Raw genomic sequence first — 56,106 nt, 5'->3', positions numbered from 1 at the left:
TCGATGACGACGCGGCGCCACCCGGTGGTGTCCTCGCCCTTCTCGCCGACCAGTCCCGAGGCCTTCAGCTGGGTGGTGACCAGCGGGAACGCCTTCGGCGGGATCGACAGGTAGTAGGCGTGGTTGCCCATCGTGCCGCGCTCGGTGTCGAGCTTGTCGACGGTGTCGCGCAGGCGCGCGAACGCCTCGGGGTCGTCGAACTCGCCCTGCACGAAGCGGATGCCCTCGAGGAGCTCCTTCCACGTCTCCTCGCGGAATTCCGTGCGCGCGTACTTCTTGACCGACTCGTAGACCACCTTCGCGAAGTCCTGGTCCTCCCAGTCGCGGCGGGCGAAGCCGACCAGCGCGAATCCAGGGGGAAGCAGGCCGCGATTGGCGAGGTCGTAGACCGCCGGCATGAGCTTCTTGCGCGACAGGTCGCCCGTCACGCCGAAGATCACGAGCGCGCTCGGACCCGCGATGCGATTGAGTCGGCGATCCTCGGGATCGCGCAGAGGATTGTGACCCGGTGTGATCTCTACGACCATGCTTACTGTGCCGCCTCGAAGAGTGAGAGCACCTCGACCTGCGGGTCGGTCAGCGTCAGCGTGACGACGGGACGACCATGGGCCTCCGCCAACACGCTCGCGTCTCCCGCGGCCTGTGCCTGGATGAGTTGTCCGAACGTGAACGGGCGCCCCGGGATCTCGAGGTCGACGTCGGTGCGTTCGATGATCTGGAGGAACACGCCGGTGGCGGGTCCGCCCTTGTGGTACTGCCCGGTGGAGTGCAGGAACCGCGGACCCCACCCGAAGGTGGTGGGACGGCCGGTGTCGGCCGCCACGAGTTCGCGCAGCCCCGACAGCTGGGCCAGGTCGAGCCGGTTCACGTACGCCTGCACGCTCACGTAGCCGTCGGCCGGCACGCGGGCCCACAGGGCCGCGAGGACGCCCTCGACGGTGCCGCTTTCGGCGAGAGCCGGGTCGGAGACGCGCACCTCGACGCCGTCGGCGACGAACGCCGGCGCCGTCGGGACGGGCTGCGCCTCGAGCAGTCCCCGGGTCGCCTCCTTCGCCGACTCCACGTCGGGCTGGTCGAACGGGTCGATGCCCAGCATCCGTCCGGCGATCGCGGTCGCGTACTCCCACACGACGAACTGCGCGCCGAGCGAGCCGCTCACCAGGACCTCGCCCGTGTGGCGCTCGAACAGGTGGAACGCGTCGGCGTCGTCGACGAAGCGCACGACCTGCAGATCGTCGGGCTTCGCGTCGAGCTCGGGCGAGACGGGCAGGAGCACGACGGGCAGGATGCCGGTGCCGTCCTTGCCCGTGGACTCGGCGACGAGCTGCTCGATCCAGTCGGGCAGGCCGATCAGGTGGCTTCCGTCGGTGACGAGCCCGAGCTTGTCGCGACGGTGCGCTCCGCCGCCGGCGATGGCGGCGGCGAGCACGAGGGCGGGGTTCTCGGGGGAGTCGATCGCCACCTCGAGCAGCGTGGCGTCGGCCTCGTCGAGCAGGTCGTCGATGTCGACGCCCGCGAGCCCCGCCGGCACGAGGCCGAAGGCGGTGAGCGCCGAGTAGCGCCCCCCGACGGTCGGATCGGCGGTGAACACGCGGTAGCCGTCGGCGCGGGCCGACTGCTCGAGCGGGGAGCCCGGGTCGGTCACGACGACGATGCGCGTCGCGGGGTCGATGCCGACGTCGCGGAAGGCGGTCTCGAAGGCCCGCTTGGCGGAATCGGTCTCGATCGTCGACCCCGACTTGCTGGACACGACGAGCACGGTCTGTTCGAGCCCACCCGACTCGGCGTCTCCGTCGATGGCCGCGAGCACCTGCCCGGGGGCCGTGGAGTCGAGGATGACGAGGGGCACCCCCGCCGACTGGGCGATGACCTCGGGCGCGAGCGACGAGCCGCCCATTCCGGCCAGGACCACCCGGGTCACGCCCTGCGCGACGAGGTCGTCGCGCAGGGCGGTGATCTCGGGCACGAGGGGGCGGGAGACGGAGACCGCCCCCACCCACCCCAGCCGACGCGAGGCCTCGTCTTCGGCGGCGGCGCCCCACAGGGAGGCGTCGCCGGCCGTGATGCCGGATGCGACGAGCGAGCCGGTCAGAGCCGGCAGCTCGGCGTCGACGACCGACTTGACGTGGCCGGTGACCTTGACGGCGAAGCTCACTTGGCGGCCTGGGCGCTTCCGGCCTGCAGAGCGGTCTTCACGGTGTCCTGCAGCTCGTGCCACGAGGCGATGAACTTCTCGACGCCCTCGTCCTCGAGCACCTGCGTCGCGTCGGCGACGTCGACGCCGGCCGCCGCGAGGCGGTCGAAGACGTCGTGCGCCTCGGCGTACGCGCCCGTCACGGTGTCACCCGTGATGACGCCGTGGTCGAAGGTGGCCTCGAGGGTCTTCTCCGGCATCGTGTTGACGGTGCCGGGGGCGACGAGCTCGGTCACGTAGAGCGTGTCGGGCAGCGCGGGGTCCTTGACACCCGTCGAGGCCCAGAGGGGACGCTGCACCGTGGCACCGGCATCCAGGAGCTTCTTCGCGCGGTCCTCGGAGAACTTCTTCTCGTACAGCTCGTAGGCGAGACGGGCGTTGGCGATGCCCGCCTTGCCCTTCAGGTCTGCGGCCTCGTCGGTGCCGATCGCGGCGAGACGCTTGTCGATCTCGGTGTCGACGCGCGAGACGAAGAACGACGCCACCGACTGCAGGGTCGTGATGTCGTGACCGGCGGCCTGCGCCTTCTCGACACCGGCGAGGTACGCGTCGATGACCTCTTCGTAGCGCTCGAGGCTGAAGATGAGCGTGACGTTGACCGAGATGCCCGCACCGATGACCTCGGTGATGGCGGGCAGGCCCGCCTTGGTCGCGGGGATCTTGATGAGGACGTTCTTGCGGTCCACGCGCGCCGAGAGGTCCTTCGCCTGAGCGACGGTGCCCTCGGTTTCGTGGGCGAGGTCGGGGGAGACCTCGATCGACACGCGGCCGTCGACGCCGTTCGTGGCCTCGAAGACCGGCAGGAAGATGTCGCACGCGTCGCGCACGTCGTCGGTTGTGATCGAGAAGATCGCCTCGTCGACGCTGGCGTCGGCGGCCGCGAGCTCCTTGACCTGACCCTCGTACGCCTCGCCCTTCGACAGGGCGCCGGCGAAGATCGTCGGGTTGGTGGTGACGCCCGACACGTTGCGCTTCTCGATGAGCTCGGCGAGGTTGCCGGACTGGATGCGCTGACGCGACAGGTCGTCCAGCCAGATGCTGACGCCGGCGGCCGAGAGGTCTGCGGTGGGAGTGCTCATTGTTCTGGTTCTCCTCTGATTACTTCTTCGCGGCGGCCAGCGACTCGCGCGCGGCCTCGACGACGTGCTCGGTGGTGATGCCGAACTTCTGGAACAGGGTCTTGTAGTCCGCCGAGGCGCCGAAGTGATCGATCGCGACGGAACGGCCGGCGTCGCCGACGATGCCCGCCCAGCTGAGCGCGGAGCCCGCCTCGACCGACACGCGCGCCTTCACCGACGACGGCAGCACCGACTCGCGGTAGGCCTCGTCCTGCTCGGCGAACCACTCCAGCGACGGAGCCGACACCACGCGGGCGTGGACGCCCTCGGCGGCCAGGGTCTCGCGCGCCTCGACGGCGAGCTGCACCTCGGAACCGGTCGCGATCAGGATCACGTCGGGCTCGCCGTTCTTCGCCTCCGCGAGCACGTACGCGCCCTTGACGGCGCCGGCGGCCGAGGCGAACTCATCACCGGATGCCGCGCCCTCGCCGCGGGCGAAGACGGGGATGTTCTGACGCGTCAGGGCGATTCCGGCGGGACCGGCGGTGCGGCGCAGCATCTCGAGCCACACGACACTGGTCTCGTTGGCATCCGCGGGACGCACGAGGGCGAAGTTCGGGATGGCTCGGAGCGTGGCGAGCTGCTCGATCGGCTGGTGCGTGGGGCCGTCTTCGCCGAGGGCGACGGAGTCGTGCGTCCAGACGAAGATCGTCGGGATGTTCATCAGCGCGGCCAGACGCACCGGCGGGCGCATGTAGTCGCTGAAGATGAGGAAGGTGCCGCCGAACGGACGCGTCGGTCCGTGCAGCACGATGCCGTTGAGGATCGCGCCCATGGCGTGCTCGCGGATGCCGAAGTGCAGCACGCGGCCGTAGGGGTCGCCGGACCACTCGTGCGTGGACCACGACGAGGGGATGAAGGACTTGGCGTCCTTGATCGTCGTCAGGTTGGACTCGGCGAGGTCGGCCGAACCGCCCCAGAGCTCGGGGAGCTCGGCGGCGAGGGCGTTGATGACCGTTCCGCTGGCGGCGCGGGTGGAGACGTCCTTGCCGGCCTCGAACGCGGGCAGCGCGTCGGCGATGTCGGCGGGAAGCTCGCGGGCCTGCAGGCGGTCCCACAGCTGCTTGCGCTCGGGGTGCTTCGCGGCCCAGGCGTCGAACTTCTCCTGCCAGGCGGCCTTCTCGGCCTCCCCGCGCTCGACGAGCTCGCGCGTGCGCTCGAGCACGTCGTCGGCGACGGCGAAGTGCTGCTCGGGGTCGAAGCCGAGCACCTCCTTCGTGGCCTTCAGCTCGTCGGCGCCGAGGGCGGAACCGTGGATCTTGCCCGAGTTCTGCTTGCCGGGCGAGGGCCAGCCGATGATGGTCTTGAGGATGATGAGCGACGGCTTGCTGGTCTCGCCCTTGGCGGCCTCGATCGCCGCGTGCAGCTCGGCGACGTCTTCGACGTACTGCCCCGTCTTCTTCCAGTCGACGGTCTGGACGTGCCAGCCGTACGACTCGTAGCGCTTCTGGACGTCCTCGGTGAAGGCGACGTTGGTGTCGTCTTCGATCGAGATCTGGTTGGAGTCGTAGATCGCGATGAGGTTGCCGAGCTCCTGGTGGCCGGCGAGCGAGGAGGCCTCGCTGGTCACGCCCTCCTGGAGGTCGCCGTCGCCGGCGATGACGTAGACGAAGTGGTCGAAGGGGCTCTCGCCCGCCGGGGTCTCGGCGTCGAAGAGGCCGCGCTCGTAGCGGGCGGCATAGGCGAAGCCCACCGAGGATGCCAGGCCCTGGCCGAGCGGTCCGGTGGTGATCTCGACGCCGTCGGTGTGGCCGAACTCGGGGTGGCCGGGGGTGAGCGAGCCCCACGTGCGCAGCGCCTGGAGGTCCTTCAGCTCGAGGCCGAAGCCACCGAGGTACAGCTGCACGTACTGCGTGAGCGAGGAGTGTCCGGCGGAGAGGATGAAGCGGTCGCGGCCGGGCCAGTGCGTGTCGGCCGGGTCGTGGCGCAGCACCCGCTGGTACAGCAGGTAGGCGGCGGGGGCCAGCGACATGGCCGTGCCCGGGTGGCCGTTGCCCACCTTCTCGACGGCGTCAGCCGCCAGGATGCGTGCGGTGTCCACCGCGCGCCGATCGATCTCGTCCCATTCGAAGTCCGACAACACGGTGCCTTTCTCGATCCTGCGCCCGGTTCACAACCGACGTCCGCGCTCGTCACCGTAGGAGTGGGAGGGGGGTGGGGTGTCGGCGCGGGGCGCGCGTTCTTCGCCAGCATAGCGAGAACGACCGACGCCGTTGCCGTTCGTGACGGGGGTCGACAGGCGGCCGGGGGTGTGGTGGGGATGGCATAGAATCGGAGGGATTCATACGCGCTACCCCGGGGGACGATGGACATCTCGACGACGTCGCACGTCATTGCGACGACCGATCGCCGCTCCGTCGGACGCACCCTCCGGGCCTACGTCGCTCTGACGAAGCCCCGCGTCCTCGAGCTTCTGCTGGTGACCACCGTGCCGGTGATGATCCTGGCGCAGGGTGGACTGCCCAACCTCTGGCTCATCCTCGCCACCGTGATCGGCGGCTCGCTGAGCGCCGGGTCGGCGGCCGCGTTCAACATGTACCTCGACCGCGACATCGACGCCCACATGCAGCGCACCGTGAACCGTCCGCTGGTGACCGGCGAGGTCTCGCCGCGGGGCGCGCTGATCTTCGCGTGGACGCTCGCGGTCGTCTCGACCGTGTGGCTCCTGGCGTTCACCAACCCGCTCGCGGCCGGGTTGTCGGCGGCGGCGATCTTCTTCTACGTGGTCATCTACACGATGATCCTCAAGCGCCGCACCGAGCAGAACATCGTGTGGGGCGGCATCGCGGGCTGCTTCCCGGTGCTCATCGGGTGGTCGGCCGTGACGGGTTCGCTCTCGTGGGCGCCCTTCATCCTGTTCGCGCTGGTGTTCCTGTGGACGCCGCCGCACTACTGGCCGCTGTCGATGAAGTACGCGGCGCAGTACGACGAGGTCGACGTCCCCATGCTCGGCGCCACCCGCAGCGGGTCGCAGGTGGGTCTGCAGGTCATCCTCTACGCGTGGGCCACCGTCGCCTGCTCGCTCCTGCTGATCCCCGTCGCCTCGATGGGCCTGGTCTACAGTGTGTCCGCCCTGGTGTTCGGCGGCTGGTTCATCTACGAGTCCCACCGCCTCTACTCCCGCGCCGTGCGCGGCGGAGAGCCCCGGCCGATGCGCGTCTTCCACGCGTCGATCACGTACCTGACGCTGCTGTTCGTCGCCATCGCGGTCGACCCGCTGCTGCCCTTCTGATCCGTCTCGTCGACGCCCGTCCCGCTCTCGGGGCGGGCGTTCGCGATTCCGGATGCCGTGTCCTCGAACGGCCGCGGTGCGAGTGCGCGACGCGAGCGCACCGTGCGCACGCATGAACGCGATCCGCGCGCGGATGAGACCGCTGCTCTCGCGGTCCATGCGCGGAGGAGACGTCCATGCGTGAGACACCCGCCGGAAGTACGTCGCCGGTCTGAGCGCGGCGCACGAACGAGCGCGCCCCCACCGTCGTCGAACGCTCCGGTCTCGACCGCACGCGAGAACGCCCGCCCCCTGGACGGGAGCGGGCGTTCGTGCGAGACCGGCGTCAGCGACGCGTGGTGCCGTCTCCGGTGTCGAGCGTGGGCTCGTCGTGGCGAGCGGCTGCGGCGGCCTGCGGGGGAGCGGTCGCGGTCGAGGGGGTCTCGACGTCGGCGTCCTCCACCGCGAGGGGTGCGGCGGTCGTGCTCGGCGCGAAGGGGGCGGCGGGAGCCGAGGTCTCGGCAGCGGTCTCGTCGTCGCTGTTCCAGTCGATCGTCTCGATGGCGACCTCGGGGCGACGGGTCAGGGCCGCGGCGGCGCCGAGGGCCAGGGCGAGGGCGATGCCGATCGCACCGGCGCCGAGGACGGCGGCGCCCACGACGACCCAGGACTGACCGACGTAGACCTGCACGACGGTGGCGTTGGGGTCGTTGAGCACCTGTTCCATCGCATCGATCCCGTTCAGGACGATCGCGAGTCCACCGGCGATGGCGGCCAGGGAGGCGACGACGAGCACCCAGAACGGGATGCTGGTCACCAGGCGGGGGCGGGTCTTCATGGGGAGTACTCCTTGTCGTTCCGGTGCGGGGGCACCGGACTGGCGTCTCCCGACGCGGTGGCATCGGGAGTGCCCGGGCTGGACCCGGAGCATCAAGGTTCTCTCAGTCGTCCTGACGGGGCCTAGGGGTCGCCGATGAATGCCCTATGAGCGTATAAGGGGGAGAACGCGGGTCGTCAGGCGCGGGCGTCGGCGGTGGCGCGATCCCGCTCGATCCGGGACGCGGCGATCGGGGCCTTCAGGCGCAGCACCACGACGGTCATCGTCGCTGCGGCCAGAGCCGCGAGCACCATGTGCGTGCCGACGGCCAACTCGGGCAGGCCGTTGCGCGCCTGATAGAGGCCGACGGCGATCTGCACGAGCTCGACGGCGAGGAGGGCGAGGGCCCACCGGCGCAGCGGCAGGCGCAGGCGCCATGCCGCGACGACCACGGCGAGCGTCAGGGCGAACAGCGCGTACCCGGGCCAGGAGTGCACGTGCTCGAGAACCTCGGCATCGAAGCCGTTGCGCCCCGCGGACGCGTCGCCGGAGTGCGGGCCCGCCCCCGTGGTGAGGACACCGAACACGATGGTCAGGGCGAGCAGCCCGGTCGTCGCGTGAACGAGTCCGGCGAACCAGCGCGGCACGGCGAGGGCCCGCGGTCCCGCCGGCTGGTTCATGCGCACCAGGAAGGCCGCGCACACGGAGACCAGCACGACCGAGGCGACGTAGTGGAACCCGACGATGAACGGGTTCAAGCCGGTGAGCACCGTGATGCCGCCCACGACCGCCTGCGCCACGATGCCGCCGAGGACGACCAGCGAGAGCACGAAGAGCACGCGACGCTCGTGCCGCATGCGCCACACCAGCACGACCACCGCGAGGGCGAGGATGCCGACCAGGCCCGTGAGGGTGCGGTTGCCGAACTCGATGATGCCGTGGATGCCCATCTCGGGGGTGTTCACGAGGGAGTCCGCCGTGCAGCGCGGCCAGGTGGGGCAGCCCAGGCCCGAGCCCGTCAGTCGCACGGCGCCGCCGGTGCCGATGATCAGCACCTCGGCGATGAACGACAGCCAGGCGAACACCTTCACCCGCCGGTCGACCTCCGTGGGCAGCCACCCGCCCACGCGCTGCAGCACTCCCGGGACGCGGGACGAGGGGGAGGGGGACGAGGCGGAGGGCATGCGTGCGGCTTCCTGGCGTCGGGGCCGTCCCGGCGTTCGGGAGAGCGGGCCTGCCATGCCGGGAGCGGGTGTTGCCTGTAGAATCGAAGGGTCCGTGTGCAGCGCTCACGCGATCCGCACGACAGACAGTCTAGGCGCGCAGCCAGCGCCTTCGAGCGGGCCCACCAGCGACCAAGCTGTGACTTCGATCGGAGTCCGGAATGTCGGGGCGGATGACACCGTTGTGGCCCGAGAAGGAGAGTGATCACCATGTCCGATGTCCTCATCGACCGACCCGAGCTCGAAAGCCTGGGGCAATACGAGTTCGGCTGGCACGACACCGACGCGGCGGGCGCCCTCGCGCAGCGCGGCATCAACGAGGACGTCGTTCGCGGCATCTCCGCGTTGAAGTCGGAGCCCGAGTGGATGCTGAAGACCCGCCTCAAGGGCTACCAGCTGTTCGGCAAGAAGCCGATGCCCACCTGGGGTGCCGACCTGTCGGAGATCGACTTCGACAACATCAAGTACTTCGTGCGCTCGACCGAGAAGCAGGCGCAGACCTGGGAAGACCTCCCGGAAGAGATCCGCAACACCTACGAGAAGCTCGGCATCCCCGAGGCGGAGCGTCAGCGCCTCGTCGCCGGCGTCGCCGCGCAATACGAGTCCGAGGTCGTCTACCACCAGATCCGTGAGGACCTCGAGCAGCAGGGTGTCATCTTCATGGACACCGACACCGCCCTGCGCGAGCACCCCGAGTTCTTCGAGGAGTACTTCGGCACCGTCATCCCGGCCGGCGACAACAAGTTCGCCGCGCTGAACACGGCCGTCTGGTCGGGCGGTTCGTTCGTGTACGTCCCCAAGGGCGTCCACGTCGAGATCCCGCTGCAGGCCTACTTCCGCATCAACACCGAGAACATGGGCCAGTTCGAGCGGACCCTGATCATCGCGGACGAAGACAGCTACGTGCACTACATCGAGGGCTGCACCGCTCCCATCTACAAGAGCGACTCCCTGCACTCGGCCGTGGTCGAGATCATCGTGAAGAAGAACGCCCGCGTTCGCTACACGACGATCCAGAACTGGTCGAACAACGTCTACAACCTCGTCACCAAGCGTGCCGTCGCCCACGAGGGCGCGACCATGGAGTGGGTCGACGGCAACATCGGCTCCAAGGTGACGATGAAGTACCCCTCCATCTACCTGATGGGCGAGCACGCCAAGGGCGAGACCCTCTCCGTCGCCTTCGCCGGTCCCGGTCAGCACCAGGACGCCGGCGCGAAGATGATCCACATGGCGCCGTACACGCAGTCGTCGATCGTCTCGAAGTCGATCGCCCGCGGCGGCGGTCGTGCCGGGTACCGCGGCGAGGTCCGCGTGGATGCCAATGCGCACCACTCCGCGAACACCGTGCGCTGCGACGCGCTGCTCGTCGACACGATCTCGCGCAGCGACACCTACCCCGCGATCGACATCCGCGTCGACGACGTGCAGCTCGGTCACGAGGCGACCGTCTCGAAGGTCAGCGAGGAGCAGTTGTTCTACCTGCAGTCGCGCGGCCTGCCCGAAGACGAGGCCATGGCCATGATCGTGCGCGGCTTCATCGAGCCGATCGCCCGCGAGCTCCCGATGGAGTACGCGCTCGAACTCAACAAGCTCATCGAGATGGGCATGGAAGGCAGTGTTGGTTAAGTGACGACTGCGACCGAAACCCCCGCAGCCGCCGAGGGTCACATCGACCCGGCAGCCCTCGTGGCATCCGTCGTCCCGGTGCAGACGCGCTCGGAGCGGAAGACCTCGTTCGACCCGGCCGACTTCGGCACGCCCACCGGGCGCGAGGTCAACTGGAAGCTCAGCCCGATCGACCGGCTGGCGCCCCTCTTCGTCGACGAGGCCGGTCCGACCGGCGTCGTGACCGTCGACGTCGAGGCGCCCGCCGAGGTCGAGCAGCTCCGGCTCGCTCCGGGCGACGCCCCCCGCGGGGAGCACTTCCGGCCCGAGGACCTGACCGCCGCCCTCGCATGGACGCACGAGGCCGAGGCGCCTCTGCTGCGCATCCCCGCGAACGTCGAGCTCGACTCGCCCATCGTGGTTCGCCTGACCGGCACCGGCGGGCTCGCGCACGCGCACGTCGTGATCGAGGCGCAGCCGAATTCCCGCGGCACCGTGGTGCTGCGTCACGAGGGCACCGCGAACCACGCGCAGAACGTCGAGATCATCGTGCGCGACGGCGCCGACCTCACGGTCGTCTCGGTGCAGCGGTGGAACGACGACGCCGTGCACGCGGCATCCCACCAGGCCCGCGTCGACCGCGACGCCAAGCTCACGCACGTCGTGGTGAGCTTCGGCGGCGGCGTCGTGCGCGTGAACCCCTCCGTGGAGCTTTCGGGCCCGGGTGCCGAGGGCCGTCTGTATGGTCTGTCGTTCTCCGACGCCGGTCAGCACCTCGAGTCGCAGGTCTACCTGCACCACAAGGGTCCGCACACGGTCGGCGACGTGCTCTACAAGGGTGCGCTGCAGGGCGAGAGCGCGCGCAGCGTCTGGATCGGCGACGTCCTCATCGGACCGGATGCCACGGGCACCGACTCCTACGAGGCCAACCGCAACCTCGTGCTCACCGACGGCGCTCGCGCCGACTCGATCCCGAACCTCGAGATCGAGACGGGCGACATCCAGGGCGCCGGTCACGCCAGCGCGACCGGACGTTTCGACGACGAGCAGCTGTTCTACCTGCAGGCCCGCGGTATCGCCGAAGACGAGGCGCGTCGCCTCGTGGTGCTCGGCTTCCTCAGCGAGATCGTGCAGCGCATCGGCATCCCGGAGCTCGAGACCGAGCTCATCGAGGCCATCGAGCACGAGCTGGCCGAGGGGGCTCCCGCGTGAGCGCCTCCCGTGCCTGTGCGCTGAGCGAGCTCGTTCAGGACGAGGCCCGTCGCGTCGAGATCGACGGGGTGGCCATCGCGGTCGTGCTCGACGGCAACGGCGACGTGCACGCCATCGGCGACGTCTGCACGCACGGCGACATCTCGCTGTCCGACGGCTTCGTCGAGGGCGAGACGCTGGAGTGCTGGGCGCACGGCTCGGCGTTCTCGCTGAAGACCGGCCGCCCGCTGAACCTGCCGGCCTACGAGCCGGTCCCCGTGTACGAGGTCGTGATCGACGGAGACGACGTGCTCATCGATCCGTCCGTCACCAAGGCGACGGCCTGAGCCGCGCCCGAGACCCGAGACTTTACGAGTAAGGAACCCCATGTCTGTCCTCGAGATCCGCGACCTCCACGTGACGGTCGAGACGGAGAACGGTACGACCCCGATCCTCAACGGCGTGACGCTGACGATGCGCACCGGTGAGACCCACGCCATCATGGGCCCCAACGGCTCCGGCAAGTCGACCCTGGCGTACACGATCGCCGGCCACCCCAAGTACACCGTGACGAGCGGCTCCATCACCCTCGACGGTGAGGACGTGCTCGAGATGAGCGTCGACGAGCGCGCCCGCGCGGGACTCTTCCTCGCGATGCAGTACCCGGTCGAGATCCCGGGCGTCACGGTCACGAACTTCCTGCGCACGGCCAAGACGGCCATCGACGGCGAGGCGCCGGCGATCCGCAGCTGGACCAAGGACGTCAAGGGCGCCATGGAGAACCTGCGCATGGACGCGAAGTTCGCCGCGCGCAACGTCAACGAGGGCTTCTCGGGCGGCGAGAAGAAGCGCCACGAGATCCTCCAGCTCGAGCTGCTCAAGCCGAAGATCGCCGTGCTCGACGAGACCGACTCCGGCCTCGACGTCGACGCGTTGAAGATCGTCTCGGAGGGTGTGAACCGCGCGAAGGAGCAGACCGATCTCGGTGTGCTGCTCATCACGCACTACACCCGCATCCTGCGCTACATCCGCCCCGACTACGTGCACGTCGTCGTCAAGGGACGCATCGTCGAAGAGGGCGGGCCCGAGCTCGCCGACCGACTCGAGGAAGAGGGCTACGACCGCTTCCTCGAAGCCGGTACCCCGATCGACGCGTAGGATCGTTACATGACCGCAACGCTCGCTCCCGAGAAGTACGACGAGGTCACCGAGGCCCTGAAAGACGTCATGGACCCCGAACTGGGGATCAACGTCGTCGACCTCGGCCTCATCTACGACCTCGCGTGGGACGACGAGAACGACGCGCTCGTCATCCACATGACCCTCACCTCGGCCGGCTGCCCGCTGACCGACGTTCTCGAAGAGCAGACCGCACAGGCTCTCGACAACGTCGTGGACCGCTTCCGCATCAACTGGGTGTGGATGCCGCCGTGGGGTCCCGAGCGGATCACCGACGACGGCCGCGACATGATGCGCGCCCTCGGGTTCGCGATCTGAGAACGGCTTTCCCTCGAACGCCCATCCCCTCCCGGGGGTGGGCGTTCGTGCGTCCGCGGAGGGCGCGTCCGTGCCCGAGAGCGCGGGAACGTCGCACGATCGTGCGTTGCGAAACGACAACACTCCCGCGGCCGCCGTTGCCGCGAGCGAGCGCGCGCTGGCACACTTCGCGCATGAGAACGCGTGATGCCCGGATCACCGCGGGGCTGGTTCCTCTTCTGCTGCTCGTGCCGCTGGCATCCGGATGCACCGCCGACGCCGTTCCGGCGGTCGGGTCGAGCGCGGCCCCAGCCTCCTCCGACCCTCGCGTCGACGCCCTCGCGACGGTGACGGATGCCACGGTGCAGGCCGCCGTCGCCGACATCGACGCCTCGGTGAAGGCCGCGATGGACGCGACCGGTACGCCGGGCGTGGCCGTCGCCGTCGTCCACGGGGGAGAGACCGTGTTCGCGCGCGGCTACGGGGTGCGCAACCTCGACACGGCCGAGCCGGTGGACGAGAACACCGTCTTCGCGATGGCGTCGGTGTCGAAGTCGATCGGTGCGACGGTGGTCGCGCGGGCGATCGACGAGGGGCTCGTGACCTGGGACACCCCGGTGCAGGAGAACCTGCCCTCCTTCGCCCTGTCCGACCCGTGGGTGTCGCAGAACCTCACGATCGCCGACCTCTACGCGCACCGCTCCGGGCTGTACGAGCACGCAGGCGACGAGCTCGAGGAGATCGGCTACGACCGCGCAACCGTGCTCGATCGCCTCCGGCTCGTGCCGCTCGAGGGTTTCCGCAGCTCCTACGCGTACGGGAACTTCGACATCACGGCGGCGGCGGAATCCGTCGCCGCCGCCGCGGGGGAGGACTGGGCCGACCTGTCGGAGCGATTGCTCTACGCCCCCCTGGGCATGTCGAGCACCTCCTCGCGGTTCGCCGACCTCGCGGCGCGCGAGAACCGGGCGATGGGGCATCAGAAGGTCGACGGCACGTGGGTGGTCAGCCCCGAGCAGCGACAGCCCGATGCGCAGTCGCCGGCGGGCGGGGTGAGTTCGAGCGTCACCGACATGGCGCGGTGGATGACGATGGTGCTCGCCGCGGGGGCGGGGGACGAGGCCTTCGTCAGTCGCCCCGCGCTCCTGCCGGCCGTGACGCCGCAGATCATGACCGGGCGCGACCCGGCCGAGTCGACGATGAACCAGCGCGCGGGTTTCTACGGCTACGGGTTCAACGTCACGACGACGGCGGGCGGCCTCGTCGAGGTCAATCACTCGGGCGCCTTCCGTCTCGGCACCGGGACGACGGTGAAGATGCTGCCCGCGGCCGATCTCGGCATCGTCGTGCTCGCGGATGGCGAGGCGAACGGCGTCGCGGAGGGCATCGCCGGGCGCTTCGCGGACATCGCGCAGTACGGCGCGCAGCGCCAGGACTGGCTGGCGCTCTACATGGGCGTCTTCGCGCAGATGGCCGAACCGATGGGCGAGCTCGCCGGACAGGTCCGTCCCGCGGATGCCGCACCTCCGGCCGCGCTGGACGGCTACACCGGGGTGTACCGCAACGCCTACCTCGGCGACGCGACCGTGAGCGTCGTCGACGGCGCGCTGCAGCTCGCCCTCGGTCCGACCGGTCGGTGGACCCTCAGCCCCTGGGACGGTGACGTCTTCACCTTCGCCCCGACGGGGGAGAACGCCACGGAGGACACGGTCTCGAAGGCGACGTTCGAGACGGACGGCACGCTCGTGCTGGAGTACTTCGATCAGCACGGGATGGGAACCTTCCGTCGATGAGATGCGCATGACGCGCCGTGTCACCGGCCGACGGGCCGCCGCAACGGCCCCGGTAGCCTCGAGGGCATGAGCGTCACCCCCCTGCAGGCCCTGCCCCTGGACCTCCTTCGCCAGCGCTCCAGCACGAAATGGCGCTCGTACGGCGACGACGTCATCCCCATGTTCGTCGCGGAGACCGACTTCCCCCTCGCCCCCGCGATCACCACGGCCCTTCATCGCGCGGTCGAGATCGGCGACACGGGGTACACCCCGCCCCGGCCGGGGATCGACCTCGATTTCGCCGCCTACGCCGATCGCCGGTGGGGGTGGGAGATCGATCCGGCGCGCGTGCGGTGGACGGGCGACGTGATGATGGGGGTCGTCGAGGTGCTCCGCGCGGTGACCTCACCCGGTGATCGCGTCGTGGTGACGCCCCCGGTGTACCCGCCGTTCTACGACACCGTCGAGGAGGCGGGGGCCGTCGTCGAACGCGTGCCTCTCCTCGACGACGGTGAGCGCTGGAGCCTCGACCTCGACGGGATCGAGAGGGCCCTGGCATCCGGTGCGCGTGCGGTGCTGCTGTGCAACCCGCACAATCCCACCGGCACCGTGCACGCGCGGGACAGTCTGGCGGCGCTCGCGCGCCTGGCGGCTCGCTACGGCGCGAGCGTCGTGAGCGACGAGATCCACGCGCCGCTCACGCACGCGCCGGCCGTGTTCACCCCGTTCCTGGATGCCGCGCCGGAGGCGGCGGCGGTCGGCTACGCGGTGACGAGTGCGAGCAAGACGTACAACCTCGCCGGGCTCAAGTGCGCGGTCATCGTCACCGGGTCGGAGGAGACCGCCCAGGTCGTGCGCGCGCTGCCGTGGGAGGTCGAATGGCGCGCGGGCCTGTTCGGCGTCATCGCCAACCGGGCCGCGTTCGCGGCGGAGAGCGATGCGTGGCTCGACGGGCTGCTGGCGGCTCTCGACGAGAACCGGCGACTGCTGGCCGACCTGCTCGCCGAGCACCTGCCGCTCGCGCGGTATCGGATCCCGGATGCCGGTTTCCTCGCCTGGGTCGATGTGTCGGCGTACGGCTGGGGCGACAATCCCGCGCCCTTCATCCGGCGAGAGGCGAAGGTCGCGCTCCACCACGGTCCGCTGTTCGGTACGGAGGGCATCGGGCACGTGCGCATCAACGTGGGGTGCGCACCGGAGGTGCTGCGCGAGGCGATCGAACGCCTCGGCGCGTTGGCGCCGCGGAGCTGACGCCGGTCGTCCACCGGCGAGGTTTCCGTGGCCGCTCGCCTGGCATCCGAAGATAGGTAAGGATATCCTTATCGAGTGAAGACAGCCACGCGCCCTGCCTACCGCCCGTACGTCGCCGTGGTGACGGCCGCTCGCCGCCTGTCGCCCCACTTCGCCCGCATCACCTTCACCTGCCCGGACTTCGAGGTGTTCGGCACCGACCGGCGCGACCAGCGGGTGAAGATCGTCCTCCCCGGGGCGGACGGCCGCCTGTGCGACATCGGACAGTACGACCCCGAGGCGATCGACAACGGCGAGTGGTACACGCGGTGGCGCGACCTCCCCGACGAGGAGCGGATGCCGTTCCGCACCTACACCGTGCGGCGCATCGATCCCGAGGCGCTCGAGCTCGACATCGACTTCGTTCTGCACCACGACGCCGGCCCGGCCGGTTCGTGGGCGGAGTCGGCGACCGCGGGCGACAGCATCCTGGTGGTGGGTCCCGACGCGCGCAGCGAGGATTCGGCCCAGGGGATCGACTTCCACCCCGGTACGGCCCAGCGGCTTCTGCTCGCGGGCGACGAGACGGCCGCCCCGGCGATCTGCGCAATTCTCGAGGGCCTCGGCCCCGGCTTCGTCGTCGACGCCTTCGTGGAGGTGCCGACCATCGACGATGCGCTGCCCCTCGGCCCCGGCGCCCTGCCGGTCACGTGGCTCGCCCGCGACGAGCGCCCGCACGGAGAAGCCTTGATCGAGGCGGTCGAGGCGTGGGCCGCGAGATCCGGGGCGGTGCTGGAGCGGGCCGCGGCTCCGCGCCCGCAGGAGCTCGAAGACATCGACCTCGACGTCGATCTGCTGTGGGACAGTCCCGCCGACGGCGAGGGGGAGTTCTACGCGTGGATCGCGGGCGAGTCGCAGACGGTCAAGACGCTGCGGCGACTGCTCGTGCAGGGCCACGGTGTCGACCGCAAGCGCGTGGCGTTCATGGGGTACTGGCGCGACGGGCAGGTCGAGCGCACAGTCTGAGAGGTCTCCGACGAGGGGCTGCCAGCGGAAGAGGGCCCGGACGGCGATGCCGTCCGGGCCCTTCTGCGCTGTCGTGACCGGTGGCGCCGGAGCGAGGGCGTCAGAGACTCTCCTGCGAGCGGGGGAGTCGTGCTCCGGCCTCAGTGCGACGGTGCCGCGGTCTCGGTCAGGGTGTGATGGCGCCCGATCGGCACGATCATCGGTCGGCCCGTGAGGGGGTCGGGCACGACGCGGCTGCGCAGCCCGAAGACCTCCTGCACGGTGTCTTCGGTGAGGACCTCGGCCGGGTCGCCCGCCGCGACGATGCGCCCCTGCGCCATCGCGACGAGATGGTCGGCGTACCGCGCGGCGAGGTTGAGGTCGTGCAGCACCATCGCGACGGTGGTGCCGCGCTCGCGATTGAGGTCGGTGAGCAGGTCGAGCACGTCGATCTGGTGGCTGATGTCGAGGAACGTCGTCGGTTCGTCGAGCAGCAGCACGTCGGTCTCCTGGGCGAGGGCCATCGCGATCCAGACGCGCTGACGCTGGCCGCCGCTGAGCTGATCGACGTGCCGGTCAGCGAGGTGGGCGGTGTCGGTGGCGTCGAGGGCGCGGGCCACGGCGTCGTCGTCGGCGCGCGTCCACCGCGAGAGCGCGCCCTGGTGCGGGTGGCGACCGCGGCTGACGAGGTCGGACACCGCGATGCCGTCGGGAGCGACCGGCGACTGGGGGAGCAGCCCCAGCACGCGCGCGACCTGCTTCGTCGGCATCCGGTGGATCGCCTTCCCATCCAGCAGCACCTGTCCGGTGGTGGGGGAGAGCAGGCGCGCCATGGCCTTGAGGAGCGTCGACTTCCCGCACGCGTTCGCGCCGACGATGGCGGTGACCTTCCCGGGCGGGAGGGAGAGGTCGAGCGAGTCGACGATCGTGCGGTCTCCGTAGCCGAGGGTGACGCCTTCGGCGGTCAGGCTGCGTTCGACGGTCATCGTGTCATCCCTCCGAAACGGGAGCGGGGAGGAGTCGGCTGTCCAGGGAGAGTCATAGCGACGTTCCTTCGGATCGGCTGCTGCGGATGAGCAGGAAGACGAGGTAGGGCGCCCCCAGCACGCCGGTGATCACACCGACGGGCAGGCGTGTGCCGAAGGCGTACTGGGCGGCGAAGTCCGCGACGAGCACGAGCAGCGCGCCCACGAGACCGGCCGGCAGCACGGGCGAGCCGACCGGCCCCAGCAGACGCACGGCGATGGGGCCGGCCAGGAACGACACGAACGCGATGGGTCCCGCCGCGGCGGTGCCGAAGGCGAGGAGTCCGACCGCCGCCACGATCAGCAGCAGACGGCTGCGCTCGACGGGCAGGCCGATGGCCGAGGCGGTGTCGTCGCCCATGCGGAGGACCTCGAGGCGCCCCGAGAGGACCAGCAGCACCGGGCCGAGCACGACGACCGCGAAGAGCACGGGGAGGGCGCGATCCCACGTGGCGTCGTTCAGGTTGCCGGTGATCCAGCGCATGGCGGCGGGGAGGTCGTACTGTGCGGCGCGCGCGATCACGTACGACACGACGGCCTGGCACATGGCGGCCACGCCGATGCCGACGAGGATGAGCCGCGCCCCGGAGCTGCCGTCGCGGTAGGCCAAGAGGTAGATGACGAGTGCGACGGTGAGGGCTGCGGCCATCGCGAGGAACGACACGCCCGTCTCGCTCAGGCCGAGGACGACGATGCCGATGACGGCGGCGGCGCTGGCCCCGGTGTTGATGCCGATGACGTCGGGACTGGCGAGGGCGTTGCGGAGCATGGTCTGGAAGACCACCCCGCCCATGCCGAAGCAGAGGCCCGTGAGAAGTCCCGTCATCGCCCGCGGCAGGCGCAGCTCTCCGACGGTGAACGACGCTCCCGCCACGCGTCGACCGGTCACGACACCCCAGACATCCGCCGGGGAGTAGAAGGTCTGACCGAGCATGAGGCTGAGGGCGAACGACACCAGCACGAGGGCGGCGAGCACGCCCGTGACGACGAGCCAGCGTCGCCGCCGACGGCGTCGACCCGCGACGACGGATGCCAGGGTGTCGGGCGCAGCGCTCGGAAGGGCGCCGAGAGGCGCGATGGACGTGCTCACAGGGCCCTCATCCTCTGTCGGCGCACGAGCGCGATGAAGAACGGAGCACCGACGATGGCGGTGACGATGCCGACCTCGATCTCTTCGGGACGGGCGACGACGCGTCCGACGACGTCGGCGAGGGTGAGCAGCGTCGCCCCGCCCAGTGCCGACACGGGAAGGAGCCACCGGTGGTCGACGCCGACGAGGAGGCGGAGCATGTGCGGCACGACGAGCCCCACGAAACCGATGGGACCGGCGACGGCGGTGGCCGCACCGCAGAGCACGACGGCGCCGCCGGTCGCGATCAGGCGCGCGGTGCGCACGCGCGCGCCGAGGCCGGCGGCGAGTTCGTCGCCGAGGGCGAGGGTGTTCAACGCCGACGCGCTGGCGAGGCTGACGAGCAGACCCACGCCGAGGAAGGGGAGCACCTGCAGGATCGTCGGGAACGTGGCCCCGCCGACGCCCCCGATCTGCCAGAACCGGAAGACGTTCAGCACCTCGGTGCGGGGGAGCAGGATCGCGCTCGTCAGCGAGCTGAAGGCCACCGCCGTGACGGCGCCGGCGAGGGCGAGGCGCAGGGGGGTCGCCCCTCCCCGCCCGAGGGAACCGATGGCGTAGACGAGCACGGCAGCACCGGCGGCCCCCAGCATCCCAGTCCAGATGTACATCGAGGGCGAGCTGAGGCCGAAGAAGGCGATGCCCGTGACGATCGCGAGTCCCGCACCCCCGTTGATCCCGAGGATCTGCGGGTCGGCCAGCGGGTTGCGCGTGGCCCCTTGCAGCACGGTGCCCGCGACGGCGAGCGCGGCTCCGACGAGGATCGCGAGGACGGTCCGGGGGATGCGCTTCGCGACCGCGGCGCTGGAGGCCGAGTCGGTGGAGCCGTTCAGGCCGGCCCAGACGTCGGCGGCCGTGACGTCGCGCGCGCCGAAGGTGACCGACAGGATCACGGCGATGAGCAGCAGGATGACGAGAGCGACGACGCCGACGACGCGTCGCCGCCCCCAGCGACGCGGGCGTGCGTCGCCGGGGGCGGTGACGGTCGGAGCGAGAGCGGTCATCGCGCCGACGGACGGGAGGCGTGCATCAGGACGCCGCCTTCTCGGCGGCCGCGCCCACCAGCGCGATGTAGTCGTCGCCGTAGCTGGTGCCGATGTTGAGGGGGGTCGGCGTGATCGCAGACGAGAGGGTCGAGTTGTCCTCGACCACGGCGATGGCGCCGTTCTTCACGGCGGGCACCTTCGACAGCAGGGGGTCGGCCTGCATCGCGGCGATCATGTCGTCGCTGCCGTAGGCGACCATCACGTCGACGTCGGCGAACTTCTCGATCTGCTCGGTGCTGGGGGTGAACCAGAAGGTCTCCGACGCGGCCGACTCCTCGGACACGTAGGAGGAGGGGGCCAGTCCGAGCTCCTGCAGGTATCCCATGCGCGGGTCGAGCGTGCTGTAGAAGCCGAGGGTCGACAGGTTCGTCGGGTCGAAGTAGGTCAGCAGCGACTTCTTGTCCGCGAGGGCGGGGTACTTCGCCGCTTCGGCGGCGATGTGCTCCTCCTTTTCGGCGACGAGCGCGTCCGCTTCGTCCTTGAGGCCGAGGGCGGTGCCGTCGAGGACCGTCATCTGCTGCCAGGTGGTGCCCCAGGCGACGTCCTGGTAGGTGACCACCGGCGCGATCTTGCTCAGCGTGTCGTACTGCTCCTGCGTCATGCCCGAGTAGGCGGCCAGGATGACGTCGGGCTGGGCGTCCGCGATGGCCTCGTAGTCGTAGCCGTTCGACTCGTCCATCAGCACGGGCGTCTCGGCGCCGAGCTCGGCCAGCTTGTCCTTGGTCCAGGGAAGGAGTCCGTCGCCGTCCTCGTCTCCGTAGGTGACCTTCGGCATGGCGACCGGCACGACGCCGAGAGCCAGGGCGACGTCCTGGTTGCCCCAGTCGACGGTGACGACGCGCTCGGGTTTGGCGTCGATGGTGGTCTCGCCGAAGACGTTCTCGATCGTGACGGGGAAGCCGGCGTCGTCGGACGCGGCTCCCTGCTCGCCGGGGGCGGCGGAGGTGCCGGCGCAGCCGGTCAGGACGAGGGCGGAACCGACGGCGAGGGCCGCCAGAGCGCGGAATCGGGACACGAAGAGCCTCCTGCGTGTTAGGTAAGGATAGGCTTAGTTTAGGTCAGTCGCCGGGTGAGAACGCAAACCCGGATGCCACCCGGGCGGGGGATCGTCTCGACGCCGAGACACCCGGGAGCCGGGGTGTTCGTCGTGCCCAGGAGTCGGCATCCCGGGTCGTCCGGTGCGTCACCGCAGTGGTGGATGCGCGCTGCGGACGAGGCTGTCGACGGGTTCGCAGGGGCGCGCCGTATACTGGGTGGCTGGCCTTTCTCGGCCTGTTCCCCATCCCCGACTGAACGGACGTTCGCTGTGCTCGCCGTGCACGACCTCGAGATCCGCGTGGGTGCCCGCGTGCTCATGTCCGACGTGGCGTTCCGCGTCTCCGACGGCGACAAGATCGGCCTCGTCGGGCGCAACGGCGCCGGGAAGACCACCCTGACGAAGGTGCTCGCCGGCGACCTGCTGCCCTCGAACGGCGGCGTCGACCGCTCGGGCGAGCTGGGCTACCTGCCGCAGGACCCGCGCTCGGGCGACCCCGAGATGCTCGCGCGCACCCGCATCCTCGACGCGCGCGGCCTGGGCTCGCTCGCCCTCGGCATGCACGAGGCGTCGATGGCGATGGGCGACGACGATGCCGCGGTCGCGGCCAAGGCGATGAAGAAGTACGCCCGTCTCACCGAGCAGTTCGAAGCCGCGGGCGGATACGCGGCGGAGGCCGAGGCGGCATCCATCGCCCACAACCTGTCGTTGCCCGACCGGATCCTCGATCAGCCGCTGAAGACCCTGTCGGGTGGTCAGCGACGCCGTATCGAGCTCGCGCGCATCCTGTTCTCGGACGCGCAGACGATGATCCTCGACGAGCCGACCAACCACCTCGACGCCGACAGCGTGGTGTGGCTGCGCGAGTTCCTCAAGGGCTACAAGGGCGGGCTCATCGTGATCTCGCACGACGTGGAACTGGTGGGCGAGACGGTGAACCGCGTGTTCTACCTCGACGCCAACCGCCAGGTCATCGACGTCTACAACATGAACTGGAAGAACTACCTGCGTCAGCGGGTCGCGGACGAGGAGCGCCGCAAGAAGGAGCGCGCCAACGTCGAGAAGAAGGCGACCGCTCTGCAGCTGCAGGCGGCGCGCTTCGGCGCCAAGGCGTCGAAGGCCGCGGCGGCGCACCAGATGGTCGCCCGCGCCGAGAAGATGCTCTCGGGCCTCGACGACGTGCGTCAGGACGAGCGGGTCGCCAAGCTCCGCTTCCCCAAGCCGGCACCGTGCGGCAAGACCCCGCTCATGGCATCCGGTCTGTCGAAGTCGTACGGATCGCTGGAGATCTTCACCGACGTCGATCTCGCGATCGACCGCGGTTCGCGCGTGGTCATCCTGGGCCTGAACGGTGCGGGCAAGACGACGCTGCTGCGCATCCTCGCCGGCGTCGACCAGCCCGACACCGGTCAGCTCGAGCCCGGGCACGGCCTGAAGATCGGCTACTACGCGCAGGAGCACGAGAACCTCGACGTGAACCGCTCGGTGCTCGAGAACATGATGTCGTCGGCCCCGCACATCACGGCGACCGAGGCGCGCAAGGTGCTCGGGTCGTTCCTCTTCGTCGGGGATGACGTGCTCAAGCCCGCGGGCGTGCTGTCGGGCGGCGAGAAGACGCGTCTGTCGCTCGCGACGCTCGTGGTGTCGTCGGCGAACATGCTGCTGCTCGACGAGCCGACGAACAACCTCGACCCCGCCTCGCGCGAGGAGATCCTGGGGGCGCTCGCGCACTACGAGGGCGCGGTCGTCCTCGTCTCGCACGACGAAGGCGCCGTCGAGGCGCTCAACCCCGAGCGCGTGCTGATCCTCCCCGACGGCGTCGAGGACATCTGGGGTCGCGACTACGCGGACCTCATCACGCTCGCGTAATCGCCCCGGACCGGATGCCGTGACCGGCGGCATCCGTCCGCCTCACGGCGCCTCAGCGCGTCCGGGCTCGGCATCCGCTCCGGTTCAGCGTGCGTCGAGCAGGGCGTCCTCGTCGTCGGCGTCGCGGTCTTTCGGGCGCTTGCGCGAGCGGTGGAGGGCCACCGGGTCGATCCGGCGGCGCTCGCCCGAGGACGGCGTGGATGCGGCCGCGGTGAGGGGGGACTCGTCGTCGTCGGCCTCTTCTCGGCGGAGCTTGCGCTCGTTGACGATCACGTAGGTGATGAAGGCGAAGCCCATGATGGCGAAGAGGATCCACTGGATCGCGTACGACAGGTAGGGCCCCGGGTCGTTGCTGGGCGGATCGATGGGGAAGGGAGCGGATGCCGGGGCGGGGGTCTCCGACATCAGCAGTCCGTACGCACCCTGTTCGAGCGGTCCCGTCTGTGCGGCGACGAGGCCGAGGTTGATCGTCGGCACCTGCCCGGCCTCGGCCGTGCGGCCCGAGGTGGGCGCCGCCTCGCCGGGACGCAATCGCACCTCGACGACCACGTCTCCCGAGGGCGGGGCGGGGATCTCGTCGGGGTCGGCCTGACGGTTGCCGGGCGGGAGCCAGCCGCGGTCGACGAGGAAGACGCGTCCGTCGGTCAGTCGGAAGGGGACGAGCTGCTCGTAGGCGGCCGAGCCACCGTGCGCGCGGTTGCGCACGAGGAGCTGCTCGTCGGCGAGGTACTGCCCTTCCAGCCGTACGGGCCGCCACTCGTCGGACGGGGTGAGATCGGCGCCGGGGGCGAGGAGGTCGCCCAGGGCGACGGCCGGGGCGTCGTAGTTGTCGGCGACGAGCTGCAGCTGCTCGCTGCGCTCGGCGTTGCGGGAGAACTGCCAGTTCGACAGGAACGCGCACGCGACGGCGAAGAGGATCGCGACGCCGACGTACATCGCCCAGCGGCCCAGGGCGGGCATCTCGCGGGCGCTCATGCGGACGCTCCGCGCTCGGGGGCCGCGCTCACTCCGGGTCGTGCATCCACGTCAACCAGGGTACGTCGCACGGACGCTCAGACCGATTCGCCCGTGAGAGCACCGACCTCGACGGGGAAGTCGCGCGCCGTCAGGAATTCGCGCAGATAGGCGACGTGCTCGTCGCACGCGACCCAGGTCTTGCGGCGATCGGCGGTGTGGATCCGCGGATTGCGCCAGCGGATCGCCCAGACGGCGGTGTCGCGGCATCCGGCCCGGGAACACTCGGCTGGTGCGTCGTCCCGTGGTGCGCCGCCCGTGGGCGCGTCGCCCCGGGGTGCGCCGCTCGGGGTGGCGTCGCTCGGGGTGGCGTCGCTCGCGAAGGTTTCGCTCGGGTGCGTACGACTCACGGGCACGTCGCCCCGGGGCGCGTGACGGGGGGTGGTGTCGCTCACGGGCGGTCGTCGCGGGGCGCGTCGAGGCGCGGGGTCTCGGCGATGCGGATGACGACGGGGCCGTCGGACGCGGCCGCGGCGGCCGCGGGTGCGGGACGCGGCGCTTCGATCGCACGCTCGGGACTGATCGCGGTGGTGTCGGCCGCGTCTTGACCGACGTTGGCGACGATGACCGCGAGATAGGGGAGGAAGATGGCCCCCGCCGCGAAGACGAACGTATACCAGCCGTAGGGCGTGACGACCGCCATCGCGATGAAGCACGCGATGCGGATCCCCATCATCACCATGTACTTGGCGAAACGGCTGTCGGCGTCCTCCCGGGGAGCCTTGGGGAGCGACGTCGCGGATTGGGCGGCGCGGTTGGTCTTCACAGTGGTCTCAGGGTACGCCCGTGCGGACCGGGGTCGGCGCGTTCGGGGAACGGTCTTCTCGATGTCATGACAAGAGGGACGGGACCGGGGAATCGTCGGGGCCGTGCGCTTCGCGCGATTGGGACGGGCTGACGGTTCCGACAGCCCCGCCCCGTCGCTCGCGGTCGGCGTGTTCGGGGCGTCGACGACCCCCGGGTCCGTCGCCTGCGCGCGGCGCGTTCGCTGCCGCCGACGCAGAGGCGTCGCGGCGACCCTGGCGTGGCGATCCGCCCGCGGAGGGCTCAGACGCCGTATCGCGAGCCCGACGCCCCGGCGCTGACCGCGACCAGGATGATGAAGCCGACGATGAGCAGTGCCGCGAGTCCGAGGCTGATGTAGCCGATCAGCAGGCCGGCGAGTCCCATTCCGCGCCCGCGCTCGCCCGACGTCTTGATCTGCTTGAGCGAGATGTGTCCGGTGACGATGCCCACGATCTGCCCGATCACGGGGATGACGAAGATCCCCACGAGGGATGCCACGAGCGAGACGATCGCGAGGGGGTTCGTGCGGGCCGGGGCGGTGCCGTAGCCGTACGAGGCGGCGCCGTACGCCGATCCGCCGTAGGCCGGGGCGCCGTACGCGGGGGCGCCGGGGGTCGGAGCTCCGTAGGCGGGGGCGCCGTAGGTGGAGCTCGAGGCGCCGGTGGTGTCATAGGGCGGGGTGGCGGGCTCGCCGGAGGCGGGAGCGGGGTACGCGGGAGGGCCGGACGGCGCCGCGCCGAAGGCGGGTGCGGCGTCGGAGGCCGAGGGCGCCGAAGCGCCGTCGGAGGGCGCCGGATCCACCGGCGCGGGCTCGCCGTACGCGGGCGGCGCGTCGGAGACGGGAGCGTCGGGGGTGCTGGTCGCATCCGACGAACCACTCGTGGTGGCGTCGCGACCCGCCGCCTCGTCGCGCGGCGCGTAGGGCGATCCCGACGTGTCGGGGGCGGAAGCGTCGGCCCCCGTCGCGTGCTCGGGCTGGTTCGGGGCGGGGGTGCGGTCGTCGCTCACGGTGTTCCCTTTCGTCGCGCTCACTCCAGCGTTTCAGCGGCGCTCGGCCCGTGTCAAACCCCGCGGGCGGTGCGCAATGGTGACTCATCGCGACGCGGAGACCCCGGCGAGCACGGACGATCACCGCCGGGCGAGGGGCACGCAGTGCGCTGTCGGTAGGCTGAGGCGGTTCCGTCTCTCGCAAGCCCAGGAGTTCCGTCATGTCTCAGGACCGCGTCGTCGTCGTCACCGGAGGGAACCGGGGGATCGGTCGCGCCATCGCCGAACGTTTCGTCGCCGAAGGATGGAAGGTCGCCGTCACCGCGCGCTCGGGCGAGGGCCCCGAGGGAACGCTGACGGTGCGCGCCGACGTGACCGACGCGGCGGCCGTCGACGCCGCCTTCTCGCAGGTCGAGGCCGAGCTCGGTCCGATCGTGGTCGTCGTCGCGAACGCCGGCGTCACGAAGGACACGCTTCTGCTGCGCATGAGCGAAGACGACTTCGACAGCGTCGTCAGCACCAACCTCGGTGGGGCGTTCCGCGTCGTCAAGCGCGCATCGAAGGGCATGCTGAAGGCGCGCTGGGGTCGCGTCATCCTGATCTCCAGCGTCGTGGGTCTGTACGGCTCGGCCGGACAGATCAACTACGCCGCGTCGAAGAGCGCGCTCGTCGGCTTCGCCCGCTCGCTGACCCGCGAGCTGGGTGGACGCGGGATCACGGCGAACGTCGTCGCCCCCGGCTTCATCGAGACCGACATGACGGCGGAGCTGCCCGCCGACACGCAGGCGGAGTACAAGAAGAACATCCCCGCGGGTCGGTTCGCCTCGCCCGACGAGGTCGCCGGCGTCGTGACCTGGCTCGCCGGAAACGACGCGGCCTACATCTCGGGTGCCGTCATCCCGGTCGACGGTGGCCTCGGCATGGGGCACTGACTCCGTCCCGGGCCGCTCGCCGCATCGCCGCTCGTAATGGTGCGGCCCCTGACGGTGCCCACACGTCACGCCGCCGCGCGTCACGTCGCCGCGCGTCACGGCCCCGCGCGTCACTTCGCCGCTCGTCACGGCTCCGCTCATGACGCGAAGCCCGTCACCGCACCGCGGCGACCAGGTGCTCCGCGAAGCGCTCGGGCTGCGAGAACTGCGGCCAGTGGCCGGTGTCGAGGTGGATCACCTCGGCGTCTCGCACGCGGGAGAACTCGCGAGCGAAGGCCTCCCACTCGGCGAGCATCCGCGGCAGCGTCTCGGCGTCGAGGCGTCCGGACAGCACGGTGAGGGGGATGTCGTAGCGCCGCTCGTCGGTGAGGGTCAGGGGCGAACTCGGAACGCGACCGGGCACGTCGACCACCTGCGCGGCGGTACGTCGGCGGGTGTCGTCGTCGAGGTCGGAGACGTCGTCGTCGTCGAAGAAGTCCCACCCCGGGAAGGGGACGACGCCGTCGTCGATCGGGAACTCCGAGATCATGGCGCCCGGGGGCGGGACGACCGTGTCGACCAGCACGACCCGCTGCACGCGGTCGGGGCGACGATCGGCGGCTCCCCACACGACGTTGCCGCCGCCGGAATGTCCGACGAGAACCACCGGGGCGTCGACGCGGTGAATCTCGGAGACCACGGCGTCGACCCAGTCGTCGATGACGAGGTCGCCGACGGCGGGACCCGGGAGGGTGAGAGCGTGCGGATGATGCCCCGCGGCGCGCAGCGAGGGCAGCACCGCGTCCCACGACGATGCGTCGAGCCAGAGACCGGGTACGAGGATGACGTCCATGTCGGCAGCGTAGGACGCCCCTCCGACATCGGCCAGAGCCCCCGATGTCGGGCGCGCGGGCGGGTCGACCTCCGCCGGTCGCGCCACGCGGGATCCCGTCGGACGCACCCGACGAGCTCGCGCGCTCAGCGGGGCAGCAGCGCGATGACCTGAGCCAGGTCGACGTCGCCGACGACGAGGTCGGCGCGTTCGCGCACAGCGGGCTTGGCGTTGAAGGCGAGGCCCAGGCCCGCGGCCTTCATCATCTCGAGGTCGTTCGCCCCGTCGCCGATCGCGAAGGTGAGGCGCGGGGGGACCCCGTGCTCGTCGGCCCAACGCCGCAGCGTCTCGGCCTTGGCCGTGGCATCCACGATGTCGCCGTCGACCTCGCCGGTGAGCGCGCCGTCGGTCGCGACCAGGCGGTTCGCGCGCCAGACGTCGACCCCGAGGTCGGGGGCGACGGTGTCGAGCACCTCGTGGAAGCCGCCCGAGACCACGCCCACGACCCCGCCGCGCTCGTGGACGGCGGCGACGAGCTCGCGCACGCCCGGGGTCGGTTGGATGCGAGCGACCGCGCGGGCGAACGCGTCGGTCGACACGCCCGCGAGCGCCTGCACGCGCGAGCGGAGGCTCGTGGCGAAGTCGACCTCTCCGCGCATGGCCGCCTCGGTGGCGGCGGCGACCTCGGCCCCGCGGCCCGCCTCGTCGGCGAGGAGTTCGATGACCTCGTTGCGGATGAGGGTCGAATCGGCGTCGAGGACGACGAGGAAGCGAGCGGTCGAAGTCACGCGCTCGACCCTAGCGTGTGGCATCCCGGCCGACGGGCGCCGGACGGCGCCGACACGCGCGTCGCCGTCGCACGGCGTCACGATCGCGACCGGTCCCGGACCGCGCCCGTAGGCTGGAACCTTCCCCCGCCTCCTGAGAAGGGACCCTCCATGGCCGATGTCGAAAGCTTCACCCTGGACCACACCGCCGTGCTGGCGCCCTACGTCCGCCTGATCGGCACGGAGTCGGGCCCCCGGGGCGACGTCATCAGCAACTTCGACCTGCGTCTCGTGCAGCCCAACGAGCAGGAGATCCCCACCGGGGGCCTCCACACCATCGAGCACCTGCTCGCGAGCCTGGTCCGCGACCGCATCGACGGTCTCATCGACATCTCGCCCTTCGGATGCCGCACGGGCTTCCACGTCATCATGTGGGGCGAGCCCGACATCGAGGCCCTCGTCACCGCCATCACCGACTCGCTGCGCGCGATCGCGGAGGACGTGCAGTGGGAGGACGTCCCCGGCACCGACGCGTTCAGCTGCGGCAACTACCGCGACCACAGCCTGCACAGCGCGCGCGAGTGGTCGAAGGCCGTTCTCGACAAGGGCATCTCGCGCGACGCGTTCGCGCGCGTCGGCGTCTGATCCGCGTCGGTCTCCGAGCCACGTCGAACGCGTGAGCGCGGATCCGATCTCGAACGGATGCCGGAAGGGGCGGTGACCAACGCGGTCACCGCCCCTTCCGGCATCCGGATTCCCGGATTGGGCGCTCAGGCGTGGACGTGCACGTCTTTCCCGACGACCGTGATGCCCGTCTCGGTGACGGTGAAGCCGCGTGCGAGGTCGCGCTCGCGGTCGACGCCGATCGTGGCCCCGGGCTCGAGCACGACGTTCTTGTCGAGGATCGCGCGATGGATGCGCGCTCCCGCTCCCACCTGCACGCTGTCGAAGAGCACCGAGTCGGTGATGGTGGAGCCTCCGCCCGCGAGGGCCCACGGGCCCACGACGCTGCGTTCGAGGTGCGTTCCCGACAGCACCGAGCCCAGCGACACGATCGAGTCGATCGCGTTGCCGATGCGGCCCACCGAGTCGCGCACGAACTTCGCCGGCGGGGCATTGAAGGTCTGCGAGTAGATCGGCCAGTCGGTGTTGTAGAGGTTGAAGATGGGCAGGGTCGAGATCAGGTCCATGTGCGCGTCGTAGAACGACTCGATCGTGCCCACGTCGCGCCAGTAGGACTGGTCGCGCGGAGTGGAGCCGGGCACGTCGTTGCGCTGGAAGTCGTAGACGGCCGCCTCGCCGCGGTTGACGAAGTACGGCACGATGTCGCCGCCCATGTCGTGCGCCGAGGTCGGCAGCTCTCCGTCGTGCGTGACCGCCTCGACGAGCGCGTCGGCGTCGAAGATGTAGTTGCCCATCGAGGCGAGCACCTCGTGCGGCGAATCGGCCAGACCGGTGGGGTCCTGCGGCTTCTCGAGGAAGGCGCGGATCTTCGTGGCGTCGGTGGGATCGGTGTCGATGACGCCGAACTGGTTCGCGAGCGAGATGGGCTGGCGGATGCCGGCGACGGTGGCGCGCGCGTCGGAGGCGATGTGGGCGTCGAGCATCTGCTTGAAGTCCATGCGGTACACGTGGTCGGCGCCGATCACGACGACGATGTCGGGCTTCTCGTCGCGGATGAGGTTCATGGACTGCAGGATCGCGTCGGCCGACCCCGAGAACCACCGCTTGCCGAGACGCTGCTGCGCCGGCACGGAGGCCACGTAGGCGCCGAGCATGGGCGACATGCGCCACGTCTGCGAGATGTGGCGATCGAGGCTGTGCGACTTGTACTGCGTGAGCACGACGAGCTGACGCAGGCCCGAATTGATGAGATTCGAGATCGCAAAGTCGATCAGGCGGTACTGGCCGCCGAAGGGGACGGCGGGTTTGGCGCGGTCCGCCGTCAGGGGCATGAGTCGCTTTCCCTCGCCGCCGGCGAGGATGATTCCGAAGACCTTCGGCGCTGCAGGCATGGCACCACCCTAGGGGGCGGAGGGGGATGCGGAAACACGTCGTCGGCGCGCCCCGCGCTGTACTACGGTTCGTCTCATGCGCGTCGACATCGTGACCAAGGAGTATCCGCCGGAGATCTACGGGGGAGCCGGAGTCCACGCCACCGAACTCGTCAAGGCGCTGCGCGCCGAGGGCACCGAAGTACAGGTGCGCGCGTTCGGCGCGGCACGCGACGACGCCGACACGACGTCGTACGAGGTGCCGGCCGAACTCGCGTCCGCCAACGGCGCGATCCAGACCCTCGGCACCGACCTCGCGATCGTGAGCGACGTCGCCGGCGCCGACGTGGTGCACTCGCACACCTGGTACGCGAACTTCGCGGGGCACCTGGCATCCCTTCTCCACGGCATCCCGCACGTCGTGACCGCGCACAGCCTCGAGCCGTTGCGGCCCTGGAAGGCCGAACAGCTCGGCGGCGGCTACGCCGTGTCGAGCTACATCGAGAAGACCGCCTACGAGGGCGCTGCGGCCGTCGTCGCGGTGAGTTCGGGGATGCGCGACGACATCCTGCGCAGCTACCCGTCGCTGGACCCCGCCAAGGTGCGCGTCATCTACAACGGCATCGACACCGAGGCGTGGCATCCGGTGGCCGATGACGACTTCCTCGCGTCGGTCGGGATCGACCCGTCGCGCCCCTCGGTCGTGTTCGTCGGGCGCATCACCCGGCAGAAGGGCCTGCCGTATCTTCTGCGCGCGGCGGAGCAGCTGCCGCCCGAGGTCCAGCTCGTGCTGTGCGCGGGGGCTCCCGACACCCCGCAGATCATGGCCGAGGTGCAGGAGCTCGTGCGCGGGCTCCAGGCGACCCGCGACGGCGTGGTGTGGATCGAACGTCTGCTCCCGCGCGATCAGCTGTGCGCGATCCTCACGTCGGCGACGACGTTCGTGTGCCCCTCGGTGTACGAACCCCTCGGCATCGTGAACCTCGAGGCGATGGCGTGCGGTGCGGCCGTGGTCGGCACCGCGACCGGGGGGATCCCCGAGGTCGTCGTCGACGGGGTGACCGGTCGACTCGTGCCGATCGAGCAGGTGCAGGACGGCACGGGGACCCCCGTCGACCCCGAGCGTTTCGTCGACGACCTCGCCCGGGTGCTGACGGAGGTCGTGACGGATGCCGAGACCGCCCGCGCCTACGGCGAGGCGGGGCGTCAGCGTGCCGTCGACGCCTTCAGCTGGGGAGCGATCGCGCAGGAGACGGCGGCGCTGTACGCGGAGGTCGCGGGGAAGTAAGGCTCCGGTCGTTTTCGCTCCGGGCCCGTTCCGATGTCCTACGCCGGGTCGCGGCGCACGGGCGCGGGCTCCTTCACGGGGACCTGGGGCACGCCGAAGTCGCCGGGGAGCGGCAGGGAGAAGCTCCCGCTCCACAGGGCCGCGTGGCATCCGGGACCCGCTGACTCGGACAGTAGGCTGGGTTCATGCCTCAGGTGCTCGAGTTCTCCGACGTCGTCGTCCGCCGGAACGCGCGGGACATCGTGTCCCACCTCGACTGGACGGTGTCGGATGACGAGCGCTGGGTGGTGCTCGGCCCGAACGGCGCCGGCAAGACCACGGTGCTGCAGCTCGCCGACACGCTCCTGCACCCGACCTCGGGATCGGTGACGATCCTCGGCGAGCGTCTCGGGCGCACCGACGTGTTCGAGCTGCGTCCGCGCATCGGTTTCGCCTCGTCGGCGATGGCTCGTCGTGTGCCGCCCGAGGAGACCGTGCTCGACGTGGTGCTGACGGCGGCCTTCTCGGTCGTCGGTCGCTGGCGCGAGGATTACGACGACATCGACGAACGACGCGCCCTGCGCGTGCTCGCCGAGTGGAAGCTCGACCACCTCGCCGACCGCACCTTCGGCACGCTGAGCGATGGTGAGCAGAAGCGCGTTCAGATCGCGCGAGCGGTCATGACCGACCCGGAGCTGCTGCTGCTCGACGAGCCGACCGCGAGCCTCGACCTCGGGGCGCGCGAAGAGCTGCTGACCCTGCTGTCGGGGTACGCGCAGGCGCCGACGACGCCCGCTATGGTGATGGTGACGCACCACGTCGAGGAGATCCCCGTCGGGTTCACGCACGTTCTGCTGCTGCGCGACGGCGAGGTCGTGGCATCCGGGCCCCTCGATGAGGCCCTCACGGCCGAGAACCTCTCGGCGACCTTCGGTCTCGAGATCACGCTCACGCACGAGGCGGGGCGGTACGCGGCTCGCGCGGTGTGACCGCACGCGGGTAGCCCTTGGGCTTGGGCTTGGGCTTCGGCTTCGGCCTCGGCCTCGGCCTCGGCTCGAGCTTGGGCTTCGGCCTCGGCCTCGGCTCGAGCTTGGGCTTCGGCATCGGCTCGGGCGCGAGCCTGGTAGACTCTTCCGTTGGTGCCTCCGGCGCCGCAGACTTTGACGTCCTGGCAGAATCCAGGGCACCACTTCTCAAAGGACCTCCCATGCAGACTGACATCCACCCCACGTACAAGGCCGTCGTGTTCCGCGACCTCGGTTCGGGCGACACCTTCCTCACCCGTTCGACCGTCTCGAGCGACAAGACGATCGAGCTCGACGGTGTGGAGTACCCCGTCATCGACGTGGAGATCTCGTCGGCCTCGCACCCGTTCTACACGGGCAAGCAGCGCATCATGGACTCGGCCGGCCGCGTCGAGAAGTTTAACCAGCGCTTCAAGAACTTCGGCGGTCGTTGATCCGCAGCGACTTTCGCGACGGAAGCCCCTCGTCCTTCGGGACGGGGGGCTTCCGTCTTGTCGGAGCGGGCCACTGCCGGTGCGGACGCCGCTCGGCTCCGCGTCAGCGATCGAGCGCGAGGTCGTCGAGGTGGCGGTGCGGGCCGAGGTCGGGTCGGCGGTCTCGCCACATCCGTTGGTCGTCGCGCACCGTGGCGATGAGCTCCGGGTCGATGTCGACCACGGCGATGCCCTCGCGGTGTTCGACGCTCGCGACACGGCGTCCGAGGGGATCGAAGACCGCCGAGCCCCCGATGAAGTCGTACGGGGCGCCGACGAGACCGCTGAAGACGACGTACATGCCGTTGTCGAGCGCTCGGGAGGCGTAGTGCAGGTCGCGGCGCCGTTCGCCCCCCCGGGAAGTAGGCTCCGCTGTTGACGTACACGGTGGCACCGGATGCCGCGGCTGCGGCCGCGTGCTCGGGGAAGTTGGCGTCGTAGCAGACCGAGAGGGCGACACACGTGCCGTCGACCTCGAACGAGAACCCGCCTCCACCGGCCGTGAACGTCTCCCGCTCCGGGGCGTGGAGGTGTTGCTTGTCGTAGGCGGCCAACGGCGCGCGGCGCGGCGCGAGGACGACGTCGGTCAGGGTGCGGCGGTCGCCGCGATCGAGGGCGGTGTTGACGATCGCGATGATGCCCGTGTCATCCACGACGTGCTGGATCGGTGCGAGCCAGGCGGTGTCGTCGAGGTCGGGCAGTGGGCGCGCGAAGACCGCGGTGTCATACCCGGTGGGGAACGCCTCGGGGAACACCACCACCGACGCTCGTGCAGCGGCCGCCTGCGCGGTCAGCTGTGCCGCGCGGTGCACGTTGTGCGCGACGTCGCCGGGGCGCGCCTCGGCCTGGACGGTGGCGATGCGGGAGGTCACCGGATCATCCTGTCAGCCGTCGGGCGCGCGCGTTCGCGAGCGAGGGCTGGTTAGCTCGAGCACGTGGAGTTGCAGCGATGTCGAACGCCCGATGAGCTCGCGGACCTCGAGGAGTTCCTCCGTTCGGTCGACCTGACGGTGACCGGGTTGAGCGACGCGTCGGTGCACGTGTGGGTGGAGCGGGATGCCGATGGAGTCATCGTGGGCAGTACCGGGTGGGAAGTGAGCGGCGACGGCTGTCACGCGTTGATCCGCAGTGTCGCCGTCTCACCTCAGCGACGACAGGGCGGACGAGGGAGTGCGCTGGCCGAGTTCGCCCTGAACCGCGCGGCCGAGGCCGGCGCGCGCACGGCGTGGCTCTTCAGCCGACGCTCGGGCGGGTTCTGGCAGGGTCTCGGTTTCAGCCCGGCCGACCGTGAGCAGCTGGCCGGGGTGCTCGCCGAGACGCATCAGGTGCGGATGTTCCGGCGCACGGGCCGGTTGCAGGACGAGGTCGCGTGGGTGCGGGTGCTGCGGGCGGAGTGAGGGCGCTGTCGGGGCCGCGATGCGAGCGGTGGGTGATTTTGCGCGGGGCGGGTGACGGATGAGTCCGCGCGGGGTGGTGTCGCGCGTGGTGGCGCGGGCGTGGTGGGGCGGGCGGGGTGGCGTCGCGTGGGGTGGCGCCGCGCGGGGGTGGCGCGAGCGGGTGTCAGAACGGGGGCGGGTCGGCGTCGTACCTCGCCCCGAGGGGTGAGGTCCACGACGTGTCGCCCGACGCCGTCGCCGACGGTGACCACCGCGTGTCGTGGCGGATCCGGTGATGGTGACGGCAATCGGGGTCGAGGTTGTCGGCGTCGGTCGTGCCGCCGTCGACCCATGCCCGACGGTGGTCGATGTCGCAGTCGGTCGCGGAGCGGGCGCACCCGGGAAAGGCGCACGTGGGTGAGGTGATACCGAGCCACCGTCGGAGCGCGACCGGAACGCGATAGGTCTTCCGATCGAGCGCGAGCGGCACCGCGGTGACCGGGTCGGTGAGCAGACGGACCCACGATGTCGCTCCGCCGGCCAGACGACGTGCGGTGTCGAGGTCGATAGGACCGTATCCCTCCAGCGTGGCCGGCTCTCGGCCCGCGCCGAGCAGGGTGAGCGCGGGCACCGTCAGGATGACGGTGGCCTGCACGGGTGAGGGTGCCGGATGCCGAGCTGCGAGGGCGTTCTCGTGGGGTCGCGGCGACTCTCCGGCTGATCCTTCCGTGCCGGTGGCGGATGCGTCGTCGGGCCGCGGCAATGACGGGGTGGTGCCGAGAACGGGAGAGCTCCCATCGGGTGGCCGGGACGCCGGTGGAGTACCGGGGGAGTATCCCTCGAGAGAGGGGCATTCCGGTCGTCCGTGTCGGCGGTCGGAGGAATTGGCATCGAGTGGTGGGGCCGCCGGTCGCGTGCCGCGGGAGTCGCCCACGGGAGAAGGTTTTCCCCGTCGTGCGTGTCGCGGGGTGGGGTAGTGCTCGTGCCGCGTCGTCCACACCCGTCGAGCATCGGTGGGCCCGTCGTCGGAGGGAGGAGGGGCGGCGGCACCGGCGGGCCGCACGACGAGATCGGCGAGGACGTCGGCACGCAACTGTGCGAGCGTGCGTTCCTCGTCCGCCGCGGCCCGGAGGTGACGGGCGGCCCGATCGAGTTGCGCCATCACCCCGCGCGCGTCGGCCGCCGGGGGCAGGGCGCTCAGCGAAGCCATTCCGTCGAGTTCCGGCGTCATCCAGACCCCGCGATCGACCGCCGCCCGACGGTGTCGCTCGTCGACGGATTCGGCGTGCACCTTCTCGCGGATCGCCCGGGCGGCGACGGCGAACTTGGCGGGGACGAGACGGACCGCGCGGTCCGTGACGGCGGTGTCGAACGCGTGCCAGACGGCGGCGCTCTCGTCGGCGGAAGGGGCGGTCGCCGCAGCATCCGAGCGTGCGTCGGAAGCGCCCGCGTCGACAGGGCTCGCGTCGGCGGAAGCGGCGGCCGCGTCGCCCTCGGCGCTCGGGTCGAGAGCACTCGGGTCTTCGGAAGCAGGGGTCGCGTCGACACCGTTCTCCGGGCCGTCGCCGCCAGCCGGGGATGCCGTCACGAACGGGGCAGCGGGGAGCGAGTCGGCGAGCCGGGCGGTCTCGATCGCGTGGCGCTCCGAGGTGCGGCCGTCGGTGAACGTCCGCCACAGGCGGGGGCATCGCTCCTTCAGGGTCTGGGCACGAGTCGCACGGGCTCGGACGGTCTGCTCCGATACGCGCAGGCGCAGGGCGATCTCGGCGACGGCGGCCCGCTGAGCCATGTCGAGGCGGTCGCGCCGCACGGCCGCTGCCGTGCGGCCGCGCCGGTCGTGCCAGGCGCGGTCCAGCGTGGGATCGGGACCGACCCAGGGCGTGGGGTCGGCGATCGCGTCGGCGAGGATCTCGGCGATCAGCCGGTATTCCTCGGCGGTCGCGCGATGCCGCTCGGCCACGACGAGCTCGAGGTGGCCGAGCCTCGCGTCGAGATCGGAAGCCGCCGCCTCGGTGCCCGGGGCGCCGGACCCGCCGTCGCGCCAGTCGACCGACTCGCTGCCCGTCCAGCCGTCGGGCCGAGGGCCCGGCCATCCATCCCAGCGTCCATCCGCCCGCACATCCGGCCGGCCGTCCGAGAGCCCGTCGGCGTCGTCGAGGACGGATGCCGGCGCGATGAGATCGCGCGGTCCACCTCGCCGATGGTCGGGGGAGTCCCGCGTCTGCGAACCCTCGTCGTCGACCCACCAGTCGATGTCGGCACTCTCGCGCAGCGCCGCCCACTCGGCATCCAGATCGAGTTCGTCGTCGGTGGGCCACGGGGCACCGTCGCTCGCGCGGAACACCGGCGCGGGCCGGGTGGCGGAACGGGGACGGCGGGTCATGGCACGAAGGTAGCGCGGACCTCCGACATCGCCCCGCGGTGCGCGGAGACTGATCGACGGCTGGGAGCGGCCCTCCGGAGGCCGCGGCACGTCTCTCTCAGCCGGGAGTATGCCTCACGGAGCTCGGAGAACGCGTGCGGCCTCGCTCAGCGGATCGGCCACGCCCCGTCGAGCGGGGGAGCCGTGGCATCCAACCGCCCGATCTTCACGAAGTACTCCGTCAGGCTCGCGGCTTGCGCGCGAGCCCACGCGATCTGACGGGTGTGCAGTTCGTCGAGGGTCTGCGGCATCCAGGGTCCGAACTTCTCGGCGAGAGCGAGGGCCAGGCGACCGGCTGCGACCGCGTCGGCGCAGGCTTCGTGGGCGGAATCGAGAGGGACGGCGTAGTGCTCGGCGACGACCGACAGGGTGCGCTTGCCGCGACGATAACGGTCGTAGGTCTTGTCGACCACGAGCGGGTCGATCACGGGGGACGGCGCGTGGATCGGCGCGACGCCGTGGCGCACGGCCTCGTTCTTCAGCAGGGAGAAGTCGAAGGGCGCGTTGTAGGCGACGACCGGGATGCCGGCGGCGAACAGCGCCCCGAGAGCCTCGACGACCTCGGTGACCACGCGCGGGGCGGGAGCTCCGTCGGCGCGAGCGCGCTCGGTGGTGATGCCGTGGATGGCCGCGGCTCCGGCGGGGATGTCGATACCGGGGTCGGCCAGCCAATCGCGGGCGTCGATCACGTTGCCGTCGACGTCGAGCACGCCGACGTGCGCGGTGACGATGCGATCGCGTTCCACATCGACACCGGTGGTCTCGAGATCGAACACGCCGATCACGCGCGCCCACTCGGGCGTCTGGAAGAGGGGGAGCGGCTCGGCCTGCCACGTGGTCATGGGGCCACGGTAGAACGGGCGTCCGACATGGCCGTCGAGGCGCGCAGGGTCGGGGCGTGGTGGAGGGGGCCGGATGCCGCGGCCGGGCCGGTTCATGGGGCGCGCGTTCCGGATGCCGGGGAACGAGCGCGCTCCGGCGACCGCAGCTTGGCGCGGAGGGGCGGACTCCCCAGGTCGATGTCGGACCCCCCTCGTAGACTCGACCCATGCCGAACCCCTACGCCGACCGTCTCGCCGAGATCACCGTGGAGCGGCACGAGATCGACGTCCTGGGCGGCACCACGGCCTACTGGGTCTACGGAGACGACGACGCGGCGTCCACGATCGTCGCGGTGCACGGGTTCCGCGGTGAGCACCACGGACTCGATCCCGTCGTGGCGCACCTCCCCGGCATCCGGGTGATCTCTCCCGATCTGCCGGGGTTCGGCGAGACGGCGCCCCTGGCGGAGCGCTCGCACGACCTCGAGACGTACGCGCAGTGGCTGCGCGCCTTCGTCGAAGCGGTCGCGCCGGGCGCGGTGGTGCTCGGGCATTCGTTCGGGTCGATCGTGTCGGCCGCCGCGGTGGCGGGCGGGCTCGAGACTCCGAGGCTCATCCTCGTCAACCCGATCGGCGCGCCCGCGCTGGAGGGGCCGCGCGGCATCCTCACGCGGCTCGCGGTGTTCTACTACCTCGCCGGGGCGAAGCTCCCGCGCGCGATCGGCGAGGGGCTGTTGCGCAACGGGCTCATCGTGCGGGTCATGAGCAACGCGATGGCCAAGACCCGCGATCCCGAGCTGCGCCGGTTCGTGCACGAGCAGCACGACGAGTACTTCTCGCGCTTCGCCGACCGCGACGTTCTGCACGAGGCGTTCGTGACGAGCGTGTCTCACGACGTCCGCGAGTTCGCGCCGCGCATCACGCAGCCCACGCTCCTGATCGCCGCCGAGAAAGACGACATCACCCCGATCGAGGCGGAGCGGCACCTCGCGACGCTCTTCCCGGATGCCGAGCTGGTGGAGATCCCCGACGTCGGGCACCTCATCCACTACGAGACGCCGCAGGCCGCGGCATCCGCCATTCGGGGCTTTCTCGGCGAAGGGTGACGCGGGCGACGCGCGGCGGGGGCGCGCTCTACGCCGTCTCCGCTTTCCGCTTCCGGTACGCGTTGACGTTCATGCGGTTGCCGCAGTTGCCGGAATCGCAGTACCGCTTCGACCCGTTCTTCGAGAAGTCGACGTAGACGCCGTCGCAGTCGTCGGCCTTGCAGACGCGGATGCGGGCGTACTCGTCGGCGCGGATCACGTCGACGAACGCCATCGCGGTCTCCACGAGCATGCGCTGAGCGAGATGATCCGACGCCTCCGAGGCGTGGATGTGCCAGTCGAACTCGTCGTGCCGCACGAGCTGAGGGAGGGCGCGACCGTCGCGCAGCATCGCGTTGACGAGGGGCACGGCCTCGTCGCGGTCGACGCTCCACAACGCCTGGATCCGCGGACGGATGCCGCGCACGGCGGCGAGTTCGCGCTCGTCTCGCGCGCGCGAACCGGTGTAGGTGTGACGCGTGGCGAAGTCGTCGAGCTCCGCCATCGTCGTGAGGGTGTCGACCCCGCTCACCTCGGTGTGGGGCAGGGTGTTCACCAGTTCGACGGTCGCGCGCAGCACCAGTTCGGTGTCACGGATGAAGACCATGTTGACTCCTGACATTCCCAGGTCGTACTGTCACGAGTGTAAACGCTCTTGACCCCTGACAGCAGGCCCGCATGACCACGTCGTCCGTCACCCTTCCCCGCCCCACCCGCCACGGCTCCGGTGCCGTCACGGGGCTCCTCATCGCCGTCGCCTCGGCTCTGGCGTTCTCCTCCAGCGGTCCGTTCGTGAAGCCGCTCCTCGACGGGGGCTGGTCGCTCGGCGCCGTGCTCCTCGTGCGCATGGGCGTCGCCGCCCTGCTGCTCTCACCCGCGCTCATCGGGGCGATCCGCCGACAGCGGGGCTTCCTCCGCCGTCACGGTCTGCTCATCGTCTCGTTCGGTCTGACCGCCGTCGCCGGATGCCAGCTGTTCTACTTCGCCGCGATGCAGCGGATGCCGGTCGCCGTGGCGTTGCTGATCCAGTACATCGCTCCGGTGCTCATCGTGATCGCCGTGTGGGTGCGCACCCGGCGCGCCCCCTCGAAGGCGGTGCTGATCGGCTCGGTCGTCGCGATGGCGGGGCTCGTCCTCGTCGTCGACATCAGCGGGGCCCGCTTCGACCTGCTCGGCACGATCTTCGCGCTGTGCGCCGCGGTGTGCGCCGCCGCGTACTTCGTCATCGCGGGACGCGCGGGCGACGATCTGCCGCCCCTCGCGCTCGCCGCAGGCGGCCTGCTCACCGGCACCCTGCTCATGGGGGTACTGGTGCTCACCGGAGTGCTGCCGTTCGCCGCCCCATCGATCACGGTGGCGCTCGCGGGACTCGAGGTCCCCGGCATCCTGCCCCTGCTGTGGGTGGGGGCCGTGGCCACGACCCTCGGATACGCGCTCGGGGTGATCGCGGTGCCGCTCATCGGGTCGCGCCTGGCGTCGTTCGTCGGGCTCAGCGAGGTGCTGTTCGCGCTCGGGTTCGCCTGGCTGCTGCTGGGGGAGACACCCGCGCCGGTGCAGTTCGTCGGGGGAGCGCTCATCCTCGTCGGGGTGGTGCTCGTGCGCCTGGATGCCGGGAGCCCGGCCGAACCGAAGGCGGAGACGGCGAGCATCCCGGTGGTGCCGGCGCCCTGAGGCGGCGCGGGTTCCGGTCCCTTCGACAGGCTCAGGGACCTCGGGTGGGCGTGGCGCGGAAGCGGGCGCGGGTTCCGGTCCCTTCGACAGGCTCAGGGACCTGGGCTCAGGGACCCGGGCTCGACGACCTCGGGTGCGCGTGGGGAAGCGGGTTCGGGTCAGATCTCCTCGCGTGCCAGCTGCATCAGCGGGCCCACGCGGTAGCCGATCACCTCGCCCATCACGAGCGAGGTCTCGGTGCGCTCGACGCCCTCGATCGCGAGGATGCGCGCGTCGGTGTCGAACAGGTGCTGCGTGTCGCGGCACGCGACCCGCACGAGCAGGTCGACCTGACCGCTCAAGCCGTGGGCCTGCAGCACCTCGGGGACCTTCGCGAGCTCCTCGCGGATCGCCGGGAGCTCGGCCTGGCGCACCGTCACCTGCAGGAACGCCTCGATCGGGAACCCCAGTGCCTCAGCCGACAGCGTGCGCTCGAACGACAGGAACACGCCCCCGCGTTCCAGGCGACTCATGCGCGCCTGCACGGTGTTGCGCGAGAGTCCGAGCTTCTCGGCGAGCGCGACGACGGTGGCCCGCGGATCGGCGGACAGGGCGCGGAGGAGGTCGAGGTCGACCGCGTCGAGCTTGCTCATGCTGCGAAACATTAGCAGTGTCTCCGCCTCGGGCAATGGGCACCTTGCTCAATATGACGACGAGGTCTTGAGCGGGGTGCATTCCGCGCGTACGGTCGGCCTCGTCGGCGGTGTTGCCGACGCCCGGACCGCCCCGGCTCTCACGAGGAGCCCGGGCCGCACCTGGAGGGATGACGATGACGTACACCCAGACCACGCCGGAACACGGAGCCGCCGACCGCGGATCCGCCGACACCCGCGGCGACGTCGACGACGTCTCCCGCGTGCTCGAGCCCGACGGCTCGCGCGTCCCGGATGCCGAACTCGACCCGTGGATCGCCGACCTCTCTCCGCACGAGCTGCGCGCCCTCCATCGCGACATGGTCCTCACCCGTCGACTGGATGCCGAGGGCGTGGCCCTCCAGCGCCAGGGTCAGCTCGCGCTGTGGGCCCCGTGCCGCGGCCAGGAAGCCGTGCAGGTGGGCACCGCGCACGCCCTCGCCCCGGGCGACTTCGTGTTCCCGAGCTACCGCGAGCACGGTGTGCTGCTCGGCCGCGGCGCGAAGCCCGCCGACTACGTGCTCGCCTGGCGCGGCGAGGAGCACTCGGCCTACGACCACACCTCGATCAACGCCGCTCCTCCGCAGATCATCATCGGCGCGCAGTCACTGCACGCCACCGGCTGGGCCATGGGCGCTCAGCGCGACGGCTCCACCGACGTGGCGGTGGCGTACTACGGCGACGGAGCCACGAGTCAGGGCGACGTCAACGAGGCGATGGTCTTCGCCTCGTCGTTCCGCGCTCCGGTGGTCTTCGTCTGCTCGAACAACCAGTGGGCGATCAGCGAACCCGTCACCGTGCAGGCGAAGTACCCGATCGCGGGCCGCGCGCCGGGTTTCGGCATCCCGAGTCTGCGCATCGACGGCAACGATGCCCTCGCGTGCGTCGCCGCGATGCGCTGGGCGCTCGATCGCGCCCGTCGGGGCGAGGGGCCGTCGTTCATCGAGGCCGTGACCTACCGCATGGGACCGCACACCACGAGCGACGACCCCACGCGCTATCGCGACGCCGACGAGGTCGACGCGTGGGCGCAGCGCGACCCGATCGCGCGCCTCGAGGCGTACCTGCGCGCCGAGGGGGTGCTCGACGACTCGGGCCTGGACGAGGTTGCCCGTGCCGCCGACGCCCTCGCCGCCGATGTGCGCGCCGCCTGCATCGGCGCCACCACCCGGGCTCCCGAGACGATGTTCGACCACGTCTACGCCGAGCCGCACGCGGGCCTCGCCCGCCAGAAGGCCGAGTACGTCGACTACCTCGCCGGCTTCGCGAAGGAGGGCGCACGATGACCGCGCTCACCCTGGGTGCCGCGATCAACGCGGGCCTGTCGAAGGCGCTCGAGACCGACGAGAAGGTCCTGCTCATGGGCGAGGACATCGGCAAGCTCGGCGGCGTCTTCCGCGTCACCGACGGTCTGCAGCGGCGTTTCGGCGCGCAGCGCGTCGTCGACACCCCTCTCGCCGAGGCCGGCATCGTCGGCACCGCGGTGGGGCTCGCCCTGCGCGGATACCGGCCCGTCGTCGAGATCCAGTTCGACGGGTTCGTCTACCCCGCCTTCGACCAGATCGTCTGCCAGGTCGCCAAGCTGCACTACCGCAGCAACGGCCGCATCCGGATGCCGCTGGTCATCCGCATCCCGTGGGCCGGGGGAGTGGGCGCGGCCGAACACCACTCCGAGTCGCCCGAGGCGTACTTCGTGCACACGGCGGGACTCCGCGTGGTCGCCGCGAGCAACCCGCAGGACGCCTACGTGATGCTGCGTCAGGCCGTGGCATCCGACGATCCTGTGATCTTCTTTGAGCCCAAGCGCCTGTACCACTCCAAGGGCGAGGTCGATCTGGACGCCGATCTGGCCGATGCCCCGCCGATGCACCTCGCGCGCGTCGCCCGCGAGGGCACCGACGCCACGATCGTCACCTACGGCGCGCAGGTGCGCACCGCGCTGGACGCCGCGCTCGCCGCCGAGGACGAGGGCGTCTCGCTCGAGGTCATCGACCTGCGCTCGCTGTCTCCGATCGACATGAACACCGTCGCGGCATCCGTGCGCAAGACCGGCCGCGTCGTCGTCACGCACGAGGCCGCGCGGGAGGCGGGGGTGGGGGCCGAGCTCGTCGCGAGCATCACCGAGCAGTGCTTCGAGTACCTCGAGGCGCCGCCCCAGCGGGTGACGGGCCACGACATCCCGTATCCGCCGTCGAAGCTCGAGAAGCACCACGTGCCCGACCTCGATCGCATCCTGCACGCGGTCGACCGCGTCCGGGACCGCAGCGCCGGATCGGAGGTCCTCCGATGATCGCGGAATTCCTCCTCCCCGACCTCGGCGAAGGACTCCCCGAGGCGGAGATCGTGCAGTGGCACGTGTCGGAGGGCGACGCGGTCACCCTCAATCAGACGATCGCGGAGGTCGAGACGGCCAAGGCCATCGTCGAGATCCCCTCGCCCTACGCCGGAACCGTGCAGGGGCTGCACGCCGCGGCCGGAGACGTCGTCGCGGTCGGCTCGCCGCTGGTGTCGTTCGCCGTCGAGGGGGCGGATGCCGAGACCTCGTCGCCCGCGGACCTCACTCCCTCGCACACCGGCTCGGAGTCCGCTCCCGTCGACGCGAGCGCTCTGTCCGCCGAGGCGGGTCGGGCCGCGTCCGCCGAGGCCGCCCCGGCGGTCCGTCCCGCGGACACGGAGCGCGACGCACCGACCACGACCGCCGCCGACCGGCGCGCCTCGACCGATCTCCGCTCGACGGTCGCCGAGCCGGCGGCCGAGGAGCGCTCCACGCCGAACCTCGTCGGCTACGGCGCCGCTCCGAGTTCGGGCAGCCGGCCGAAGCGCCGCGCCCGCGCAGCCGGAGGCACCGTCACCCTCGACGCCGACACGGCCGTTCGCGAGGCGGCGCCCCACGACGCGGTGCGCACCGGCCCGATCGATCTGCCGCTCGAGCGTCCGCGATCGACGCCCCCGGTGCGCAAGCTCGCGAAAGACCTCGGGGTCGACCTCGTGCTCGTCGCGGCCGCGCACCCCGGCGAGGTCGTGACGCGCGCGCACGTCGAGGAGTACGCGGCCCGGGTGCCCGTGGCATCCGTCGCGTCGTCGGTCCCCGCGTCGACGGTCCCCCCGGCCGCGTCTTTCTCCGCGTCCGCTCCGGCGGCGTCACCGATGGCTCCCGGCGATCGGGTCACCCGCACGCCCATCCGCGGCGTGCGCAAGCACACCGCCGCCGCGATGGTGCAGAGCGCCTTCACGGCGCCGCACGCGACGACCTTCCTCACGCTCGACGTCACCGCGACGACCGAGCTGCTGGCATCCCTCAAGACCGACCGCGCTCTCGACGGGCACCGCATCGGCGTGCTGGCCGTCGTCGCGAAGGCCGTGTGCCTCGCCCTCGGGCGCACGCCCGCGCTGAACGCGAAGTGGGATGAGGCGGCGGGCGAGATCGTCGAGCATCACTACGTCGACCTCGGCATCGCCGCCGCGACCGATCGTGGACTCGTCGTCCCGGTCATCCGGGATGCCGACCGCCTGCCGCTCGTCGACCTCGCCGACGCGATCGCCGAGCTCGCGGCCACCGCCCGGGCCGGTCGCACCGCCCCGGCCGACATGACGGGCGGGACGTTCTCGATCACGAACGTCGGAGTCTTCGGGGTGGATGCCGGTACCCCGATCCTCAATCCGGGGGAGGCCGGGATCCTCGCCGTCGGCGCCGTACGGCGCACGCCCTGGGAGCACCGCGGCGAGATCGCCCTGCGGGACGTGCTCACCCTCAGCCTGTCGTTCGACCACCGCGTGGTCGACGGGGCCGAGGCGGCGCGCTTCCTGACCGACGTGGCCGGTGTGCTGCGCGAGCCGGGGCGGGCGATGCTGCTGCGCTGACGCGGTCCGATCACGCATCCCATCTCGAATAGAGGGGCCGGCGACGCCGCCGGCCCCGGACGGAGCCGCCATGAGCACGACACCGCTCACCGGAACAGCCCCCGGAGTCCGCGGGGACGCCGCGCCGCCACCCCGCGCCGACGCCGCGACTCCCCGCGCCGACGCCACGACTCCCCGCGCCGACGCCACGACCCCCCGCGCCGCCGACGCGCCCGCTGACGCCCCGGTCACCCAGGCGAGCCTGGCCGCCGCCCTCCGAGACACCCTCGCGCGCACGGCCCGCGGGGGGTCCGACGCCGCGCGCGACCGCCACACGGCCCGCGGGAAGCTCCTCGCGCGCGAGCGCATCGATCGCCTGCTCGACGAGGGCAGTCCCTTCCTCGAGGTCGCCCCCCTCGCCGCCCACGGGCTCTACGACGGCGGCGCCCCCGCCGCGGGGGTCGTCGCCGGCATCGGCCTCGTGCACGGGCGCCACGTGATGGTCGTCGCCAACGACGCCACGGTGAAGGGCGGCGCCTACTTCCCCCTCACCGTGAAGAAGCACCTGCGCGCGCAGGAGATCGCCCTCGACAACCGCCTGCCGTGCGTCTACCTCGTCGACTCGGGTGGGGCGTTCCTGCCGATGCAGGACGAGGTGTTCCCCGACCGTGACCACTTCGGCCGCATCTTCCGCAACCAAGCGCAGCTGTCGGCGCGCGGCATCCCGCAGATCGCCGCTGTCATGGGTTCGTGCACCGCGGGGGGCGCGTACGTGCCGGCGATGAGCGACGAGAGCGTGATCGTGCGGAACCAGGGCACGGTGTTCCTCGGCGGTCCGCCGCTGGTGAAGGCCGCGATCGGGGAGGACGTCACCGCCGAACAGCTCGGCGGCGGCGACCTGCACGCCCGGCGCTCGGGAGTCGTCGACCACCTCGCCGACGACGACGAGCACGCCCTCGAGATCGTGCGCGACATCGTCGCGACCCTCCCGCCGAGGCCGGCGCCGGTGTGGCAGGTCGAGGAGCCCGCGGGACCCGCGCGCGACCCGCAGGAGCTCTACGACATCGTCCCGGTGGACGTCGCGCAGCCCGTCGACATGCGCGCGATCATCGACACCCTCGTCGACGCCGACTCCCTGCACGAGTTCAAAGCCGTCTACGGCGAGAGCGTCATCACCACCTTCGCGCGCCTGCACGGCCACCCGGTGGCCGTGATCGCCAACGACGGCGTGCTCTTCAGCGAGTCGGCCCTCAAGGCCGCGCATTTCATCGAACTCGCCGATCAGCGCGGCATCCCCCTGCTGTTCCTGCAGAACATCACGGGGTTCATGGTGGGTCGTGACGCCGAGGCCGGGGGCATCGCGAAAGACGGCGCCAAGATGGTCACCGCCGTCGCCACCACCCGCGTGCCCAAGCTCACCGTCCTCGTCGGGGGCTCCTACGGCGCCGGCAACTACGCGATGTGCGGTCGCGCCTACGACCCGCGGTTCCTGTGGACCTGGCCCGCGAGCCGCATCTCGGTCATGGGCGGGGCGCAAGCGGCATCCGTCCTCTCCACGGTCCAGCGCGACCAGCGCGCCGCACGGGGTGAGGAGTGGACGGATGCCGAGCAGCGCGCGTTCGAGGAGCCCATCCGCGCCCGTTACGACGAGCAGGGCGACCCGTACTACGCCACCGCCCGCCTGTGGGACGACGGTGTGATCGACCCCGCCGACACGCGCACGATGCTCGGGCTCGCGCTCGACGTCGTCAGCCGGGTGCCGTTGGCCGACCGGGGCTTCGGCCTCTTCCGGATGTGATCATGAGCGTTCCCCCGTTCTCCTCCGTTCTCGTCGCCAACCGCGGTGAGATCGCGCGCCGGGTGTTCCGGACGCTGCGGCGTCTCGGCATCCGCTCGGTCGCCGTCTTCACCGACGCGGATGCCGACGCCCCCCACGTGCGCGATGCCGACCGGGCCGTGCGGGTCCCCTCGTACCTCGACGTCGACGCTGTGGTCGCCGCCGCGGTGACGGCGGGGGCGGATGCCGTGCACCCCGGCTACGGCTTCCTGAGCGAGAACGCCGGCTTCGCCCGCGCCTGCGCCGCGGCCGGCGTCGTCTTCGTCGGCCCGGGGGTCGAAGCCCTCGAGGTGATGGGCGACAAGATCCGCGCCAAGGAGCACGTCGCGGCGCGCGACGTGCCGACCGTGCCGGGCTTCTCGGCGACGGGGTTGAGCGACGATGACATCGCCGCCGAGGCCGACCGCGCCGGATACCCCCTGCTCGTCAAGCCTTCCGCCGGTGGGGGCGGCAAGGGCATGACCGTGGCCACCGGACCCGACGACCTCGCCGACGCGCTCGCGACCGCCCGCCGGGTCGCCGCAGCGGCTTTCGGCGATGACACCCTGCTGCTCGAGCGGCTGCTGGAGCGCCCCCGGCACATCGAGGTGCAGGTGCTCGCCGATGCGCACGGCACGACGATCTCCCTCGGCGAGCGCGAGTGCACCCTGCAGCGGCGGCATCAGAAGGTGATCGAGGAAGCGCCCTCGCCCGTCATGGATGCCGCCACCCGTGAACGTCTCGGCGAGGCCGCGGTCGCCGCCGCGCGCAGCGTCGGCTATCTCGGGGCGGGCACCGTCGAGTTCCTCGTCGCGGGAGACCGGCTCGACGAGCCCTTCTTCATCGAGATGAACACGCGCCTGCAGGTCGAGCACCCCGTGACCGAGATGATCACCGGTATCGACCTCGTCGAGCAGCAGCTGCGGGTCGCGGCGGGTCACCCGCTCGACGTCGGCGAGATCCGCCTCGGCGGACACGCGATCGAGGCGCGCGTGTACGCCGAGACGCCGTCGCGCGGCTACCTTCCCGCCACCGGGACCGTGACCCTCTGGCATCCGGGATCCGCCCGCGTCGACAGCGCCGTCGAGACGGGGAGCGTCATCAGCGCGCTGTACGACCCCATGATCGCGAAGGTCATCGCCCACGGTCCCGACCGCGAGACCGCCCTGTCCCGGCTCGACGCCGCGCTCGCCGAGACCGTCGTGCTCGGCGTCGACACCAACATCGCGGATCTGCGGGCGCTGCTCGCCGACCCGGCCGTCCGCGCGGGCGACCTCGACACGGGATTGTTGGATCGACGGGGAACTCCCGCGACGCCGGAACCGTCGCCGGCCGCGCTCGCCGCGGTGGCGCGAAAGGTCGTGGATGCCGCGCCCCCCGCGAACGGCTCGGTGTGGGGTCGCGTGGGGGCCTGGCGGGCCGGGGGAGCGCAGTCTTCTCGCACGGTGGCGCTGGAAGGCGACGCCGGGCAGGTGTACGCCGTCGCACCGGCCGAGGGTGACGCCCCCGTGACGGGTGGTCCGGTCGAGTACTGGGTGCACGCCGATGGGGGAGCGCACCGGCTGCGTCTCGTCTCTCGTCGGGCGGCCGCCGCGCGTCGCCGAACCGCCGCGGGCCGCGCGCCCGGGGTCGTCGCCCCCGACCTCCTCGCCCCGCTGCCCGGCACCGTGGTCGCCGTGCACGTCGCCGACGGCGACACCGTCGAGGCCGGCGCCCGGCTCGTCACGATCGAGGCGATGAAGATGGAGCACACGGTGGTGGCCCCACACGCCGGCACCGTGCGCCTGCGCACGGCGACAGGCACGCAGGTCGCCCGCGACGCGGTGGTCGCGACCGTGACCCCCGCCGCGCAGGTCCCGGAGGCTTCGACGAGCTCGGCCTGCTCCGCCGCTCAGGTTCCTGAGCTTGTCGAAGGGACCGGTACCCCCGCCGCGCAGGTCCCGGAGGCTTCGACAAGCTCAGCCTCCTCCGCCGCTCAGGTTCCTGAGCTTGTCGAAGGGACCGGTACCCCCGCGGCGAAGGTAACGGAGGCTTCGACAAGCTCGGCCTCCTCCGCCGCCTCTCCGGCATCCGCCCCCACCCCATCCCCCGAGGAGACCCACCCGTGAGCATCGACAGCCAGCAGGCTTTCACCGACGACGAGCGCGAACTGAGCGCGATGGTGCGCGAATTCGCCGACGAGGTGATCGCCCCGCGGTCCTACGAGGCCGACCGCGCGCACGAACTCCCCCTCGACCTCGTCGAGCAGATGGGCGAGATCGGCTTGTTCGGCCTGCCGTTCCCCGAGGAGGTCGGCGGGCAGGGCGGCGACTACGCGAGCCTCTGCGTCGCGATCGAGGGCATCGCGCGCGTCGACCAGTCGATGGCGATCACCCTCGAAGCGGGAGTGGGCCTGGGCGCCATGCCGATCTACCGCTACGGCACCGACGCGCAGAAGGCGCAGTACCTACCCGACCTCGTCGCGGGTCGCGCGCTCGCCGGGTTCGGACTGACCGAGGCGGAGGCCGGCAGCGACGCCGGCGCCACGCGCACGACGGCACGTCTCGAGGGTGGGGAGTGGGTGATCGACGGGTCGAAGCAGTTCATCACCAACTCGGGCACCGACATCACCCGCTTCGTCACCGTCACCGCGGTCACCGGGCGCTCCGAGGCGGGGCGGCCCGAGATCTCGACGATCATCGTCCCCAACGGCACGCCGGGCTTCACCGTCGGCCCCGCCTACGACAAGGTCGGCTGGAACGCCTCCGACACCCACCCGCTCACCTTCGACGGGGCGCGGGTTCCCGAGGAGAATCTCCTCGGCGAGCGCGGCCACGGCTTCAAGAACTTCCTGCGCACCCTCGATGAGGGGCGCGTCGCGATCGCCGCCCTCGCGACGGGCGCGGCCGAGGGATGCCTCGAAGCGGCCGTCGACTACGCCCGCAGCCGCACGGTGTTCGGCGAGCCCCTGTCGACCCGGCAGAGCATGCAGTTCCTCCTCGCGCGCATGCACGCCCGCGTGCACACGGCGCGCCTGGCGTGGGTGCACGCCGCGCGCCTGTGCGACGCGGGGAAGCCCTTCTCGGTGGATGCCGCGGTGGCCAAGATGACGGCCAGCGACGCCGCGATGGCCAACGCGCGCGACGCGACGCAGGTGTTCGGCGGCAACGGCTTCATCAACGAGTACCCCGTCGCCCGGCACTACCGCGACTCGAAGATCCTCGAGATCGGCGAGGGCACGACCGAGGTGCAGCTCATGGTGATCTCGCGCGCGCTGGGGCTCACCGGTACCGTAGCGGCATGATCGAGCAGCGCGGCCTGTTTCTGGAGGAGTTCGTCGTCGGCGAGAGATACGCGCACCGTCCCGGTCGCACCGTCACCGATGCCGACAACGTGCTGTTCACCACCCTCACCATGAACCCGCAGGCGCTGCACCTCGACGCCGCGTACGCCGCGACGCAGCCCTTCGGCCGGCCGCTGGTGAACTCGATGTGGACGCTGGCCACCCTCGTCGGACTCTCGGTGGGCCAGCTGACCCAGGGCACGCTGGTCGCGCAGCTGGGGCTCACCGACGTGAGCTTCCCCGCGCCGTTGTTCGTGGGCGACACCCTCACGGCCGAGACCGAGATCATCTCGGTGCGGCCCTCGGCATCCCGACCCGGTCAGGGGGTCGTCGTCATGGCGCACACCGGGCTCTCGCAGAACGACGAGGTCGTGGCCACGGCGACGCGCACGGTGCTGGTATGGGCCCGGGAGGCGGCGGCGTGAGCGCGGCGGGCCGGGGCAGTGCCCCGACGGCCGGGCCGGTCGAGGGTCGACGCGCGTGAGCGGCGCGCACCCCGACTCGCGCGCCGGCACGCGTCCGTTCGCGCTGGGGCCGGCGCTGCTGTTCGTCCCCGGTGATCGTCCCGAGCGACTGTCGAAGGCCCTTGACCGGGCGGATGCCGCGATCCTCGACCTCGAGGACGCCGTGGCCGGGCACGCCAAGACCGTCGCCCGCGAGGCGATGATCGCGGCCGACCCCGATCCCGATCGCGTCATCGTGCGGGTCAACGGGCCCGAGACCGAGCACTTCGCCCGCGATCTCGCGGCGCTGGCGCACACCCGCGTCCGCACCGTGATGGTCGCCAAGGCTGAGGACCCGGCATCCCTCGCCCCTCTCGAGGGGTACGACGTCATCGCGCTCTGCGAGACCGCCCGCGGGGTCGTGCAGGCGGAGCAGCTCGCCGCCGTGCCCCAGGTCGTCGCGCTCATGTGGGGCGCCGAAGACCTCGTCGCCAGCCTCGGCGGCACCTCCAGCCGGTTCGCCGACGCCACCTACCGCGACGTCGCCCGCCTCGCGCGTGCGCGCGTGCTGCTGGCCGCGGGGGCCTTCGGCAAACGCGCGATCGACGCCGTCCACGTCGACATCGGCGACCTCGAGGGTCTCTCCGCCGAAGCCCAGGATGCCGCGGCCTCGGGGTTCGCGGCCACCGCGTGCATCCACCCGGGTCAGGTGGAGACGATCCGGGCGGCGTACGCGCCCACGGCCGAACAGCTGCGGTGGGCGCACGGCGTGCTCGCCGAGGCCGAGGGCGGCGCGTTCCGCTTCGAGGGGCGCATGATCGACGAGCCGATCCTGCGGCACGCGCGCTCGCTGGTCGCGCGGGCCGGCTGAGCCGAGCTCCCGCGCGAGGTCGTCGAGCGGTGCGACGCGAGGTGGCCGGGCCTGTCGAAGCCGCCGGGGGTTCCGGTCCCTTCGACGGGCTCAGGGACCTGGGGTCCGGGGGAGGTGGCTGAGCCTGTCGAAGCCACCGTGTTCCCGCGATCGCGGATCTAGCCCGCGACCCCCGCGTACGCGAGCATCTCCCAGGCGTCGCCGTCGAGGCGGAACGTCGTCGCCGAGCAGTTCGGCAGACGCTCGCCCTCGCGAGGGAACTCCCCGTCGGTGGCGTGCATGATGACCTCGCGGATCAGTGCGCCGTGCGCGACCGCGATCACGTCGACGTCGTCGGGGGTCTCGGCGATGACCTCGGCGATCGCGGCGAGAGCGCGCTCTCGCACCACCGGCCACGCCTCGGCGCCGGGCACGTCGGCCGCGTGCCACGGACCGTAGGTGTCATAGAAGGTCGGGGCGTCCATTCCCTCGGCGTCGCCGTAGGAGCGTTCCTGCAGTCCCGGCATCCGTCGGCTGACGGTGGTTCCCAGGGCGGCGGCGATCACATCCGCCGTCTCGGCCGCGCGCGACAGGTCGCTCGAGACCACGACGACCTCACGTCCGGCGTATTCGGCCGCGAGGGTCTCGGCGATGCCCTGCGCCTGGATGCGGCCCGTGTCGTTGAGGGGGATGTCGGTCGAGCCCTGGATGCGGCCCCCGAAGTTCCAGGCCGTCTCACCGTGTCGCACAAGAGTCAGGATCGTCACCGTTCGAGCCTAACCGGCGGCGCACGGCGAGGGTTCCGTGATCCCGTGGCCGACGCACGGCAGGTCTCCCCGCGCGGCCTCCGCGTCAGAGCAGTCCGGGCAACCGCTCGGCGAACGCCCGCAGCACGTCGGTCGTGCTGCCGTCGATCTTCACGCTCGCGCGCTGATCGGCGCGGGTCTCCCCGCGATTCACGATGACCACCGGCAGGCGTTTCCGCCGTGCCCGCTCGACGAGACGGATGCCGCTGTTCACCACGAGCGACGACCCCGCGACCACGAGCGCCTCGCTGGTGTGCACGAGCTGCTCGGCCTCGCGGAACCTCTCGACGGGGATGTACTCGCCGAAGAAGACGACGTCGGGCTTGAGCGTGCCCCCGCACACCGAGCACACCGGCACGACGAACCCGTCGGCCGACGCCGGGGTGACGTCGCCGTCGGGTCCGAGCTCGACGTTCTCGGGCAGGCTGATCCACGGGTTGTCGGCCTCGACGCGCTCGGCCAGGTCGCGCCGGTCGAACACCTGCCCGCAGTGCAGGCAGCCCACCCGGCGCATCGTGCCGTGCAGCTCCACCACCCGGCCGCTGCCGGCCCGCACGTGCAGGCCGTCGACGTTCTGCGTCACGACGCCGTTGGCCACCCCGGCGGCCTCGAGCGCCGCGAGGGCGCGGTGACCGCCGTTGGGCTCGGCCGCCGCGAACACCTTCCAGCCGAGATGACTGCCCACCCAGTATCGCCGGCGCGCCTCGGCGCTCGCCAGGAACTGCTGCGCCGTCATCGGCGTCCGCGTGGGTGCACCCTTGCCGCGGTAGTCGGGGATGCCCGAATCGGTGGAGACCCCGGCACCGGTCAGCACCGCCACACGGCGGCCGGCGAGCACCTCGACGGCCCGATCGATGGATGCCGAGAACCCGGCATCCTCCGTCGTGTCGGTCATGCGCACCTCCGTCGTATCGATCCTACGGCGGGGCGCCGACGCCCCGGCCCGCGCGCGGTGGGGCGGGCGGGGGCCCGACGGGTGAGCGCCCGAGAAACCCCGACGGGATGGCCGGCGGCCCGATGGCCGGGACGTCCGGTGCGCGCGCCGGAGGCTCGGGGCGCGCGCCGACGTGGGGCTGGCACGATGGGACGATGCCCGTGATCCCGCTCGACTCCGCCGATGACCCGCGCCTCGCCGACTACCGCGACCTCACCGACGTCTCTCTGCGCCGGGTGACCGAGCCCGCGGGCGGGCTGTACATCGCGGAATCGTCGAAGGTGCTCGACCGGGCCCTGCGCGCGGGACACCGCCCGCGGTCCGTGCTCGTGCAGGAGAAGTTCCTCGCCGACGCCCTCGCCCTCGTGGGGGACGACGCCGAGGTCTACGTCGTCCCCGCCGAGATCGCCGAGCGGGTCACGGGGTACACCGTGCACCGGGGGCTCCTGGCCTCCATGCATCGCCCGGCCCTGGCATCCGTCGCCGACGTCGTACGCGACGCACGGCTGGTCGTCGTGCTCGAAGACATCGTCGATCACACCAACATCGGCGCAGCGTTCCGTTCGGCCGCGGCCCTCGGCGCCGACGCCGTGCTCGTGACCCCGCGCTGCGCCGATCCCCTCTACCGCCGGAGCGTACGGGTGAGCATGGGCACGGTGTTCCAGGTGCCGTGGACGCGGCTTCCCGAATGGACGGATGCCACGCCCCTCCTGCACGACGCCGGCTTCCACCTGGCCGCTCTCGCCCTGTCGGACGACGCCCTCACGCTCGACGCCTTCTCGGCCGCGGGACACGAGCGCGTCGCCCTGCTGCTCGGCGCGGAGGGCGACGGCCTCAGCCGCGGAGCGCTCGCCGCGGCCGACACCGTCGTGACGATCCCGATGGCCGGGGGAGTGGACTCGCTCAACGTCGCAGCGGCGAGCGCGGTGGCGCTGTGGGAACTCGGGCGCGGCCGACGGGGCTGAGGCGGGGGAGGCGGGGACAGACGCGAGGTTCACCCGAGCGAATCGTCGAATTCACCCTCGCGTGCGCGGACGAGTCGAGCCCCGGCCTCAGACCTGCGTCTCGCGGGAGCCCGCGGCATCCTGGCCCGGGGCGAGGGTGACGACGGGGAGCGGCTCCGGACGTTTCGGCTGGATGTGATCGCCCGACGACTGATGCCGGAGGCGCCGCAGCACCCACGGCACGAGGTACTCGCGCGCCCACACGAAGTCCTTCTCGCGGGCGGCGCGCCAGGTCGTGATCGCCTGGGTCTCGGCCTGCATCGGTTCGAGGTCGTTGGGGACGTTCAGGGCGCGCAGCACCATGCGGGCGACCTCGTGATGACCCAGGGAGTTGTAGTGCAGCCGGTCGTCGTCGAAGAAGCGCATGTCCTGCACCTCTTTCAGCCCCCACTGGTCGGCGACGACGCAGTCGTAGCGGTCGGCGATCGAGCGGATGTTCTCGTTGTAGATCGCGACCTTTCCCCGGATGTTGCGGAACACCGGCGTGAACTCGGTGTCGATCGCCGTGAAGACCACGACGGTGGCCCCTCCGCTGCGCAGTCGCGCGATAGCGTCTTCGAACTGCCGCGAGACCGCGTCGGGGTCGCTGCCCGGGCGGATGACGTCGTTGCCGCCGGCCGAGATCGTGATGAGGTCGGGCTTGAGCGCCAGGGCGGGCTCGATCTGGTCGGCGACGATCTGCGCGATGAGCTTGCCGCGCACGGCGAGGTTGGCGTAGGCGAAGTCGTCGACCTGCGCACCGAGCACCTCGGCGACGCGGTCGGCCCAGCCGCGATGACCGCCGTCGGGCAACGGGTCGCCGATGCCCTCGGTGAACGAGTCCCCCAGGGCGACGAAGCGGCGCCACGGGTGGGGACCGGCGTTGTCGGGCGTGGGCGAGGTGCGGGGCGAGTGCGGATCGAGAGTCATCGAAACCTCCGTCCTCCACGGTACCCCCGGCTTCCGACACGGCAAGGTGGGATGCCGGGCGACGCACGCTCGACCGGCCGGAACGTGCCGGCGGGTGGGGCGCGAAGGCGCGCGCCGGCGCGGCGGCGCGGTCGTCAGCAGAGCCGCTCGCGGCTCTTTCCGCCTCGGCCGTCGGATAAACGCCATTCGTGCCGATGAACGCCGCGTACCCGCGTTTCTCCGCATGAATCGCGTTTATCGCCGGTGATGCGGGGGAACCGTCCCCAGTCCGGGCATGTCGCACCCCGAGGTCGCCTATCGTTGATGTTCGCGCTCGCGAGGGATGGAGGTTCGATGCTGGAAGAAGAAGCCCGCACCCCGAACCTCCGGCAGACGGATGCGGAGACCGCGCCCCGCATCGCGAGTCCCGGCCCGGTCGCGAGCCCTGGTCCGGTGGCGAGCCCTGGTCCGGTGGCGAGTCCCGGCCGGGTGGCGAGTCCCGGCCCGGTGGCGAGTCCCAGCCCTGTCGCGAGTCCCGGCGCTGTCGCGAGCCCCGGCCCGGTGGCGAGCCCTGGCCCTGTCGCGAGCCCCGGTCCTGTCGCCGGTCCCGGCCCCGCGGCACACACCCCCGTCGCCCCGCCCTCCGACGCGCTCCCCGAACCCGCCCCCTCGGCATCCGCCCCGATCGATCCGTCCCACGCCTCCGCACCCGTCGCCGACGACCCCGCCCCGGGGGCGACGCCCGACCCGGCGTTCGACGGCGCGGTGGACGGCACCGAGCCGCACTTCGGCTCCTTCGCCGCCGAGCACCTCTCGCCGTCGTTCCCGCAGCGCGCGCCGTGGGGCACCGCGCAGCGCCTGCGCGCCTGGCAGGCCGAGGCGCTCGATCAGTACTTCGGCTCCGACGGACCCGACGGCATCGGCAAGGGCCCCCGCGACTTCCTCGCCGCCGCGACCCCCGGCGCCGGCAAGACGACGTTCGCGCTCCGCCTCGCGTCCGAGCTCATGCGCCGCCGCGTAGTCGACCGCATCGTGGTCGTGGCCCCCACCGAGCACCTCAAGACCCAGTGGGCCGAGGCGGCCGCGCGAGTCGGCATCCGGCTCGATCCGTTCTTCTCCAACCGTCACGCCACGCCCTCGCGGCAGTATCA

Annotated in this window: 52 protein-coding genes and 2 pseudogenes (2 of these 54 cut by a window edge); 29 read left to right on the top strand and 25 right to left on the bottom strand. The window is 71.3% G+C overall.

What is annotated here, in order from left to right; genetic code table 11:
* The 4 genes in view from zwf to tkt are tightly spaced (at most 19 nt apart) and all read right to left on the bottom strand, a layout consistent with a single transcriptional unit that may run on beyond the window.
* Window positions 1-527, bottom strand: the start of a protein-coding gene (zwf, locus tag Q0818_RS07160; RefSeq protein ID WP_298873065.1) for a glucose-6-phosphate dehydrogenase. 1,024 nt of this gene lie to the left of the window's left edge; the window shows 527 of its 1,551 coding nt (coding positions 1-527); the start codon lies at window positions 525-527; its stop codon lies off the left edge, out of view.
* Window positions 528-529: 2 nt separating this feature from the next.
* Complete coding sequence (locus Q0818_RS07155) at window positions 530-2,155, bottom strand: glucose-6-phosphate isomerase (protein WP_298873064.1); 1,626 nt, start codon at window positions 2,153-2,155, stop codon at window positions 530-532.
* Window positions 2,152-3,273, bottom strand: a complete 1,122-nt coding sequence (gene tal / locus Q0818_RS07150; protein WP_298873062.1) for a transaldolase — start codon at window positions 3,271-3,273, stop codon at window positions 2,152-2,154. The genes Q0818_RS07155 and tal overlap by 4 nt, the downstream gene beginning before the upstream one ends.
* 19 nt (window positions 3,274-3,292) lie before the next feature.
* Window positions 3,293-5,392 (bottom strand): transketolase, encoded by a 2,100-nt coding sequence (tkt, locus tag Q0818_RS07145; RefSeq protein ID WP_298873160.1) that lies wholly within the window; start codon window positions 5,390-5,392, stop codon window positions 3,293-3,295.
* A 225-nt stretch (window positions 5,393-5,617) separates the two neighbouring features.
* On the opposite strand from tkt, the gene Q0818_RS07140 reads away from it, so the two are divergent.
* Window positions 5,618-6,544 carry a heme o synthase gene (locus Q0818_RS07140; protein WP_298873060.1) on the top strand — a complete coding sequence of 309 codons (927 nt, stop codon included), beginning with the start codon at window positions 5,618-5,620 and terminating at the stop codon, window positions 6,542-6,544.
* Window positions 6,545-6,869: 325 nt separating this feature from the next.
* Here Q0818_RS07140 and Q0818_RS07135 read toward each other — a convergent pair whose 3' ends face one another.
* A complete protein-coding gene (locus Q0818_RS07135) occupies window positions 6,870-7,361 on the bottom strand; it encodes a dinucleotide-utilizing enzyme (RefSeq protein ID WP_298873058.1) in 492 nt (163 codons plus the stop codon).
* Between the two features lie 176 nt (window positions 7,362-7,537).
* A complete protein-coding gene (locus Q0818_RS07130) occupies window positions 7,538-8,524 on the bottom strand; it encodes a COX15/CtaA family protein (protein ID WP_298873056.1) in 987 nt (328 codons plus the stop codon).
* Between the two features lie 249 nt (window positions 8,525-8,773).
* On the opposite strand from Q0818_RS07130, the gene sufB reads away from it, so the two are divergent.
* From sufB to Q0818_RS07090, 9 genes and pseudogenes are all read left to right on the top strand, one after another.
* Window positions 8,774-10,192: a Fe-S cluster assembly protein SufB gene (gene sufB / locus Q0818_RS07125; protein ID WP_298873055.1), complete on the top strand. Its 1,419-nt coding sequence runs from the start codon at window positions 8,774-8,776 to the stop codon at window positions 10,190-10,192.
* Window positions 10,193-11,383, top strand: a complete 1,191-nt coding sequence (gene sufD / locus Q0818_RS07120; RefSeq protein WP_298873054.1) for a Fe-S cluster assembly protein SufD — start codon at window positions 10,193-10,195, stop codon at window positions 11,381-11,383.
* The gene (locus Q0818_RS07115) at window positions 11,380-11,709 is read left to right on the top strand and encodes a non-heme iron oxygenase ferredoxin subunit (RefSeq protein WP_076675369.1); all 330 of its coding nucleotides are present in this window, start codon (window positions 11,380-11,382) and stop codon (window positions 11,707-11,709) included. The genes sufD and Q0818_RS07115 overlap by 4 nt, the downstream gene beginning before the upstream one ends.
* 40 nt (window positions 11,710-11,749) lie before the next feature.
* Window positions 11,750-12,520, top strand: coding sequence for a Fe-S cluster assembly ATPase SufC (gene sufC, locus Q0818_RS07110; protein WP_298873053.1), 771 nt, complete (start codon window positions 11,750-11,752; stop codon window positions 12,518-12,520).
* Window positions 12,521-12,529: 9 nt separating this feature from the next.
* On the top strand, window positions 12,530-12,859 hold the full coding sequence (locus Q0818_RS07105) for a metal-sulfur cluster assembly factor (RefSeq protein ID WP_013586729.1): 330 nt from the start codon (window positions 12,530-12,532) through the stop codon (window positions 12,857-12,859).
* Window positions 12,860-13,032: 173 nt separating this feature from the next.
* Window positions 13,033-14,562 (top strand): annotated as a pseudogene (locus Q0818_RS07100) (serine hydrolase); the annotation flags it as partial.
* Entirely contained in the window at window positions 14,498-14,701 is a 204-nt protein-coding gene (locus Q0818_RS16715; protein ID WP_366943122.1) for a DUF1651 domain-containing protein, read from the top strand. The pseudogene Q0818_RS07100 and the gene Q0818_RS16715, both read left to right, overlap by 65 nt.
* Window positions 14,698-15,861 carry an aminotransferase class I/II-fold pyridoxal phosphate-dependent enzyme gene (locus tag Q0818_RS07095; protein WP_298873049.1) on the top strand — a complete coding sequence of 388 codons (1,164 nt, stop codon included), beginning with the start codon at window positions 14,698-14,700 and terminating at the stop codon, window positions 15,859-15,861. The genes Q0818_RS16715 and Q0818_RS07095 overlap by 4 nt, the downstream gene beginning before the upstream one ends.
* A 75-nt stretch (window positions 15,862-15,936) precedes the next feature.
* Complete coding sequence (locus Q0818_RS07090) at window positions 15,937-16,866, top strand: siderophore-interacting protein (protein WP_298873047.1); 930 nt, start codon at window positions 15,937-15,939, stop codon at window positions 16,864-16,866.
* Between the two features lie 140 nt (window positions 16,867-17,006).
* Here the strand turns inward: Q0818_RS07090 and Q0818_RS07085 are convergent, their stop codons facing one another.
* Genes Q0818_RS07085 through Q0818_RS07070 form a run of 4 tightly spaced genes read right to left on the bottom strand, consistent with a single transcriptional unit; the run spans window position 17,007 to window position 21,060 of the window.
* Complete coding sequence (locus Q0818_RS07085) at window positions 17,007-17,831, bottom strand: ABC transporter ATP-binding protein (protein WP_298873045.1); 825 nt, start codon at window positions 17,829-17,831, stop codon at window positions 17,007-17,009.
* Window positions 17,832-17,883: 52 nt separating this feature from the next.
* Window positions 17,884-18,960: an iron chelate uptake ABC transporter family permease subunit gene (locus tag Q0818_RS07080; protein WP_298873043.1), complete on the bottom strand. Its 1,077-nt coding sequence runs from the start codon at window positions 18,958-18,960 to the stop codon at window positions 17,884-17,886.
* A complete protein-coding gene (locus Q0818_RS07075) occupies window positions 18,957-20,003 on the bottom strand; it encodes an iron ABC transporter permease (protein ID WP_298873041.1) in 1,047 nt (348 codons plus the stop codon). Before Q0818_RS07075 ends, Q0818_RS07080 begins: the two co-directional genes overlap by 4 nt.
* Window positions 20,004-20,028: 25 nt before the next feature.
* Window positions 20,029-21,060, bottom strand: a complete 1,032-nt coding sequence (locus Q0818_RS07070; protein ID WP_298873039.1) for an iron-siderophore ABC transporter substrate-binding protein — start codon at window positions 21,058-21,060, stop codon at window positions 20,029-20,031.
* Window positions 21,061-21,351: 291 nt separating this feature from the next.
* Between Q0818_RS07070 and Q0818_RS07065 the strand changes: the two genes are divergently transcribed.
* Window positions 21,352-22,950: an ABC-F family ATP-binding cassette domain-containing protein gene (locus Q0818_RS07065; protein WP_136585782.1), complete on the top strand. Its 1,599-nt coding sequence runs from the start codon at window positions 21,352-21,354 to the stop codon at window positions 22,948-22,950.
* Window positions 22,951-23,034: 84 nt separating this feature from the next.
* Here the strand turns inward: Q0818_RS07065 and Q0818_RS07060 are convergent, their stop codons facing one another.
* The 4 genes from Q0818_RS07060 to Q0818_RS07045 form a co-directional block, all read right to left on the bottom strand.
* Window positions 23,035-23,925 carry an SURF1 family protein gene (locus Q0818_RS07060; protein WP_298873036.1) on the bottom strand — a complete coding sequence of 297 codons (891 nt, stop codon included), beginning with the start codon at window positions 23,923-23,925 and terminating at the stop codon, window positions 23,035-23,037.
* A 77-nt stretch (window positions 23,926-24,002) separates the two neighbouring features.
* Window positions 24,003-24,359 carry a hypothetical protein gene (locus Q0818_RS07055; RefSeq protein WP_298873162.1) on the bottom strand — a complete coding sequence of 119 codons (357 nt, stop codon included), beginning with the start codon at window positions 24,357-24,359 and terminating at the stop codon, window positions 24,003-24,005.
* Window positions 24,356-24,730, bottom strand: a complete 375-nt coding sequence (locus Q0818_RS07050; RefSeq protein ID WP_298873034.1) for a DUF3099 domain-containing protein — start codon at window positions 24,728-24,730, stop codon at window positions 24,356-24,358. The genes Q0818_RS07055 and Q0818_RS07050 overlap by 4 nt, the downstream gene beginning before the upstream one ends.
* A 281-nt stretch (window positions 24,731-25,011) precedes the next feature.
* Window positions 25,012-25,758: a DUF4190 domain-containing protein gene (locus tag Q0818_RS07045; RefSeq protein WP_298873032.1), complete on the bottom strand. Its 747-nt coding sequence runs from the start codon at window positions 25,756-25,758 to the stop codon at window positions 25,012-25,014.
* Between the two features lie 200 nt (window positions 25,759-25,958).
* Between Q0818_RS07045 and fabG the strand changes: the two genes are divergently transcribed.
* Entirely contained in the window at window positions 25,959-26,669 is a 711-nt protein-coding gene (gene fabG, locus Q0818_RS07040; protein WP_298873030.1) for a 3-oxoacyl-ACP reductase FabG, read from the top strand.
* A 154-nt stretch (window positions 26,670-26,823) separates the two neighbouring features.
* Here the strand turns inward: fabG and Q0818_RS07035 are convergent, their stop codons facing one another.
* Window positions 26,824-27,501, bottom strand: a complete 678-nt coding sequence (locus tag Q0818_RS07035; protein ID WP_298873027.1) for an alpha/beta hydrolase — start codon at window positions 27,499-27,501, stop codon at window positions 26,824-26,826.
* Window positions 27,502-27,626: 125 nt separating this feature from the next.
* Window positions 27,627-28,292, bottom strand: coding sequence for a phosphoserine phosphatase SerB (gene serB / locus Q0818_RS07030; RefSeq protein ID WP_298873026.1), 666 nt, complete (start codon window positions 28,290-28,292; stop codon window positions 27,627-27,629).
* A gap of 126 nt (window positions 28,293-28,418) precedes the next feature.
* Between serB and Q0818_RS07025 the strand changes: the two genes are divergently transcribed.
* Window positions 28,419-28,892, top strand: a complete 474-nt coding sequence (locus tag Q0818_RS07025) for an S-ribosylhomocysteine lyase (RefSeq protein WP_298873024.1) — start codon at window positions 28,419-28,421, stop codon at window positions 28,890-28,892.
* Window positions 28,893-29,017: 125 nt separating this feature from the next.
* Here the strand turns inward: Q0818_RS07025 and glgC are convergent, their stop codons facing one another.
* On the bottom strand, window positions 29,018-30,262 hold the full coding sequence (gene glgC / locus Q0818_RS07020; protein ID WP_298873022.1) for a glucose-1-phosphate adenylyltransferase: 1,245 nt from the start codon (window positions 30,260-30,262) through the stop codon (window positions 29,018-29,020).
* Between the two features lie 76 nt (window positions 30,263-30,338).
* Here glgC and glgA point away from each other — a divergent pair, with 76 nt between their 5' ends.
* From glgA to Q0818_RS07005, 3 genes are all read left to right on the top strand, one after another.
* Complete coding sequence (glgA, locus tag Q0818_RS07015) at window positions 30,339-31,529, top strand: glycogen synthase (RefSeq protein WP_298873020.1); 1,191 nt, start codon at window positions 30,339-30,341, stop codon at window positions 31,527-31,529.
* 185 nt (window positions 31,530-31,714) lie between these two features.
* Complete coding sequence (locus Q0818_RS07010; protein ID WP_298873018.1) at window positions 31,715-32,497, top strand: ABC transporter ATP-binding protein; 783 nt, start codon at window positions 31,715-31,717, stop codon at window positions 32,495-32,497.
* 218 nt (window positions 32,498-32,715) lie between these two features.
* Entirely contained in the window at window positions 32,716-32,967 is a 252-nt protein-coding gene (locus Q0818_RS07005; RefSeq protein ID WP_055837630.1) for a type B 50S ribosomal protein L31, read from the top strand.
* Between the two features lie 103 nt (window positions 32,968-33,070).
* Here Q0818_RS07005 and Q0818_RS07000 read toward each other — a convergent pair.
* Window positions 33,071-33,818, bottom strand: a pseudogene (locus Q0818_RS07000) (carbon-nitrogen hydrolase family protein).
* Window positions 33,819-33,941: 123 nt separating this feature from the next.
* On the opposite strand from Q0818_RS07000, the gene Q0818_RS06995 reads away from it, so the two are divergent.
* Window positions 33,942-34,403: a GNAT family N-acetyltransferase gene (locus Q0818_RS06995; protein WP_298873016.1), complete on the top strand. Its 462-nt coding sequence runs from the start codon at window positions 33,942-33,944 to the stop codon at window positions 34,401-34,403.
* A 163-nt stretch (window positions 34,404-34,566) separates the two neighbouring features.
* Here Q0818_RS06995 and Q0818_RS06990 read toward each other — a convergent pair whose 3' ends face one another.
* Together Q0818_RS06990 and Q0818_RS06985 are read right to left on the bottom strand one after the other, a co-directional pair.
* Complete coding sequence (locus Q0818_RS06990) at window positions 34,567-36,765, bottom strand: HNH endonuclease (RefSeq protein WP_298873014.1); 2,199 nt, start codon at window positions 36,763-36,765, stop codon at window positions 34,567-34,569.
* A gap of 146 nt (window positions 36,766-36,911) precedes the next feature.
* Complete coding sequence (locus Q0818_RS06985; protein ID WP_298873011.1) at window positions 36,912-37,646, bottom strand: exonuclease domain-containing protein; 735 nt, start codon at window positions 37,644-37,646, stop codon at window positions 36,912-36,914.
* Window positions 37,647-37,852: 206 nt separating this feature from the next.
* Between Q0818_RS06985 and Q0818_RS06980 the strand changes: the two genes are divergently transcribed.
* On the top strand, window positions 37,853-38,731 hold the full coding sequence (locus tag Q0818_RS06980) for an alpha/beta hydrolase (protein WP_298873009.1): 879 nt from the start codon (window positions 37,853-37,855) through the stop codon (window positions 38,729-38,731).
* 28 nt (window positions 38,732-38,759) lie between these two features.
* Here the strand turns inward: Q0818_RS06980 and Q0818_RS06975 are convergent, their stop codons facing one another.
* Window positions 38,760-39,317: a CGNR zinc finger domain-containing protein gene (locus tag Q0818_RS06975; protein ID WP_298873008.1), complete on the bottom strand. Its 558-nt coding sequence runs from the start codon at window positions 39,315-39,317 to the stop codon at window positions 38,760-38,762.
* 71 nt (window positions 39,318-39,388) lie between these two features.
* Between Q0818_RS06975 and Q0818_RS06970 the strand changes: the two genes are divergently transcribed.
* Entirely contained in the window at window positions 39,389-40,381 is a 993-nt protein-coding gene (locus tag Q0818_RS06970) for a DMT family transporter (protein WP_298873007.1), read from the top strand.
* Window positions 40,382-40,539: 158 nt separating this feature from the next.
* On the opposite strand, the gene Q0818_RS06965 is transcribed toward Q0818_RS06970, so the two are convergent.
* Window positions 40,540-41,013, bottom strand: a complete 474-nt coding sequence (locus Q0818_RS06965; protein ID WP_136585763.1) for an Lrp/AsnC family transcriptional regulator — start codon at window positions 41,011-41,013, stop codon at window positions 40,540-40,542.
* Between the two features lie 176 nt (window positions 41,014-41,189).
* Here Q0818_RS06965 and pdhA point away from each other — a divergent pair, with 176 nt between their 5' ends.
* The 8 genes from pdhA (at window position 41,190) to Q0818_RS06925 (ending at window position 51,344) form a co-directional block, all read left to right on the top strand.
* On the top strand, window positions 41,190-42,338 hold the full coding sequence (pdhA, locus tag Q0818_RS06960; protein ID WP_298873004.1) for a pyruvate dehydrogenase (acetyl-transferring) E1 component subunit alpha: 1,149 nt from the start codon (window positions 41,190-41,192) through the stop codon (window positions 42,336-42,338).
* Window positions 42,335-43,342, top strand: coding sequence for an alpha-ketoacid dehydrogenase subunit beta (locus Q0818_RS06955; RefSeq protein WP_298873003.1), 1,008 nt, complete (start codon window positions 42,335-42,337; stop codon window positions 43,340-43,342). The genes pdhA and Q0818_RS06955 overlap by 4 nt, the downstream gene beginning before the upstream one ends.
* The gene (locus Q0818_RS06950; protein WP_298873001.1) at window positions 43,339-44,913 is read left to right on the top strand and encodes a dihydrolipoamide acetyltransferase family protein; all 1,575 of its coding nucleotides are present in this window, start codon (window positions 43,339-43,341) and stop codon (window positions 44,911-44,913) included. Before Q0818_RS06955 ends, Q0818_RS06950 begins: the two co-directional genes overlap by 4 nt.
* A 70-nt stretch (window positions 44,914-44,983) precedes the next feature.
* The gene (locus Q0818_RS06945) at window positions 44,984-46,690 is read left to right on the top strand and encodes a carboxyl transferase domain-containing protein (RefSeq protein ID WP_298872998.1); all 1,707 of its coding nucleotides are present in this window, start codon (window positions 44,984-44,986) and stop codon (window positions 46,688-46,690) included.
* Window positions 46,691-46,692: 2 nt separating this feature from the next.
* A complete protein-coding gene (locus Q0818_RS06940) occupies window positions 46,693-48,816 on the top strand; it encodes a biotin carboxylase N-terminal domain-containing protein (protein ID WP_298872996.1) in 2,124 nt (707 codons plus the stop codon).
* On the top strand, window positions 48,813-49,991 hold the full coding sequence (locus Q0818_RS06935) for an acyl-CoA dehydrogenase family protein (RefSeq protein WP_298872994.1): 1,179 nt from the start codon (window positions 48,813-48,815) through the stop codon (window positions 49,989-49,991). Before Q0818_RS06940 ends, Q0818_RS06935 begins: the two co-directional genes overlap by 4 nt.
* Window positions 49,988-50,455 carry a MaoC family dehydratase gene (locus tag Q0818_RS06930; protein WP_298872992.1) on the top strand — a complete coding sequence of 156 codons (468 nt, stop codon included), beginning with the start codon at window positions 49,988-49,990 and terminating at the stop codon, window positions 50,453-50,455. The genes Q0818_RS06935 and Q0818_RS06930 overlap by 4 nt, the downstream gene beginning before the upstream one ends.
* Window positions 50,456-50,510: 55 nt before the next feature.
* Complete coding sequence (locus Q0818_RS06925; RefSeq protein WP_298872990.1) at window positions 50,511-51,344, top strand: CoA ester lyase; 834 nt, start codon at window positions 50,511-50,513, stop codon at window positions 51,342-51,344.
* Between the two features lie 158 nt (window positions 51,345-51,502).
* Here Q0818_RS06925 and Q0818_RS06920 read toward each other — a convergent pair whose 3' ends face one another.
* Complete coding sequence (locus Q0818_RS06920; RefSeq protein ID WP_298872988.1) at window positions 51,503-52,090, bottom strand: histidine phosphatase family protein; 588 nt, start codon at window positions 52,088-52,090, stop codon at window positions 51,503-51,505.
* 85 nt (window positions 52,091-52,175) lie between these two features.
* Entirely contained in the window at window positions 52,176-53,024 is an 849-nt protein-coding gene (locus Q0818_RS06915) for a Sir2 family NAD-dependent protein deacetylase (RefSeq protein WP_298872986.1), read from the bottom strand.
* Between the two features lie 194 nt (window positions 53,025-53,218).
* Here Q0818_RS06915 and Q0818_RS06910 point away from each other — a divergent pair, with 194 nt between their 5' ends.
* The gene (locus Q0818_RS06910; RefSeq protein ID WP_298872984.1) at window positions 53,219-54,028 is read left to right on the top strand and encodes an RNA methyltransferase; all 810 of its coding nucleotides are present in this window, start codon (window positions 53,219-53,221) and stop codon (window positions 54,026-54,028) included.
* Between the two features lie 87 nt (window positions 54,029-54,115).
* Here the strand turns inward: Q0818_RS06910 and Q0818_RS06905 are convergent, their stop codons facing one another.
* The gene (locus Q0818_RS06905) at window positions 54,116-54,976 is read right to left on the bottom strand and encodes an SGNH/GDSL hydrolase family protein (RefSeq protein WP_298872983.1); all 861 of its coding nucleotides are present in this window, start codon (window positions 54,974-54,976) and stop codon (window positions 54,116-54,118) included.
* 744 nt (window positions 54,977-55,720) lie between these two features.
* Between Q0818_RS06905 and Q0818_RS06900 the strand changes: the two genes are divergently transcribed.
* Window positions 55,721-56,106: the 5' end (the start) of a DEAD/DEAH box helicase gene (locus Q0818_RS06900; protein WP_298873158.1), read on the top strand. The gene runs 1,450 nt beyond the window's last position; only the first 386 of its 1,836 coding nucleotides appear in the window; the start codon lies at window positions 55,721-55,723; the stop codon falls past the right edge of the window.

Source organism: uncultured Microbacterium sp., assembly GCF_947489255.1.
Taxonomy (GTDB): Bacteria; Actinomycetota; Actinomycetes; order Actinomycetales; family Microbacteriaceae; genus Microbacterium; species Microbacterium phycohabitans.
Note: the sequence above shows the minus strand (reverse complement) of the source record. Positions and strands in the feature narration are given on the sequence as shown.

What these genes read in the sequence shown, in the direction of transcription:
- tal (WP_298873062.1), bottom strand. Translation starts at nt 3,273, where the DNA reads ATGAGCACTCCCACCGCAGACCTCTCGGCCGCCGGCGTCAGCATCTGG.
- Q0818_RS07140 (WP_298873060.1), top strand. Translation starts at nt 5,618, where the DNA reads ATGGACATCTCGACGACGTCGCACGTCATTGCGACGACCGATCGCCGC.
- Q0818_RS07135 (WP_298873058.1), bottom strand. Translation starts at nt 7,361, where the DNA reads ATGAAGACCCGCCCCCGCCTGGTGACCAGCATCCCGTTCTGGGTGCTC.
- Q0818_RS07130 (WP_298873056.1), bottom strand. Translation starts at nt 8,524, where the DNA reads ATGCCCTCCGCCTCGTCCCCCTCCCCCTCGTCCCGCGTCCCGGGAGTG.
- sufB (WP_298873055.1), top strand. Translation starts at nt 8,774, where the DNA reads ATGTCCGATGTCCTCATCGACCGACCCGAGCTCGAAAGCCTGGGGCAA.
- sufC (WP_298873053.1), top strand. Translation starts at nt 11,750, where the DNA reads ATGTCTGTCCTCGAGATCCGCGACCTCCACGTGACGGTCGAGACGGAG.
- Q0818_RS07105 (WP_013586729.1), top strand. Translation starts at nt 12,530, where the DNA reads ATGACCGCAACGCTCGCTCCCGAGAAGTACGACGAGGTCACCGAGGCC.
- Q0818_RS07095 (WP_298873049.1), top strand. Translation starts at nt 14,698, where the DNA reads ATGAGCGTCACCCCCCTGCAGGCCCTGCCCCTGGACCTCCTTCGCCAG.
- Q0818_RS07085 (WP_298873045.1), bottom strand. Translation starts at nt 17,831, where the DNA reads ATGACCGTCGAACGCAGCCTGACCGCCGAAGGCGTCACCCTCGGCTAC.
- Q0818_RS07075 (WP_298873041.1), bottom strand. Translation starts at nt 20,003, where the DNA reads ATGACCGCTCTCGCTCCGACCGTCACCGCCCCCGGCGACGCACGCCCG.
- Q0818_RS07060 (WP_298873036.1), bottom strand. Translation starts at nt 23,925, where the DNA reads ATGAGCGCCCGCGAGATGCCCGCCCTGGGCCGCTGGGCGATGTACGTC.
- fabG (WP_298873030.1), top strand. Translation starts at nt 25,959, where the DNA reads ATGTCTCAGGACCGCGTCGTCGTCGTCACCGGAGGGAACCGGGGGATC.
- Q0818_RS07035 (WP_298873027.1), bottom strand. Translation starts at nt 27,501, where the DNA reads ATGGACGTCATCCTCGTACCCGGTCTCTGGCTCGACGCATCGTCGTGG.
- serB (WP_298873026.1), bottom strand. Translation starts at nt 28,292, where the DNA reads ATGCCACACGCTAGGGTCGAGCGCGTGACTTCGACCGCTCGCTTCCTC.
- Q0818_RS07025 (WP_298873024.1), top strand. Translation starts at nt 28,419, where the DNA reads ATGGCCGATGTCGAAAGCTTCACCCTGGACCACACCGCCGTGCTGGCG.
- glgC (WP_298873022.1), bottom strand. Translation starts at nt 30,262, where the DNA reads ATGCCTGCAGCGCCGAAGGTCTTCGGAATCATCCTCGCCGGCGGCGAG.
- glgA (WP_298873020.1), top strand. Translation starts at nt 30,339, where the DNA reads ATGCGCGTCGACATCGTGACCAAGGAGTATCCGCCGGAGATCTACGGG.
- Q0818_RS07010 (WP_298873018.1), top strand. Translation starts at nt 31,715, where the DNA reads ATGCCTCAGGTGCTCGAGTTCTCCGACGTCGTCGTCCGCCGGAACGCG.
- Q0818_RS07005 (WP_055837630.1), top strand. Translation starts at nt 32,716, where the DNA reads ATGCAGACTGACATCCACCCCACGTACAAGGCCGTCGTGTTCCGCGAC.
- Q0818_RS06990 (WP_298873014.1), bottom strand. Translation starts at nt 36,765, where the DNA reads ATGACCCGCCGTCCCCGTTCCGCCACCCGGCCCGCGCCGGTGTTCCGC.
- Q0818_RS06985 (WP_298873011.1), bottom strand. Translation starts at nt 37,646, where the DNA reads ATGACCACGTGGCAGGCCGAGCCGCTCCCCCTCTTCCAGACGCCCGAG.
- Q0818_RS06980 (WP_298873009.1), top strand. Translation starts at nt 37,853, where the DNA reads ATGCCGAACCCCTACGCCGACCGTCTCGCCGAGATCACCGTGGAGCGG.
- Q0818_RS06975 (WP_298873008.1), bottom strand. Translation starts at nt 39,317, where the DNA reads ATGGTCTTCATCCGTGACACCGAACTGGTGCTGCGCGCGACCGTCGAA.
- Q0818_RS06970 (WP_298873007.1), top strand. Translation starts at nt 39,389, where the DNA reads ATGACCACGTCGTCCGTCACCCTTCCCCGCCCCACCCGCCACGGCTCC.
- Q0818_RS06965 (WP_136585763.1), bottom strand. Translation starts at nt 41,013, where the DNA reads ATGAGCAAGCTCGACGCGGTCGACCTCGACCTCCTCCGCGCCCTGTCC.
- pdhA (WP_298873004.1), top strand. Translation starts at nt 41,190, where the DNA reads ATGACGTACACCCAGACCACGCCGGAACACGGAGCCGCCGACCGCGGA.
- Q0818_RS06955 (WP_298873003.1), top strand. Translation starts at nt 42,335, where the DNA reads ATGACCGCGCTCACCCTGGGTGCCGCGATCAACGCGGGCCTGTCGAAG.
- Q0818_RS06950 (WP_298873001.1), top strand. Translation starts at nt 43,339, where the DNA reads ATGATCGCGGAATTCCTCCTCCCCGACCTCGGCGAAGGACTCCCCGAG.
- Q0818_RS06945 (WP_298872998.1), top strand. Translation starts at nt 44,984, where the DNA reads ATGAGCACGACACCGCTCACCGGAACAGCCCCCGGAGTCCGCGGGGAC.
- Q0818_RS06940 (WP_298872996.1), top strand. Translation starts at nt 46,693, where the DNA reads ATGAGCGTTCCCCCGTTCTCCTCCGTTCTCGTCGCCAACCGCGGTGAG.
- Q0818_RS06930 (WP_298872992.1), top strand. Translation starts at nt 49,988, where the DNA reads ATGATCGAGCAGCGCGGCCTGTTTCTGGAGGAGTTCGTCGTCGGCGAG.
- Q0818_RS06915 (WP_298872986.1), bottom strand. Translation starts at nt 53,024, where the DNA reads ATGACCGACACGACGGAGGATGCCGGGTTCTCGGCATCCATCGATCGG.
- Q0818_RS06910 (WP_298872984.1), top strand. Translation starts at nt 53,219, where the DNA reads ATGCCCGTGATCCCGCTCGACTCCGCCGATGACCCGCGCCTCGCCGAC.
- Q0818_RS06905 (WP_298872983.1), bottom strand. Translation starts at nt 54,976, where the DNA reads ATGACTCTCGATCCGCACTCGCCCCGCACCTCGCCCACGCCCGACAAC.